The 57671-nt window shown below is 50.5% G+C and carries 52 protein-coding genes (2 of these 52 cut by a window edge); 36 read left to right on the top strand and 16 right to left on the bottom strand.

Annotated elements, in window-relative coordinates; all coding sequences use genetic code 11:
• Positions 1–439, top strand: the 3' end of a protein-coding gene (gene metF / locus BZG74_RS06920; protein ID WP_077771936.1) for a methylenetetrahydrofolate reductase. 461 nt of this gene lie to the left of the window's left edge; 439 of the gene's 900 nt are visible here — the last part of the coding sequence; the start codon falls outside the window, past its left edge; it ends in the stop codon at positions 437–439.
• A 58-nt stretch (positions 440–497) separates the two neighbouring features.
• Here the strand turns inward: metF and BZG74_RS06925 are convergent, their stop codons facing one another.
• From BZG74_RS06925 to ppc, 3 genes are all read right to left on the bottom strand, one after another.
• Positions 498–1046 carry a PadR family transcriptional regulator gene (locus BZG74_RS06925; protein ID WP_077771937.1) on the bottom strand — a complete coding sequence of 183 codons (549 nt, stop codon included), beginning with the start codon at positions 1044–1046 and terminating at the stop codon, positions 498–500.
• 65 nt (positions 1047–1111) lie between these two features.
• Positions 1112–2389 (bottom strand): O-acetylhomoserine aminocarboxypropyltransferase/cysteine synthase family protein, encoded by a 1278-nt coding sequence (locus BZG74_RS06930; RefSeq protein ID WP_077771938.1) that lies wholly within the window; start codon positions 2387–2389, stop codon positions 1112–1114.
• A gap of 183 nt (positions 2390–2572) precedes the next feature.
• Positions 2573–5206 carry a phosphoenolpyruvate carboxylase gene (gene ppc / locus BZG74_RS06935; protein ID WP_077771939.1) on the bottom strand — a complete coding sequence of 878 codons (2634 nt, stop codon included), beginning with the start codon at positions 5204–5206 and terminating at the stop codon, positions 2573–2575.
• Positions 5207–5735: 529 nt separating this feature from the next.
• On the opposite strand from ppc, the gene argC reads away from it, so the two are divergent.
• From argC to BZG74_RS06960, 5 genes are all read left to right on the top strand, one after another.
• Positions 5736–6746, top strand: coding sequence for an N-acetyl-gamma-glutamyl-phosphate reductase (gene argC / locus BZG74_RS06940; protein ID WP_077771940.1), 1011 nt, complete (start codon positions 5736–5738; stop codon positions 6744–6746).
• 9 nt (positions 6747–6755) lie between these two features.
• Positions 6756–7535 carry an acetylglutamate kinase gene (argB, locus tag BZG74_RS06945; protein ID WP_077771941.1) on the top strand — a complete coding sequence of 260 codons (780 nt, stop codon included), beginning with the start codon at positions 6756–6758 and terminating at the stop codon, positions 7533–7535.
• A 54-nt stretch (positions 7536–7589) separates the two neighbouring features.
• Entirely contained in the window at positions 7590–8801 is a 1212-nt protein-coding gene (locus BZG74_RS06950; protein WP_077771942.1) for an argininosuccinate synthase, read from the top strand.
• Between the two features lie 35 nt (positions 8802–8836).
• Positions 8837–10717 carry an argininosuccinate lyase gene (argH, locus tag BZG74_RS06955; protein WP_077771943.1) on the top strand — a complete coding sequence of 627 codons (1881 nt, stop codon included), beginning with the start codon at positions 8837–8839 and terminating at the stop codon, positions 10715–10717.
• A gap of 215 nt (positions 10718–10932) precedes the next feature.
• Complete coding sequence (locus BZG74_RS06960) at positions 10933–12399, top strand: alkaline phosphatase (RefSeq protein WP_101494676.1); 1467 nt, start codon at positions 10933–10935, stop codon at positions 12397–12399.
• Here the strand turns inward: BZG74_RS06960 and BZG74_RS06965 are convergent.
• The 3 genes from BZG74_RS06965 to BZG74_RS06975 form a co-directional block, all read right to left on the bottom strand.
• A complete protein-coding gene (locus tag BZG74_RS06965; protein WP_077771945.1) occupies positions 12396–12668 on the bottom strand; it encodes a DUF3624 domain-containing protein in 273 nt (90 codons plus the stop codon). The genes BZG74_RS06960 and BZG74_RS06965 overlap by 4 nt on opposite strands.
• Before the next feature lie 161 nt (positions 12669–12829).
• Positions 12830–14281, bottom strand: coding sequence for a dihydrolipoyl dehydrogenase (locus BZG74_RS06970; RefSeq protein ID WP_077771946.1), 1452 nt, complete (start codon positions 14279–14281; stop codon positions 12830–12832).
• 52 nt (positions 14282–14333) lie between these two features.
• Positions 14334–15065, bottom strand: a complete 732-nt coding sequence (locus tag BZG74_RS06975) for a glutathione peroxidase (RefSeq protein WP_077771947.1) — start codon at positions 15063–15065, stop codon at positions 14334–14336.
• A gap of 140 nt (positions 15066–15205) precedes the next feature.
• Here BZG74_RS06975 and oxyR point away from each other — a divergent pair, with 140 nt between their 5' ends.
• Positions 15206–16114, top strand: coding sequence for a DNA-binding transcriptional regulator OxyR (gene oxyR / locus BZG74_RS06980; RefSeq protein WP_077771948.1), 909 nt, complete (start codon positions 15206–15208; stop codon positions 16112–16114).
• An 83-nt stretch (positions 16115–16197) separates the two neighbouring features.
• Here oxyR and BZG74_RS06985 read toward each other — a convergent pair whose 3' ends face one another.
• Positions 16198–18690 carry a penicillin-binding protein 1A gene (locus BZG74_RS06985; protein WP_077771949.1) on the bottom strand — a complete coding sequence of 831 codons (2493 nt, stop codon included), beginning with the start codon at positions 18688–18690 and terminating at the stop codon, positions 16198–16200.
• A gap of 144 nt (positions 18691–18834) precedes the next feature.
• On the opposite strand from BZG74_RS06985, the gene BZG74_RS06990 reads away from it, so the two are divergent.
• From BZG74_RS06990 to dam, 9 genes are all read left to right on the top strand, one after another.
• On the top strand, positions 18835–19731 hold the full coding sequence (locus BZG74_RS06990; protein WP_077771950.1) for a type IV pilus biogenesis protein PilM: 897 nt from the start codon (positions 18835–18837) through the stop codon (positions 19729–19731).
• Positions 19728–20309: a PilN domain-containing protein gene (locus tag BZG74_RS15995; protein WP_077771951.1), complete on the top strand. Its 582-nt coding sequence runs from the start codon at positions 19728–19730 to the stop codon at positions 20307–20309. Before BZG74_RS06990 ends, BZG74_RS15995 begins: the two co-directional genes overlap by 4 nt.
• The gene (gene pilO / locus BZG74_RS07000; RefSeq protein ID WP_077771952.1) at positions 20306–20887 is read left to right on the top strand and encodes a type IV pilus inner membrane component PilO; all 582 of its coding nucleotides are present in this window, start codon (positions 20306–20308) and stop codon (positions 20885–20887) included. Before BZG74_RS15995 ends, pilO begins: the two co-directional genes overlap by 4 nt.
• 21 nt (positions 20888–20908) lie before the next feature.
• On the top strand, positions 20909–21418 hold the full coding sequence (locus BZG74_RS07005; protein ID WP_077771953.1) for a pilus assembly protein PilP: 510 nt from the start codon (positions 20909–20911) through the stop codon (positions 21416–21418).
• A gap of 14 nt (positions 21419–21432) precedes the next feature.
• The gene (locus tag BZG74_RS07010; RefSeq protein WP_235605718.1) at positions 21433–23178 is read left to right on the top strand and encodes a type IV pilus secretin PilQ; all 1746 of its coding nucleotides are present in this window, start codon (positions 21433–21435) and stop codon (positions 23176–23178) included.
• Between the two features lie 144 nt (positions 23179–23322).
• Positions 23323–23841 carry a shikimate kinase AroK gene (gene aroK / locus BZG74_RS07015; RefSeq protein ID WP_025739049.1) on the top strand — a complete coding sequence of 173 codons (519 nt, stop codon included), beginning with the start codon at positions 23323–23325 and terminating at the stop codon, positions 23839–23841.
• Positions 23842–23860: 19 nt separating this feature from the next.
• Complete coding sequence (gene aroB, locus BZG74_RS07020) at positions 23861–24940, top strand: 3-dehydroquinate synthase (protein WP_077771955.1); 1080 nt, start codon at positions 23861–23863, stop codon at positions 24938–24940.
• An 11-nt stretch (positions 24941–24951) separates the two neighbouring features.
• Positions 24952–26583, top strand: a complete 1632-nt coding sequence (locus tag BZG74_RS07025) for an AAA family ATPase (RefSeq protein WP_077771956.1) — start codon at positions 24952–24954, stop codon at positions 26581–26583.
• 72 nt (positions 26584–26655) lie between these two features.
• The gene (gene dam, locus BZG74_RS07030) at positions 26656–27486 is read left to right on the top strand and encodes an adenine-specific DNA-methyltransferase (RefSeq protein ID WP_077771957.1); all 831 of its coding nucleotides are present in this window, start codon (positions 26656–26658) and stop codon (positions 27484–27486) included.
• Between the two features lie 31 nt (positions 27487–27517).
• Here dam and BZG74_RS07035 read toward each other — a convergent pair whose 3' ends face one another.
• Positions 27518–27706, bottom strand: a complete 189-nt coding sequence (locus tag BZG74_RS07035) for a DUF2970 domain-containing protein (protein ID WP_077771958.1) — start codon at positions 27704–27706, stop codon at positions 27518–27520.
• Between the two features lie 150 nt (positions 27707–27856).
• On the opposite strand from BZG74_RS07035, the gene rpe reads away from it, so the two are divergent.
• The 4 genes from rpe (at position 27857) to BZG74_RS07055 (ending at position 32843) form a co-directional block, all read left to right on the top strand.
• Positions 27857–28531 (top strand): ribulose-phosphate 3-epimerase, encoded by a 675-nt coding sequence (gene rpe / locus BZG74_RS07040; RefSeq protein ID WP_077771959.1) that lies wholly within the window; start codon positions 27857–27859, stop codon positions 28529–28531.
• 9 nt (positions 28532–28540) lie between these two features.
• Positions 28541–29221 carry a phosphoglycolate phosphatase gene (locus BZG74_RS07045; RefSeq protein ID WP_077771960.1) on the top strand — a complete coding sequence of 227 codons (681 nt, stop codon included), beginning with the start codon at positions 28541–28543 and terminating at the stop codon, positions 29219–29221.
• A 59-nt stretch (positions 29222–29280) separates the two neighbouring features.
• Positions 29281–30294: a tryptophan--tRNA ligase gene (gene trpS, locus BZG74_RS07050; RefSeq protein ID WP_201247361.1), complete on the top strand. Its 1014-nt coding sequence runs from the start codon at positions 29281–29283 to the stop codon at positions 30292–30294.
• Between the two features lie 200 nt (positions 30295–30494).
• On the top strand, positions 30495–32843 hold the full coding sequence (locus BZG74_RS07055; protein ID WP_131825623.1) for an ExeM/NucH family extracellular endonuclease: 2349 nt from the start codon (positions 30495–30497) through the stop codon (positions 32841–32843).
• A gap of 643 nt (positions 32844–33486) precedes the next feature.
• Here BZG74_RS07055 and BZG74_RS07060 read toward each other — a convergent pair.
• Complete coding sequence (locus BZG74_RS07060) at positions 33487–33828, bottom strand: helix-turn-helix domain-containing protein (RefSeq protein ID WP_077771962.1); 342 nt, start codon at positions 33826–33828, stop codon at positions 33487–33489.
• A 139-nt stretch (positions 33829–33967) separates the two neighbouring features.
• Here BZG74_RS07060 and BZG74_RS07065 point away from each other — a divergent pair, with 139 nt between their 5' ends.
• Entirely contained in the window at positions 33968–34669 is a 702-nt protein-coding gene (locus tag BZG74_RS07065) for an EAL domain-containing protein (RefSeq protein WP_108744073.1), read from the top strand.
• A gap of 305 nt (positions 34670–34974) precedes the next feature.
• On the opposite strand, the gene BZG74_RS15570 is transcribed toward BZG74_RS07065, so the two are convergent.
• A complete protein-coding gene (locus BZG74_RS15570; protein WP_131825624.1) occupies positions 34975–35172 on the bottom strand; it encodes a transposase domain-containing protein in 198 nt (65 codons plus the stop codon).
• Positions 35173–35511: 339 nt separating this feature from the next.
• On the opposite strand from BZG74_RS15570, the gene BZG74_RS15935 reads away from it, so the two are divergent.
• From BZG74_RS15935 to BZG74_RS07140, 15 genes are all read left to right on the top strand, one after another.
• A complete protein-coding gene (locus BZG74_RS15935) occupies positions 35512–36732 on the top strand; it encodes a methyl-accepting chemotaxis protein (protein ID WP_077771964.1) in 1221 nt (406 codons plus the stop codon).
• Between the two features lie 10 nt (positions 36733–36742).
• Positions 36743–37105 carry a response regulator gene (locus BZG74_RS07075; RefSeq protein ID WP_077771965.1) on the top strand — a complete coding sequence of 121 codons (363 nt, stop codon included), beginning with the start codon at positions 36743–36745 and terminating at the stop codon, positions 37103–37105.
• Positions 37106–37116: 11 nt separating this feature from the next.
• Positions 37117–37443: an STAS domain-containing protein gene (locus tag BZG74_RS07080; protein ID WP_077771966.1), complete on the top strand. Its 327-nt coding sequence runs from the start codon at positions 37117–37119 to the stop codon at positions 37441–37443.
• On the top strand, positions 37436–39508 hold the full coding sequence (locus BZG74_RS07085; protein WP_077771967.1) for a chemotaxis protein CheA: 2073 nt from the start codon (positions 37436–37438) through the stop codon (positions 39506–39508). Before BZG74_RS07080 ends, BZG74_RS07085 begins: the two co-directional genes overlap by 8 nt.
• An 18-nt stretch (positions 39509–39526) precedes the next feature.
• Positions 39527–41212: a methyl-accepting chemotaxis protein gene (locus tag BZG74_RS07090; RefSeq protein ID WP_108744074.1), complete on the top strand. Its 1686-nt coding sequence runs from the start codon at positions 39527–39529 to the stop codon at positions 41210–41212.
• An 8-nt stretch (positions 41213–41220) separates the two neighbouring features.
• A complete protein-coding gene (locus BZG74_RS07095) occupies positions 41221–41784 on the top strand; it encodes a chemotaxis protein CheW (RefSeq protein WP_077771968.1) in 564 nt (187 codons plus the stop codon).
• Positions 41781–42626 carry a CheR family methyltransferase gene (locus BZG74_RS07100; RefSeq protein WP_077771969.1) on the top strand — a complete coding sequence of 282 codons (846 nt, stop codon included), beginning with the start codon at positions 41781–41783 and terminating at the stop codon, positions 42624–42626. Before BZG74_RS07095 ends, BZG74_RS07100 begins: the two co-directional genes overlap by 4 nt.
• Entirely contained in the window at positions 42626–43699 is a 1074-nt protein-coding gene (locus BZG74_RS07105; RefSeq protein ID WP_077771970.1) for a protein-glutamate methylesterase/protein-glutamine glutaminase, read from the top strand. The genes BZG74_RS07100 and BZG74_RS07105 overlap by 1 nt, the downstream gene beginning before the upstream one ends.
• 5 nt (positions 43700–43704) lie before the next feature.
• Positions 43705–44226, top strand: coding sequence for a chemotaxis protein CheD (locus BZG74_RS07110; protein WP_077771971.1), 522 nt, complete (start codon positions 43705–43707; stop codon positions 44224–44226).
• Between the two features lie 20 nt (positions 44227–44246).
• Positions 44247–47234 (top strand): EAL domain-containing protein, encoded by a 2988-nt coding sequence (locus tag BZG74_RS07115; RefSeq protein WP_077771972.1) that lies wholly within the window; start codon positions 44247–44249, stop codon positions 47232–47234.
• 288 nt (positions 47235–47522) lie between these two features.
• Entirely contained in the window at positions 47523–48098 is a 576-nt protein-coding gene (locus BZG74_RS07120) for an anthranilate synthase component II (protein ID WP_077771973.1), read from the top strand.
• Between the two features lie 367 nt (positions 48099–48465).
• Complete coding sequence (locus tag BZG74_RS07125; protein ID WP_077522045.1) at positions 48466–49683, top strand: aspartate aminotransferase family protein; 1218 nt, start codon at positions 48466–48468, stop codon at positions 49681–49683.
• 29 nt (positions 49684–49712) lie between these two features.
• A complete protein-coding gene (gene astA / locus BZG74_RS07130) occupies positions 49713–50735 on the top strand; it encodes an arginine N-succinyltransferase (RefSeq protein WP_046074770.1) in 1023 nt (340 codons plus the stop codon).
• A gap of 1 nt (position 50736) precedes the next feature.
• Positions 50737–52218: a succinylglutamate-semialdehyde dehydrogenase gene (astD, locus tag BZG74_RS07135; protein WP_046074771.1), complete on the top strand. Its 1482-nt coding sequence runs from the start codon at positions 50737–50739 to the stop codon at positions 52216–52218.
• 10 nt (positions 52219–52228) lie between these two features.
• Positions 52229–53020, top strand: coding sequence for a DUF1338 domain-containing protein (locus tag BZG74_RS07140; protein WP_046074772.1), 792 nt, complete (start codon positions 52229–52231; stop codon positions 53018–53020).
• A 67-nt stretch (positions 53021–53087) separates the two neighbouring features.
• Here BZG74_RS07140 and BZG74_RS07145 read toward each other — a convergent pair whose 3' ends face one another.
• From BZG74_RS07145 to BZG74_RS07170, 6 genes are all read right to left on the bottom strand, one after another.
• The gene (locus tag BZG74_RS07145; protein ID WP_077771974.1) at positions 53088–53954 is read right to left on the bottom strand and encodes a type 2 periplasmic-binding domain-containing protein; all 867 of its coding nucleotides are present in this window, start codon (positions 53952–53954) and stop codon (positions 53088–53090) included.
• A 130-nt stretch (positions 53955–54084) separates the two neighbouring features.
• Positions 54085–54717: a cAMP-activated global transcriptional regulator CRP gene (crp, locus tag BZG74_RS07150; RefSeq protein ID WP_002535199.1), complete on the bottom strand. Its 633-nt coding sequence runs from the start codon at positions 54715–54717 to the stop codon at positions 54085–54087.
• A gap of 249 nt (positions 54718–54966) precedes the next feature.
• Positions 54967–55836: a phosphoribulokinase gene (locus BZG74_RS07155; protein WP_046074773.1), complete on the bottom strand. Its 870-nt coding sequence runs from the start codon at positions 55834–55836 to the stop codon at positions 54967–54969.
• A 56-nt stretch (positions 55837–55892) separates the two neighbouring features.
• A complete protein-coding gene (locus BZG74_RS07160) occupies positions 55893–56111 on the bottom strand; it encodes a YheU family protein (protein ID WP_077578264.1) in 219 nt (72 codons plus the stop codon).
• 108 nt (positions 56112–56219) lie between these two features.
• Complete coding sequence (locus tag BZG74_RS07165; RefSeq protein WP_077771975.1) at positions 56220–57236, bottom strand: hydrolase; 1017 nt, start codon at positions 57234–57236, stop codon at positions 56220–56222.
• Positions 57220–57671, bottom strand: the 3' portion of a protein-coding gene (locus BZG74_RS07170) for a TIGR02444 family protein (protein ID WP_101494672.1). Its footprint extends 25 nt past the window's final position; only the last 452 of its 477 coding nucleotides appear in the window; its start codon lies beyond the right edge, outside the window; it ends in the stop codon at positions 57220–57222. The genes BZG74_RS07165 and BZG74_RS07170 overlap by 17 nt, the downstream gene beginning before the upstream one ends.

The following is a 57671-nucleotide window of genomic DNA, read 5'->3' on the forward strand; positions in this document are numbered from 1 at the left end:
GGTGCATCCAGAAGCGAAAAGCGCACAAGCGGACTTAATTAACCTCAAACGCAAAGTGGATGCGGGGGCCAGCCGGGCGATTACCCAGTTTTTCTTTGATGTCGAAAGCTACCTGCGCTTTCGTGACCGCTGTGTGGCAGCGGGAATTGACGTGGAAATTGTCCCAGGGATTTTGCCAGTGTCTAACTTTAAGCAGGCATCGCGCTTTGCCAAGATGACCAATGTGCGAGTGCCGCAGTGGATGCACAAACAGTATCAAGGCTTGGAAGATGATCCCGTGACGCGCCAGATGGTGGGGGCCTCGATTGCGCTTGATATGGTGCGAGTGTTGAGCCGTGAAGGCGTGAAAGATTTTCACTTTTATACCCTCAACCGTGCGGAATTAACCTATGCCTTGTGTCATACCTTAGGGGTTCGCCCGCTCGCGGTCGCGCCTTAAAAAATACGCCCCGAAGTGGCGGGGCGTATTGGGTTGCGTGTTGTGTTTGTTGTATTGATTAGGCGCTGGCCGCGAGCATGGTGAGCTCGTCACGCACTTCTTGCGCCCAGGCCAACCAGGCGCGGCGTTGATGAATACTGCGTCGCAGCGCAAGGCGCATTAAACGTTGTTGTGAGGTCAGTAAGGCGGCTTGTCCGTACTCACGTTGCTCAAGCTGAGTATAGTGATTAAGGAGCTGCTGAGACTCAATAATCAAATTATTCACATGATCCAGCATGGGAGCTGGGTCAAGCACATCACAACTGAGTAATCTTGCCACGTACTCGTCACGCGGCGGCGCTAACTTAGGCGCTTGAATAAACCAGGCTTCTAGCATGTCGGTGCCAACAGGCGTGATGGCATACACCTTTCTATCCGGTTTACCCACTTGTGGCTCAAGTCGGTAAGTGACAGCTCCTCGGTCTGCGAGCTTATTGAGTTCACGATATACCTGCTGATGGCTGGCTTTCCACACATTACTGATGGTGGTGGAAAAGGCCTTGGTAATATCGTAACCGGTGGCTTCGCAGTTGCTCAGCACTGTCAGTATTACATGGGGGAGTGACATCTCTTATATCCACAGTTTTATTTGTACAACGGTTGTGTAGCGTCGGGCGATTAGCCTTCTTTGGGCTATTTCACCGCCTCCAGCGCTTGTTCTAAATCGGCAATGATGTCATCAATATGCTCAATGCCGACACAAAGACGGATCATCTCTGGGGTCACCCCGGCTTTCGCTTGCTCTTGCTCATTCAATTGGCGGTGCGTGGTCGAGGCGGGATGGCATGCCAGCGATTTCGCGTCACCAATATTTACCAAACGCTTGAAAAGGTTCAGCGCATCATAAAACTTCACCCCTTCGTCAAAGCCGCCTTTTAAGCCAAATGACAGCAATGAGGCCGGCAGTCCTCCGCGGATAAGCGACTTAGCACGTTGGTAATGAGGATGATGGGGTTGACCGGCATAGTTAACCCACGCGACAGCTGGGTGATTGGCAAGGTAATCGGCTACGGCTTTAGCGTTCTCACAATGGCGCTCCATACGCAGGCTCAAGGTCTCTAACCCCTGCATCAACATAAAAGCATTCATCGGCGAGAGTGCCGCGCCACTGTTACGCAACGGCACCGTACGGGCGCGGGCAATAAACGCGGCTGGGCCAAACGTCTCACTATAAACCACGCCGTGATAGGCAGGCTCCGGTTGTGAGAATTGCGGGAAGCGGGCTTGATGTGCCACCCAGTCAAAGGTGCCGCCATCGACAATCATACCGCCAAGGGTGGTGCCATGGCCGCCAATGTACTTGGTCAGTGAGTGCACCACGATATCGGCACCATGCTCAATCGGTTTACACAAAACCGGCGTGGCCACGGTATTGTCGACCACCAACGGGACCCCGTGCGCGTGAGCGACCTTGGCAAAACCGGGTATATCCGCGATATTGCCGGCCGGATTACCAATCGACTCGCAATAGACTGCTTTGGTGTTGTCATCAATCAGCGCCTCAATCGCACTGGCGTCGTCACTCGCGGCAAAACGCACCTCGATGCCTTGCTCGGGGAGCATGTGGGCAAACAAGGTATAGGTGCCCCCATAAAGCTGTGGTGTGGCGACGATGTTATCACCGGCCTTGGCGAGAGTTTGAATGGTATAGGTGATGGCGGCCGCACCAGCACTGACACACAGTCCCGCAATACCGCCTTCGAGTGCCGCCACCCGTTGCTCCAACACGTCGTTAGTCGGATTCATGATCCGTGAGTAGATATTGCCCGGTACATCAAGATTGAACAGGTCAGCACCATGTTGGGCATTATCAAATTCGTAAGCGACGGTTTGATAGATGGGCGTTGCCACCGACTTGGTGGTGGGGTCGGTCTGATAGCCGTGATGAATCGAGAGGGTTTCGTCTTTCATGGCAATTCCTTTGCGTTGTTGGGTCGCGTCAGTGCGACCTTCAATAGTAATAATATTATCAATGCAACAGCAAGCATTCGCTGCGGCTTTGCATAAAAAAGTCTGTGGTCAGGATTTCCTCAGCGTCGTTCATGTGCCAAGACAAAAAAGCCGCACCCAAGGGTACGGCTCTACTATCAAGGATTAACCGGTATTGCGCAGCCCCGCGGCAATCCCCGCGATGGAAATCATCAAGGCATCGTCGAGCGATTGGTCGGGATCCGCTTGTTGACGCGTTCGATACAAGAGCTCGGCTTGCAGCATATTGAGCGGCTCAACATAAATATTACGTAAGCGAATCGCTTCAGCGCCCCATGGGTTTTGCTCCATCAGGTTGTCGCTGTTTTCCACCGCCAGCACTACCTGAATATCTTGGCGCAATTGCTTACGCAAGGATTCACCTAACGGCCAGAGGCTCTCATCGACCAAGCGCTGATCATAGTACTTGGCAATATCTAGGTTAGTTTTGGTAAACACCATTTCTAGCATGCCAAGACGGGTGGAGAAAAACGGCCATTCGCGGCACATTTCTTCCAGCTGAGCTTTGTGGCCCTTTGAAATGGCGTGATCGATAGCCTGTCCCGCCCCCAGCCAAGCTGGCAGCAACAAACGGTTTTGACTCCAGGCGAAAATCCAAGGAATCGCGCGCAAGCTTTCCACACCACCGTTGGGATTGCGCTTAGAGGGGCGCGATCCCAGTGGCAGTTTGCCTAACTCAAGCTCAGGCGTGGTAGAGCGGAAGTAAGGGACAAATTGCTCATGGCCGCGTACCACATCACGGTAGGCTTGGCATGAGATGTCACTTAAGGTGTCCATCAGCTGACGCCACTCTTGCTTAGGCTCTGGTGGTGGCAGCAAGTTCGCTTCCAAAATGGCGCTGGTGTACAGGTTTAAGCTGTTGACGGCGACGTCAGGCAGACCCAATTTAAAGCGGATCATCTCGCCTTGCTCGGTCACCCGCAAACCGCCTTTTAAGCTGCGCGGAGGTTGTGAGAGCAAAGCTGCATGCGCGGGTGCACCACCGCGACCTACGGTGCCGCCACGACCGTGGAAAAGGGTGAGATTAACCCCTTGCTCATCACATAAATTGACCAGTGCTTCCATGGCGCGATATTGCGCCCAACCGGCGGCCATCACCCCAGCGTCTTTCGCTGAATCCGAGTAACCGATCATCACCATTTGGAAGTTCTGGGTAAAGCCTCGGTACCAATCAATGGCCAGTAGCTCACCAATCACTGCCTCGGCATTGTTCAGATCGTCCAAGGTTTCGAATAGCGGACACACGTCCATGCGGAATGGACAACCCGCTTCTTTTAGCAGTAAATGCACGGCCAGCACGTCGGAGGCGGTGCGGGCCATCGAAATCACGTAGGTACCCAAGGCTTCACGCGGCTGTTCGGCAATCACGCGGCAGGTGTCGATCACTTCTTGGACGTCAGGCGACGGTGACCAATCACGTGGCAACAACGGACGTTTAGAGGCCAGCTCACGGGTCAAGAAGGCTTGCTTGTCTTGCTCGCTCCATTGGGCGTAATCGCCCATCCCCAAATAACGGGTCACTTCTGAGAGCACATCGGCATGGCGGGTACTTTCTTGGCGAATATCGAGTTTGATCAGGTGCACGCCAAAGCATTGCACGCAGCGGAGCAAGTCAAGCAATTTGCCGTCGGCAATAATGCCCATGCCACATTGATGGAGCGACTGGTAACAGGCCAGTAAAGGCTGCCACAATTGCTGGGTGTCGGTCAGGATCCCTTGTGAGGAGGCACGTTCGCCTTTCAGTTTGGCGTCCAAATAGCTCAAAGTGTGGGTTAGCTGACTGCGCATGGTTTTGAGGATGGCGCGATACGGTTCGTGCGCCTCGCCGGCCATCTCACGCACGGTGTCATCACACTGTGTCATTGACAGTTCACTGATCAAATCTTGCACATCGCGCAAATACAAATCCGCTGCTTTCCAGCGTGATAACAGCATTACTTCGCGGGTAACCTCACTGGTAACATAGGGGTTACCGTCGCGGTCGCCGCCCATCCACGAGGAAATTTGTACCGGTTTGGCATCAATGGGCAAGTTGATGTCGAGGTGGCTTTCAAGCTGCTGATCAAACTGGCGTAAAAACGCCGGTACTGCTTGCCACAGTGAATTTTCAATCACCGCAAAGCCCCACTTGGCTTCATCAAGTGGGGTAGGTCGCTCTTGGCGAATCACGTCGGTGTGCCATGCTTGTGCAATCAACTGTTCAAGACGTTTCTCCGTTTTGGCACGCTCTGCCGCTCCCAAATGTTCACTGAGCTCTAACTTCGATAAGCACTTATTAATCTGCACCAAGTTGTGGATAGTGGTACGGCGTGCGATTTCGGTTGGGTGAGCGGTCAGGACTAACTCAATTTTTAAATCGGCGATCGCTTGTTGCGCGTCATTGGCATTAATCTCACCTTGGCTGACACGGCGGAGTAAATCGTCGATAGCATCCGGGCTGCACTCCAGCGCGTCGCATTGACGCGAGACGGTGTGATATTGCTCGGCGATATTAGTCAGATTCAAAAATTGGCTAAAGGCGCGGGCGACCGGAAGCAGTTGGTCAGCCGGCAAGTTTTGCAGCACGGTTTTCAGCTTAGCATGATCGTCCTGATTGCCAGCGGCAGCCGATTTTGAGAGCTGACGAATTTCCTCAACTTTTTCTAGGAGTGCTGGACCATGGGCATCTTGGATGGTGTTACCCAGCAGACGGCCAAGCATACTGACATTGCTTTTTAAGGCAGAGTACTTTTCGTTCATAGCGTATCCATTCTGTAACAAAGTTACATCCTACTGTGACTGTAAAGAACCAATCTAGCGAATATTACGCGATCGGGTCAACTTAACCGCAAATTAGCGCGAAAACTGGCCGCCGGATTTGATGCTTATCATAGAGCTACCCCAAAAGCTGAAAAAAAGTTTCAGCTTTCAGGTTTGCCAGCCTTCTGAGGGCGTCTCCGCGCCCGCCATATCGCGACTTTCTCGTGAATGGCAGTAGTGTTATTTGCATGGTTAGATGGAATTATTGCTCTAATATGAATGAATAGACATTAAAAGTGATTTTTTACGCTTTTTGGGGTTGACGGCCAAACGGGAATGCGATAAAAAATAACCATTCACTATTTATGAATAAAAATATTTTTTGAGAGTTGACCATGATGCCACTCGCAGCCAAACACAACGCCCTTTCTGCTCGACGACGCTAGCCTGCTTTGCGTGGCTATCGGCTACGCCCTCGATACTCTGCTGCCCCGCAGCACGCCTTAAACACCTATAAAGAGAGACACCCATGACACTTAACACCATTATTGTCGGTGCCAGTGGCTACACAGGAGCCGAGCTTGTCGCCCTTGTCCATCGCCATCCACAATTGCACTTGGCCGGTTTATATGTCTCGGCAGGCAGTGAAGACGCTAATCGTCCTGTGAGCGCGTTGCACGGTCAACTGCGTGGCGTGGTGGATATGCCACTGATGCCGCTGTCCTCGCCACAGGATGTCGCCAAGCAAGCCGATGTGGTGTTTTTAGCCACCGCGCATGCGGTCAGTCATGAATTGGCGCCGATTTTCCTTGCCCAGGGTTGCGTGGTGTTTGATTTATCGGGGGCGTATCGGGTCAATCAAGCCGATTTTTATCCGGCCAATTACGGCTTTTCGCATCACTCACCGACATGGCTGGCGCAAGCCGTGTATGGCTTGGCGGAGTGGCAACAGGAAGCATTATCGGCAGCGCAGCTGGTCGCCGTGCCGGGATGTTATCCCACCGCCAGCCAGTTAGCGCTCAAACCCGTGCTGGATGCAGGCTTGTTGGATAAACAAATGTGGCCGGTGATCAATGCCACCAGTGGCGTGACGGGCGCAGGGCGCAAAGCGAGTCTGACCAACAGTTTTTGCGAAGTGAGCCTGCATGCCTACGGGGTGTTTTCTCATCGTCATCAGCCAGAGATTGCCTCACACCTTGATACGCCGGTGATTTTCACCCCGCACCTTGGCAGCTACAAACGCGGCATTCTTGCCACCATTACCGCCAAATTAGCGCCAGGTGTTAGTGAAGCGGAGGTGGGGCAGGCACTGACCCAGGCTTACCAAGAGGCGCCGCTGGTACGGGTTCTCCCAGCCGGTGAGGTGGCCAAGCTACAAGCGGTGCAATACACCGGCTTTTGCGACATAGGCTATCAGGCCGCGCATGGGCACCTGATCCTCACCAGTGCGATTGATAACTTACTTAAAGGCGCGGCCAGCCAAGCCGTGCAGTGTTTAAACCTTAAGTTTGGCTTTGCCGAAACCACAGCGATTGTCTAGGAGAAACGGATGAAAACGCCATTAGTGATTAAGTTAGGCGGCGCGGCACTGAGCTGCAGCGAGACCCTCGCCAAGGTTTTCGGCGCGATGAACACCTACCGCAGTGAGGCTGAGCGCCCTTTAGTGCTGGTGCACGGTGGCGGCTACTTAGTTGATGAACTGTTGAAAAAACTCGCCCTCACCAGTGTGAAAAAACAAGGCTTACGGGTCACACCAGTCGACCAGATTGACTATGTCACCGGTGCCTTAGCCGGGACGGCGAATAAGCTGCTACTCGCCGAAGCGCGTAAGGCGAAGATTAAAAGCTGTGGCTTGAGCTTGGCCGATGGCGGCTTGTGTCAGGTCAGCCAGCTGGACCCTGAGCTAGGTGCAGTGGGGGAAGCCAGCGCCGGTGATCCTAGCCTGTTGCAGGCGGTATTGGCCGCGGATTGTGTCCCCATTATTAGCTCGATTGGCATCAGTGACCAAGGTGAGCTGATGAACGTCAATGCCGACCAAGCGGCGGTAGCGGTGGCAACCACGCTAGGTGCTGAGCTGGTGTTGCTATCGGATGTCAGCGGCGTATTAGACGGCAAAGGGCACTTGCTGCCTTGCCTGACCGAGTTAGATGCGCAGCACTTGATGGAAAAAGGCGTGATCACCGATGGCATGGTGGTCAAGGTCAACGCCGCTTTTGCCGCCGCCCGCGAACTGGGTAAACCGGTGGAGATTGCCACCTGGCGTTACCCAGAAAAACTCACGCAACTATTCGATGGCCAGCAAATCGGTACCCGGTTTAGCGCCAGTTAATAAGACGTATAACGACGCGACGAAACCGTCGATTTAGGATTTAAGGAGAGCAAGATGAGCAAGGTAAATAAAGTTGTACTGGCCTATTCGGGTGGATTGGATACCTCGGCCATCATTCCATGGCTAAAAGAAAACTATGACTGTGAGGTGGTGGCCTTTGTTGCCGATGTCGGTCAAGGCGAACAAGAGCTCGAAGGCATTGAGCAAAAAGCGCTTGCCTCCGGGGCATCACAGTGTTTTATCGCCGATCTGAAACACGAAATGGTGGCGGAGTATATTTATCCCAGCCTGAAAACCGGTGCGGTGTATGAGGGTAAATACCTTCTAGGTACCTCGATGGCGCGTCCGATCATTGCCAAAGCACAGGTGGAGTGCGCCCTTGAGGTTGGAGCGGATGCACTTTGCCACGGCTGTACCGGCAAGGGGAACGATCAGGTTCGTTTTGAGAGCACCTTCTCCGCGCTGGCGCCGCAACTGAAAGTGATTGCGCCGTGGCGGGAGTGGGATCTCACCAGTCGTGAAGCCTTGCTCGATTACTTGGCCGCCCGTGATATTCCCTGTACAGCGAGCCTTGAGAAAATTTATTCACGTGATGCCAATGCTTGGCACGTCTCAACCGAAGGCGGTGTACTGGAAGATACGTGGACTGCTGCCAACCAAGATTGCTGGGTATGGACAGTGGCACCGGAAGAGGCGCCCAATACGCCCGAGTTTGTCACCTTGGGAGTACAAAGTGGGGAAGTGGTCTCGGTTGATGGTGAGTCCATGTCACCTTATGACGTGCTGACGCTGCTGAACGACAAAGGCGCAGCCCACGGGGTAGGACGGATTGATATTGTTGAGAACCGTTTGGTGGGGATGAAATCCCGCGGCTGCTATGAAACCCCGGGGGGCACCATCATTATGGAAGCGCTGCGTGGTGTTGAGCAATTGGTGCTGGATAAAGAGAGTTATCAGTTCCGTGAGGAGCTCGGTTTAAAAGCGTCTCACCTGATTTATGATGGGCGTTGGTTTACTCCGCTTTGCCAGTCGATTGTTGCCGCGGCTAATTCCCTCGCCGCGCCGGTAAAGGGCGAGGTGGTGATCAAGCTCTATAAAGGGCAAGCGACTGTGGTACAAAAGCGCTCGACCAATAGCCTGTATTCGGAAGACTTTGCCACCTTTGGTGATGATGATGTCTACGATCACAGCCATGCCGAAGGCTTTATCCGTTTGTATTCGCTGTCGAGCCGGATTCGGACACTGAACAAACAAAAACAATCCTAATTAAAAAAGCATCGTGAGCAGTAAGGAGAGACAGCATGGCATTATGGGGCGGACGCTTTAGTCAAGCAGCAGACAAACGGTTTCAAGCGTTTAATGATTCACTGCGCTTTGACTATCGCCTAGCAGAGCAAGACATTGTGGGCTCCATTGCTTGGTCGAAAGCCTTGCGTTCAGTGGGCGTGCTGAGTGATGACGAGCAACAGCAATTGGAGCTCGCGCTCAATGAGCTCAAGTTGTCGGTGATGGAAAACCCCAAGCAAATCTTAAGCTCAGAGGCCGAAGACATTCACAGCTGGGTTGAGCAGCAACTGATCGACAAAGTCGGGGATTTGGGCAAAAAGCTGCATACTGGGCGTTCGCGCAACGATCAAGTCGCCACGGATCTCAAACTCTGGTGTCGCCAGCAAGGCCAGCAAATCTTGCTGTCTCTCGACAAGCTTCAGCAGCAGCTGGTGGATGTGGCCAGTCAGCACCATGATACCGTGCTGCCCGGCTACACCCACTTGCAGCGTGCTCAGCCAGTGACCTTTGCCCATTGGTGTTTGGCCTATCTGGAGATGTTTGAGCGCGACACCACCCGCTTACAAGATGCGCTTAATCGTCTGGATACCTGCCCGTTAGGATCCGGTGCGCTGGCGGGTACCGCGTACCCGATTGACCGCGATGCCTTGGCACAACAACTGGGCTTCGAGCGGGCCACCCGTAATAGCCTTGACTCAGTCTCGGACCGTGATCATGTGATGGAAATGCTGTCTGCGGCGTCGGTTTCGATGCTGCATTTATCACGGATGGCTGAAGATATGATCTTCTATAACTCGGGCGAGTCTGGGTTTATCGAGCTGGCCGATACGGTGACATCAGGCTCATCGCTGATGCCACAAAAGAAAAACCCCGATGCGTTAGAGCTTATCCGCGGCAAAACCGGCCGCGTGTATGGCACCTTGTCGGCGATGATGATGACAGTCAAAGCCTTGCCACTGGCCTACAACAAGGACATGCAAGAAGACAAGGAAGGGCTCTTCGATGCGATGGACACGTGGCATGACTGCTTGGATATGGCTGCCTTGTGTTTTGAAGGTATCACCATTCACAAAGACAAAACCTTGCAAGCGGCGCAGCAAGGGCATGCCAACGCCACTGAGTTGGCCGATTATTTGGTGAGTAAAGGGATCCCGTTCCGTGAAGCGCACCATATTGTGGGCGTGGCGGTGGTGTCTGCTATTGAGCAAGGCTGTGGACTCGAAGATTTACCGCTCGCCACCTTGCAGCAATTCTCACCGGTGATTGAAGACGATGTGTATGCCATGCTCACGATTGAATCCTGCTTGGCCCAACGTCGGGCACTCGGTGGGGTCGCGCCCGAGCAGGTTAGCTTTGCCATTCAAGAAGCGCAAAAGCGTTTGGATAAGCGCTTTACCCCTAAAGTCACGGTGCGCTCGGCAAGGCTCACCGACCTCGATACCATCGAAGGCATGGTGGTGTACTGGGCGAAGCTGGGGGAGAACTTACCCCGTGATCGCCATGAATTGGTGCGCAATATTGGCCTGTTTGCGGTCTCCGAGCATCAAGGCGATTTGACCGGCTGCGGCTCGCTGTATATTTACGACTCAGGGCTGGCAGAAATTCGCTCTTTGGGGGTTGAAGCAGGTTGGCAACGCCAAGGCCACGGTACCGCGTTGATGATGCACTTGATTAAAAAAGCCAAGCAGATGGCGATCGAGCAAGTCTTTGTTCTTACTCGGGTGCCCGAGTTTTTCACCCAATTAGGCTTTACCCCGGTATCGAAATCGCAGTTGCCTGAGAAAGTGATGAAAGATTGTGAAATCTGTCCGCGCTTTCACGCCTGTGACGAAGTGGCTCTGACCTATAACATTGCTGGGCCGGCGACAATCTCGACCTTCTCTGCATTGGAGTAGGGTGGCACTGTCTATAACCTGACGGTATAAGCGTTGTCGTTATTCCTCCCTTAGGCTGCGAGCTGATTAAGTCGCAGCTTTTTTTGTGTCCTCGTCATAAAAAGTTCATCAAAATTAGCTGCTTACAAATTGTTACATTGTACGGTTTGTCACAGAAGCGTCACGCGCAATGACCATCATGCCCGCGCATTCTCGTTAATAATGGAGACTTTGTGGTGAAGACAATCCTTACGGCCGCAGTGGCCTCAGCCTTAGTAGCGGCAACTGCGCACGCGGCAGTGCCTCAGCAAAACGACGTATGGTACCAAGACGCGCAAGCCGCCTTGGCGGCTGCTAAAGCGAACCCACCTATTACGGGCAAAGCCAAAAACGTGATCCTCTTTGTCGGTGATGGCATGAGTGTGGGGACAATCACCGCGGCGCGGATTTATCAGGGCCAGAAGCAAGGACAAACCGGTGAGGAAAACCGCCTTGGCATGGAAAGCCTGCCGCATGTTGCGCTAGCCAAAACCTATAACACTGACATGCAAACCCCTGACTCGGCTGGGACCGCCACCGCTATGGTCACTGGGGTGAAAACCAAAGCGGGGATCATCAGTGTTGACGATAATGTTCAGCGTGGTTTTTGCAGTACCGCCAAGGGTAACGAAGCAAAAACCTTATTTGAAATGGCGGGCGAGAAGGGCAAAGCATTAGGTTTAATCTCAACCGCCCGTTTAACCCACGCCACCCCAGCCACCACCTACGCGCACAGTGCGGATCGCAACTGGGAGAACGATAGCAAGTTGCCCAACATTGCCAAAAACCAAGGCTGTACCGATATCGCCAGCCAGTTTGTCGACTTTGATGCTGGTGAGGGATTTCAGGTGGCTTTCGGTGGCGGACGGCGTGAATTTATTCCTGCCGATAGCGTCGATCCTGAGGGCAAAAAGGGCAAGCGTAAAGATGGACGCAACCTGATTGAGGCATGGCAAACCCGTCACCCTGATGGTCAATACATTTTCGATAAATCCGGTTTTGATGCCATCGATCCGGCGACCACCTCACGCGTGTTTGGTTTGTTTGAAAGCAGCCACATGAAATACGAAGCGGATCGCCGTGAAAGTCAAGATGAGCCATCATTGGCGGACATGACCAGCAAGGCGATCGATATGCTTAGCCGCAACAAAGACGGCTATGTGATGATGGTGGAAGCCGGACGTATCGACCATGCTCACCATGCGGGCAACGCTGCGCGAGCGTTAGAAGATACGTTGGCTTACGACGATGCCATTAAAGTGGCCTTAGCGAAAACCAACCCAGAAGATACCCTGATCATTGTCACCGCCGACCATGCCCATACCATGGTGATGAACGGTTACGCCGAGAGGGGCAATCCGATCCTGGGTTTATCGCGCCAAAAAGGGCGCTTGAATCAGGATGATTTTGGTAAAACCTATACCACCATCACCTATGGCAACGGCCCGGGTGCGGTCAAAGGTGAGCGTGAAAACTTGCAAGAAGGGCAGGTGCGTGAGCTGGATTACAAACAGCAATCCTTGATTAAGCTCGGTTCGGAAACCCACTCCGGTGAAGATGTGGCCATCATGGCGCGTGGGCCGATGGCGTGGTTATTCCAAGGTGCCGTGGAGCAAAACTACATTTTCCATGTGATTAACGAAGCCACGGATCTGGCCGATTAATCGTCTTGATGGCTGGATGACCCGCGCTCTGGCGCGGGTTTTTTATTGCGCCGAAACGGATAAATCACTACATGCAGGGTGAGTAGTACACTGGCACTACCGGCGGCGAACAACAAGGCAATCGACTCCACCTGCTGTGGCGTGTCGGCATAGCCCCACCACCAAAGTGGCCAAAGTAGCGCGCACATGGCGGCCAGTTGTTTCATACAACGGGTACAGCGTCCTAGTTTTTGTTGCCAAATCGCGGACTGACAGTATTTGCAAGCCATGCGTTTCTCTTGGTCGGTAGTAGCGATAGCTTATTGTGGCGCAGTGGGCCGCCGGATACAAAAAAGCCCTCCAATCAGGAGGGCAAAAAGGTAAGCAAGTGCTTGGGGAAGCAACAGGCAGTGCCTGTAAAGCGCCGAAAATCGGCGAAAAGGGCAGTGGATTAGCAGCCTGGGCCACAGTCCATACAGTGTTTGATCATTTCAGGGCCGAGTTTGAGCTTGGCATTCACATCCCGCAGCGCGGTACGTACCCCTTCTTCAATCACTGGGTGATAGAAGGGCATATCCAACATTTGCGAAATGGTCATTTGATTTTGATGTGCCCATGCCAACAAGTGGGCCAAGTGCTCAGCGTTCGGACCAATTATTTCAGCGCCAAGGAAGCGTCCAGTGCCTTGTTCGGCATACACGTGTAACAAGCCTTTGTTGCGCAGCATCACCCGTGAGCGGCCTTGGTTTTCAAACGACACCACGCCGGTTTCAAAGCAGCCGCAGGGACCGAGACGGTCGGTAATTGCTTTGTAGCTTTCGCCCACCATCGCAATTTGCGGGTCGGAGAAGACCGCAGAGAGTTTGCTGCGGCGCAATCCGGCACGGATATCTTTACCGCGTCCGGCGTTGTCACCGGCAATGCGCGCTTGGTCAGCCGCTTCGTGTAGCAACGGAATTTGGTTACTGGCATCACCGGCAATAAAAATGTGCGGCGCCGTGGTTTGCAGGGTGTAACTATCGGCAACCGGCACCCCGCGGGCATCCACTTTGATGCTGGTCGCGTCAAGGTTTAGCTTGTCGACATTGGGGCGACGACCGGTGGCGGCAACCACATAGTCGACCCAGCGCAGTTGGCTCTCACCCTCTTTATCACGATAACGGATTTGCACCTTATCGCCTTCACGCACCATCTCTTCCACCTTGGCATCGGCGTCGAGATAAAACTCCTCACTGAAGGTGCGATTGGCATACGCCATGATGTCCGGATCGGTCAGCGGGCCCACTTGGCCGCCGACGCCAAACATGGTCATCTCGACCCCGAGGCGGTGCAGCGCTTGTCCTAGCTCTAGGCCAATCACACCCGGGCCAAATACCGCAACCGAGTCAGGCAGATCGTCCCATTCAAAAATATCATCATTGACCACTAAACGATCGCCAAGGTGATCCCAAGCGGACGGCCAGCTTGGACGCGAACCTGTCGCGATCACGATGCGATCAGCATGGATGGTGGTGTGATCGCCAACCATTAAGGTGTGATCATCCACAAAGCGCGCATAGCCGTCGATTTTGTCTTGAGCGGGAATGTCATCGACACTTTCCAGTACAAAGCCGACAAAACGGTCACGCTCGCGTTTCACCCGATCCATCACCTCACGGCCATTAATATCCGTGGTGCCGCCGGGATACACACCGAAGCCGGGTGCTTTGTCGATATGATGTGCCGCTTCAGCCGCCGCAATTAACAGTTTGGAAGGCATGCAGCCAACCCGCGCGCACGTGGTGCCATAGGGGCCGCCTTCAATCATCACCACGTTATCCGTATGCGCTTTGGCTGCGCGATAAGCACCGAGTCCGGCGGTTCCGCCACCAATCACAGCCACATCAACCGTTAATGTTTTCATTGCTTTCTCCTGGGAAAATAACGGGCGGCAAGGAGGCCGCCCAAACAGCGAATTACTGATTCAAATAGGTGTCGAGCTCTTCACTGCCACCGATGTGACGGCCACCGATAAATACTTGTGGCACGGTGGCGCGACCGCTCACTGCACGCAAAGAAACCGTGGTAGCATCTTTGCCAAGAATAATTTCTTCAAACTGAAGACCTTCGTCGATCAGGGCTTGTTTGGCCTTGGCACAGAATGGGCAGCCTGGTTTGCTAAACACGGTGATCGAGTCTTGCAGTTTGTGCTCAGGGGCGATGTAGCCCAGCATGGTGTCGGCATCAGAGACTTTGAACGGGTCGCCCGGCTCGTTGGGTTCGATAAACATTTTCTCGACCACGCCGTTTTTCACTAGCATGCTGTAGCGCCATGAACGTTTGCCAAAGCCAAGATCGTTTTTGTCGACCAGCATGTCCATGCCATCGGTGAACTCGCCGTTACCGTCAGGCAGGACATGAATGTTGTCAGCGTCTTGGTCGGCTTTCCACGCGTTCATCACAAAGGTATCGTTGACCGACACACAGACAATGTCATCAACGCCGTATTGTTGGAACACCGGATATAGCTCGTTATAGCGCGGCAGGTGCGATGACGAACAGGTTGGGGTGAACGCCCCTGGCAGGCTGAATACAATTACAGTTTTATTGGCAAAGATGTCATCGGTGGTAACGTCTTTCCACTGGTCGCCTTCGCGAGTGCGGAATGTTACTTGTGGTACTGGCTGACCTTCTTTTGTTGCTGTCATGGTGATGTCCTTTCTTGATTTAAGTTTGTGGGCGAATGTGTCGCCGCGTTTTGATGGGATCAGTATTACCGATTGCAATTGATAGCTCTAATCGCTTAATGCTATGGTTTTGATAGCTATCCTCTATAGAAGAGACAAAGATGAACATTCGTGACTTAGAGTACTTGGTCGCCTTGGCCGAACATCGACACTTTCGTAAAGCGGCCGAAGCCTGCTTTGTCAGCCAGCCGACCTTAAGCGGGCAAATTCGCAAGCTGGAAGATGAGCTGGGTGTGAGTTTGTTAGAGCGAACCAGCCGTCGTGTGTTATTCACCGATGCCGGTATGAGGTTAGTACAACAGGCACGTAACGTATTGAGGGAGGTCACAATTTTGACCGAATTGGCCAGTGAGCAAGGGGAAAGCATGACCGGCCCTTTGCATATCGGCTTAATCCCTACCGTCGGCCCTTACCTGCTGCCGAAAATTATCCCGCTACTGCGTGATCGTTTCCCTGAGCTGGAGCTGTTTATCCATGAAGGTCAGACCCAGCAGTTAGTGCAGCAATTGGAAGAGGGCAAGCTCGATTGCATCATTTTGGCCTCTGTAGAAGAAACCCAGCATTTAAAAGAACTGCCACTTTATGATGAGCCGATGCTGCTCGCGGTCAATGAAAAACACCGTCTCGCCGATTGTGCGGAAGTGGCTTTGGATGTGTTGCAAGGCGAAACCTTGTTAATGCTCGGCGATGGTCATTGCCTGCGCGATCAGGCGATGGGTTTTTGCTTTAAAGTGGGGGCGCGTGAAGATCAGCGCTTTCGCGCCACCAGTTTAGAAACCTTGCGCAACATGGTTGCGGCAGGGAGTGGGATCACCCTGCTGCCGCAGCTATCAGTGCCTGCCGATAAGCGAGATGGTGTGGTGTATATACCCACCACCTCACCAACCCCATCGCGACAAATCACCCTCGATTATCGTCCTGGCTCACCGCTACGAGGACGTTATGAGCAGTTGGCTGATGCTATCCATGATCAAATGACCGCAGTGATGAGTGAACGTAATCACCACTAGCGGTTGGGCTTTGCGTTGCAATAAAAAGCGCCCGCATGACGCGGGCGCTTTTTTCCGGTATTAAGCATGGCAACGGAGCTGAGTTAGAACAGGGATTCTGTTTCTGACTGATAAATATTGCCATCAGATTGCGATGAGACATATTCAGTCGGCTCGGTCCCTTTTACAAAGTACTCGAACATCGAAGTATGATCGGTTTTTCGAGTCAACAGCCCAGTCTCACGGTCAATCCGCACTTTAACAATGCCAGGTGGCACGGTTTTATCCTGTTCAGGGACGTCCGCGAGTGCATGTTGCATAAAGTCAATCCACGCAGGCTCAGCGGTTTTTGCCCCCGACTCTGCCCCGCGGATAGGTTGACGGTCGTCGCCCAAATTGGCATTGCGAGTGGTGCGGCCAAGCTTGCGCGAATGATCGTCAAAGCCCACCCATACCGTGGTGACAATGCCTGGGCCATAACCTGTGTACCAAGTGTCTTTAGAGTCGTTGGTGGTCCCGGTTTTACCGCCGATATCACGCCGCTTGAGCGCTTGTGCGCGCCAGCCGGTGCCATTCCAACCGGTGCCATAGCGCCAGTCGCCGCCGCCCCAAATATTGCTTTGCATCATTTCACGCACCAAAAACGCGTTCTGCTCATCAATCACTTGCTTGGCATGGCGCTGGGTAGTGGTGTCGTGGTTCTCTAGCAAATTCTGCTCATTAAACGGATCGGCCTGTTCCGTTTGCTGCTCACAATCATCACAAATCACTGGTGGGTTAGCGCGATATATTTCCTCGCCAAAGGGGGTTTCGACCCGCTCAATGATGAAAGGCTCCATAAAGTAGCCACCATTGGCAAACACGCTGAACCCTTGTGCCATCTCAACCGGGGTTAAGCTGCCTGCGCCAAGTGCGATGGCTTCTGCGCGCGGTAAGTCATCACGCTTAAAGCCAAAGCGGGTGAGGTAATCTAGGGTATCATCCAGGCCGACACGGCGTAGCACCCGCACCGCCATCACGTTTTTCGATTGCGCGAGTCCAAGGCGAGCACGCAGTGGCCCTTCATAACGTGGTGGTGAATTTTTCGGCCGCCAGGCCACGCCTTGACTGCGATCCCAGCGATTAATCGGTGCATCATTAATCAAGGTGGCGAGTGTCATGCCCTCGTGCACGGCTGCAGAGTAAATAAACGGCTTGATACTTGAGCCCACTTGGCGAACCGACTGTGTGGCACGGTTAAACTTACTGTGGACAAAGTTAAAGCCGCCCACCAAGGCTTTGATGGCCCCCGTTGAGGGCGACATAGAGACCAGTGCAGTATTGGTGGTAGGGACTTGGGCCAAATGCCAGCTGTCATCGACTTGGCGAATAAACACTTGCTGACCACTGGCAAGGAACTCATCAGCACGCTTGGGCGCTGGGCCTTGGCGGCTATCAGTAATATAAGGCCGCGCCCAGTCTAGCCCTTTCCAGGGCAGTTCGATTTCTCGGCCATTGGGGCCGACAACCTGTGCCGATTTAGCGTGAACCTCGATGACGACGGCGGGCTCTAAGGGGCCGTAGCTGGGTTGCTTGGCAAGGTGGTCAACAATGCGCTGGTGTTGCCAACGCTGGCTGGGCGATTGCCATAGGGTCGCCACTGGACCACGGAACCCATGGCGGCGATCGTAGGCGAGAATGTTTTCCACTGCCGCCTCATTCGCGGCGCGTTGCTTATCGGCATCGACGCTGGTGAAAATACGCACACCGGACGTGTAGGCGTCGTCACCGAACTGCTCAACCGCCCATGCACGTGCCATCTCGGCAACATACGGCGCGGACAGCTCGATTTCAGCACCATGATAGCTCGCCACGATAGGCTCATTTTTGGCTTGCTGATATTCCGCGTTGGAAATGTAATCCTCTTTGAGCATCCGTCCTAGTACGACGTTGCGTCGCTCTGTCGCCCGTGACAGAGAATACAAGGGGTTCATGGTCGAAGGCGCTTTAGGGAGGCCGACAATCACTGCCATTTCGCTCAAGGTCAGTTGATCCAGGGTTTTGCCAAAGTATACCTGGGCGGCGGCTCCCACCCCATATGAGCGGTAGCCCAAAAAGACCTTATTAAAATACAGTTCGAGGATTTCTTCTTTGCTGAGTAACTGCTCAATATGCACCGCGATAAAAATTTCTTTTATCTTACGCATAATGCGCTTTTCGTTAGACAAGAAGAAGTTACGCGCCAGTTGCTGCGTGATGGTACTGGCACCCTGTTTGGCGGTGCCTGACATGGCCACCACCACGGCCGCGCGCACAATACCAATAGGATCGATACCCGGGTGTTGGTAAAAGCGACTGTCTTCCGTGGCAATTAGCGCATCAATCATCGGTTGAGGAATTTCCTCAAGCATGACGGGGATGCGGCGCTTTTCACCGAATTGGGAGATCAACTCTCCATCGGCGCTATAGACTTGCATCGGAGTTTGCAGCTCGACATTTTTCAGTGTCGCTACATCGGGGAGGTCAGGTTTTACATACAGGTAAAACCCAAAGATTGTAGTGACTCCAAGCACTGTGCAAACCAGTGCAAAGATAAGCAAACGCTTTATGAACTTCACCTGAGATTTCCCGTTCTGTTGCCGTTGAGCCGTTCAATAATCATACGTGAGTAGTATAAAGGCACCAGCATTAAAAATAACCCGTGATGCGGTCAGTTTTATAAATACTGACTTCACGCTGACGTTTTGGGAGCCTAACACGAAATGATGCGAAGTTCGGCAGTTTTAGGTCTCGCTTTGGGGCAACAGACCAGTCATGCGGTGGCCATTCAGCCATCATCTACGACTCAGCAGGTATTAAGCTTGCACACACTAGCAGCCTGTCACGATGACAGCTTGGTTGAGTCGATGAAAACATTGAAAGCAACCATGCTCGACCCGCTACCTTGGTACCAGCGCTGGATGGCGACTGTGGTGATTGGTGTCGAAGATGACACTGTGATTAGCAAAACATTGACGGCGGCGGATGTTGATGATCCGTTAGAGCAAGAAACGACGGTCGGGCAGGCACTAAGCCAAGCACTCAATATGGACATCAGTGACCTCCTGTTCGACTTCTCTAAAAAAGACGTCGGGGCGCAGCCTGGAGACGCACATTATCAGGTGATCGCGTGTCGCCAATCCGCGTTAGCGCCCATCCTCGCTGCCTGTCGCCAAGCCAAACTAAACGTGCGTGTGGTGGACCGACAACAGCATGGTCTTCAAGTCTTATATAAGGCGTTAGTGGCCTATCATCAACCCAGTGTTTGGCCACTTTGGTTACATTTATGTGCGGAAGCACTGACGGTAACCGGAAAACGCAGCGATGGGGAGGATTATCAGCAACGTTTATCGCTGACCTCACCGAGACAGACAGACGCCGGTGACCTGTCCCACCAGGTGCTATGCCAACACATTGAACATGCTTATCAGGCCTACCTGACTCAAGCTGGTCGTCACTCAGAGGCCAGCGTTTGGTTAAGTGGTGATTGGCCGGAGAGTATGCGCTCTCCCGCCCAGATAGCGTGCCACTTAATCAACCCCGGCGCGCCGTTTGGTTGTGAAAATTTGAACGCCCCCGCCTGTGTGGCGCTTGGACTGGCTCTGCGAGGTGCGCAATGATGGCCATCAACTTATTACCGTGGCGGGCACAAGCACAGCGTCGCTACCAGCGTGCTTTCGCCATTACCACGCTCATGGTCGTGGTGGTAACACTCCTGCTTGGCTGGACGGTCACAACAGTGCAGCAGCATAGGATAGAGAGCCAGCAAGGACGTAACCAACAGCTTGAACAAGGTATTAAGCAGTTTAAAAAAACCTTGGCTCAGTTTGAGCAACAAGATACGCAGCGTCGTGCGTTGCAGTCACGATTGGGGCTAGTTAACCAATTGCAGCAACAGCGTAATAATGTGACTGCCGTGCTCAATTTTATTCCTCGTGTGATGCCTCCTGGGGCGTACCTTACCCGCATCGCGCAACAAGCGGAGCGTATTAGTCTGGAAGGTTGGGTTCACTCTAACGCGGAGCTTGCGCGTTTACTGGCGTCACTGGAAGCGGACCAAGCCGTAGACGAGCTCGATATAGAGACAGTCGTCACCAATGGCAAGGCGATCGGGCCCAATAAACGTTTCACGCTCAGCTTTTCCTTTACCCAGTATGTGGCCCCCGAACGGCCAAGTGGCGAGGAGGATGCATCGTGATCGAATTAGACTGGCGACACCTCCCTTTTGCACCGCTGTGGATCAAACTGAGTGTATGGACAATATTGGGCGGGATGATCTTAGGCCTCATGTGGGCTGTGGTGATTGAACCTCAGCATGCTCAATGGCAGCGAGTGAGCATGCAAGAGCAGCCATTGAAAGCTCAGTATCGAAAGCTTGCGCATGAAGTGGCTGGGTTACCGGATGTCGAAGCGCAACTCAACGCGTTGAATCAACAGTATAACCAGCTGATCGCGCAGTTACCTGAGGAAGAAGAGCTCGCTGAGTTATTGGCGGGCATTAGCGATGTCGGTGGGCGCCATCAACTCAACTTCGACACCTTAGCGTGGCAGCCTCGTCAGCAGGGGCCATGGTTGGACGCGATTCCCATCGATATTGTCTTACACGGTCAGTATCGAGATATTGGCGCATTCAGCGCTGATATCGCGGCAATGACGCGCTTGGTGTCATTGCAAAACTTTATCTTGACGCGTGATCAAGCGTCGCCAGCCGATGCCTTACGGCTGTCTGTGTCAGCCACCACCTACCGTTACACCGGCCCTGATGGGCGTCGTTGATCATTGTAGTAAGGAAGCAGGATGAGACACTACGTGTATATCTTACTTGCGCTTCTCAGTGGCTGTCATGACGATAATACCGACATTGAACAGTTTATGAGACAGGCAAAATCGCAGGCCGAGGTGAGCGCCACCCAGATCCCTCCCGCGCCGACCTATCAGCCGCTAGCGTTTGCCTCGCGCGGTCGCGACCCCTTTTTTCTTGAGCCTGATAGTCGACCACACCTCACCGCAATGGAGGATTGTTGGCAACCCGCGTCGGGTCGACAGACATCTCCACTGACGGTGGTGCCACTCGATCAGCTTAAGATGACAGGCAGTTTAACCAAGGGTGAGCAGAGGCAAGCGCTTATTACGCTACCCAGCGGGTTGGTGCGCAAAGTGAAGCGGGGTGACCGGCTGGGACCGCATCATGGTCGTGTGATCCAGGTTGCACCTAATCAAGTGAGAATTAAACAGCTGTTGCCAGATGGGTTGGGTTGCTGGCAGCCGCGTTTTATGACTTTGTCAACCCACCCCAGCGTGTCGTAAAAAGGATAGCGTGAATGAAAGCAAGCAGGGTAAGGAGCACATTCGGATCAGGACTGGCGCAAGCCGCAATGATCACTGTTTTCGCTTGTGGGATGTTATGGAGTGCTGTGGTGGGGGCCGCTGAGGCGGTGACCTTAGTACAGGCGCAACTCACGTCTTCTACTCAACAAGAAACGCAGCTCCGCTTGCGTTTTGACAGTGCCGCGGTGATGGCGGATTTTCGCCAGACGAGCCCTCAGCAGCTAATGATTAGGTTACCTCAGGTGGTCGTCACGCCAGATTTGCTCGGGCGGATGAAAGGGCAAGAGACGGGGCTGCCTGTGAACGCCGTTCACATCACTCAGGTGGCGGGCTACACCAAGATAGAGATTCATGCCCAGCAAGCGGTGACGTTTGATTACCAGCAACAGCATCAGCAATTAATTATTACCCTGCGCGATTCTGATCCAGTGACCGCTCAAGTCCCGGCCCCCGAGGCACCGATTTCCATCAATTTCCAAGATATTCCTGTGCGGGCGGTGTTACAACTTATTGCCGAGCAGAATCAATTCAATTTGGTGACCACTGACAGTGTGCAGGGCAATATCACCATGCGTATCGACGGGGTGCCATGGCAAGATGTGTTGGATGTGATCCTCAGGGTCAAAGGGCTAGACAAGCGTCAACGCGGGGATGTGATGTTAGTTGCCCCTCGTAGAGAGCTCATGGCGCAAGAAAAGCAAGACCTTGAAATGGCACAACAAGCGGAAGCGTTATTGCCTTTATCGTCAGCAGTGATCACCGTCAATTATGCCAAGGCAGGTGAGGTCGCGGCGTTAATTCGAGGCCAGGGTCAGGGCGTCAGCTTGCTCTCTCCCCGTGGTGCTGTGTCACTCGATGCGCGCACCAACGCGATCATCATTCGTGATATTGAGAAAAACATCGATCGTATCCGCACCTTGGTGAGTCATTTAGATGTTCCCGTTAAGCAAGTGGAGATTGAGGCACGTATTGTGACGGTCGAGCAAGGCTCAGTGGATGAATTAGGTGTGCGTTGGGGGCTGTTGAATCGAAATGGCTCCACCACGGTTGGCCCGTCTGTCGAAGGTAATTTGATGTGGGATAGCAATGTCACCGGGCAAGGCCCTGAAAGCTTAAACGATGCAGCGACAGACGACGCAAATATTGGCGACTTCCTCAGCGTGAACCTGGCCGCTGCTAACCCCTCCGCCTCGAGCATGGCCTTGCAAGTAGCGAAGCTCGGCAATGATCTTCTGCTCGACTTGGAGCTGTCTGCGCTTGAAAGCGAAAGGAAAGCAGAAGTGGTCTCGAGCCCTCGACTTATCACCACCAATAAAAAAGCGGCCTATATTGAACAAGGGACAGAGCTGCCTTACCTAGAGGCGTCTTCAAGCGGTGCGGTGGCGGTGTCTTTTAAAAAAGCGGTGCTGAGTTTATCGGTAACCCCACAAATTACGCCCAACAATACGCTGGTTTTGGATTTAAAATTAAGCCAAGACATGCCCGAAAAAGCCGTGGTGGCCGGGAAAGGCGAAGCGATGTCGATCAGTACCAAGCGCATTAATACCCAAGTACTGGCGGAAAATGGTGAAACCGTGGTCTTAGGGGGTATTTTTCAGCAAACCATGATCAATAAAGAGACCCAAGTGCCGCTACTGGGGGATATTCCGTTGGTTGGCAACCTGTTCAAGCACCAATTAAAAGACCATGCAAAACGCGAACTTCTGATCTTTGTGACCCCTAAAATCGTCACAGACTAGGTTAGGTGTTGCCAAAGGGGTCACTGTCCTGAGATAATTTTTAATCTGATCACGAAATATCTGTGAGGAATTGGCGCCTCGGGCTTTTTTCATTAAGCCTGCGGGCGGTGTTGTCTTATTTAACCGCGCGTAAAATTGCTTAAAATGGCTGAAAAACGAAACATCTTTTTGGTAGGCCCTATGGGGGCTGGTAAAAGCACAATTGGTCGTCATCTCGCTCAGCAACTTCATATGGAATTCTATGATTCTGATTCAGTGATTGAAGATCGTACTGGAGCAGACATTGCATGGGTATTTGACGTTGAGGGTGAAGAAGGTTTCCGTAAACGCGAAGAAAACGTGATAAACGACCTCACTGAAGAGCAAGGTATCGTTCTCGCGACTGGCGGTGGCTCGATCATGAGCAAAGAAAGCCGCAACCGTCTCTCTGCTCGTGGTGTTGTGGTGTATTTAGAAACCACCATCGAGAAGCAGCTGGCACGCACCCAACGCGATAAGAAACGACCATTATTACAAACTGACCAACCACGTGAAGTGCTTGAGTCGTTAGCGGAAGAGCGTAATCCTCTTTATCAAGAAATTGCTGATTATGTTGTACGTACTGACGATCAAAGTGCCAAAGTGGTGGCCAATCAAATCATGGCTCTGTTAGAGCAGCAATAACCAAACACAGGACCCGACCATGGAACGGATAGACGTTAACCTAGGGGCACGTAGCTACCCTATCTCGATCGGTGAAGGGCTGTTAGCTGATGCTAGCCTATTTGGGAGCGTTCATTCGCGTCGGGTTGCTGTCATCAGCAACGAGACAGTGATGCCGTTATACGGCGACGCACTGGTCTCAACCTTAAAACAGGCAGGCGCAGCGGATGTCGCTCGCTTGAGCCTGCCCGATGGTGAGGCTTACAAGTCTTTAGAGACATTTAACACCATTAACACCTTCCTATTAGAAAACAATTACAACCGTGATGTGGTACTCGTTGCGCTTGGCGGCGGCGTGATTGGTGATATCGTTGGCTTTGCCAGCGCCTGTTATCAGCGCGGGGTGGACTTTATCCAAGTGCCCACCACATTACTGGCGCAGGTGGACTCATCGGTTGGTGGCAAAACAGCTATTAATCATCCACTGGGTAAAAACATGATTGGGGCTTTCTATCAACCCCAAGCGGTGGTGATTGATACGCAAGTGCTTAGCTCTTTACCGCGTCGTGAGTTTGCCGCTGGCATGGCCGAAGTGATCAAATACAGCATTATTGCCGATGCGTCTTTCTTTGATTGGCTAGACAGCGAAATGACGGCACTCACAGCGCTCTCGCCGGATGCGCTAAGTTATGCCATTCGCCGCTGTTGCCAGATAAAAGCTGATGTGGTCGCACAAGATGAAACGGAGACTGGCGTACGCGCGCTCCTTAATCTTGGCCATACCTTTGGTCATGCCATTGAAGCTGAAATGGGGTATGGCAACTGGCTTCATGGTGAAGCCGTCGCCGCAGGCACAGTGTTGGCTGCTAAAACGGCACTGCGACATGGCCTGATTGAACAAAAAAGTGTGTCACGTATCACTGCTTTATTGGAAAGTGCAGAACTTCCCGTACAAGCACCCAGTGAGATGAACTACGATGCTTTTATTAAGCACATGATGCGTGATAAAAAAGTGCTTTCAGGACAGTTGCGTCTGGTTTTACCAACAGCGATAGGCCAGGCTCAAGTGGTTGCAGATGTTCCTCATCAGTGTATTGCTGATGTGATTGATGCCGGTTAACCATTGAATGCATGACAGACACTTTTGATACCTTAGCGCTGGATCTGGAAAGCCAAACCCAGCTTCTTTCTCGACTGCAATTTATCACTCGATTTAGCGCCAATCTGATCCAAGTCACCGGACCTGAAGGGGCTGGAAAAACCTGGCTCAGTGAGCGCTATATGGAGCAGTGGGCGGATGCTCACGTTCACGCCCTATTAGCGTGCCACACGGCACAAAGCGATGCACAACGTCGTGCAATCTTGCTACGACAAATTGTCAAAGATGGTGTCTTTAACGAGGCCGACCCGCTAATCGATAGCCTCACCATGATGCTCGATGGTGAAGGGTGTGACGCCTTATTGGTGATTGATGATGCGCACCGTTTGACCCCAGGTTTGTTGTCTGAATTGTGGGCCTTGGTACAACACGCCCAGCACCAAGCCAATTGGCGTATTAATGTGGTGCTTTTCGCGCTTCCTGGTAAGTTGAACAAGTGGCTTGGTCAGGTGTCTTATGGGCACGAGCAGAAACCGTTGGAATTGGAAATCTCTCCGCTTAATGACGGTGAGGCGGAGATGTTTATTGATGTATTGGCGGTGACCCAGCGTATCGGTGGTGAGAAAAAGAAGCAGTGGTTAGCCAAACTGGCCAACCAAACCGTTTACCCCGGCACCATCATGGGAAAGGATAATCAGGAGACAGGCGCTGTGAGTAAAGATAAGAAAAAGCCCACGAGAAATAACAAACCCTTTTTGATGTTGGTATTGGCGGTGGTGCTGATGATTTTAGGGGCCGGCGTGATTTGGTGGGTGTTCCCCAGCCAACAGGGAGAGTCTGCCTCAGAGATGGTGCTCCCCGAGGGACTAAAAAATTTAGATGACCTGCTCAGTGAGCAGCAAGAACAAGATGTCACCGACCCCCAAACCGCAAGCCAAACGAGCGAACCATCGAGCCCGACTGCCACCGGTGAGAATCAAGATGATGTCACCCGCGCACAGTCACAGGCGGCAAACGGTTCGCGCGTCACAACAGGTTCTAGCGTCAATGAAGATCAAGCTAACTTGCCTGAAGACATTAATGGCGAAGGCCTCACTGTTGGTCGCAGTGATGAAGGGCAGCGAGTCGTGGTACCAGATGATGTGGTCGATGCCATTATTGATGAGCAAGATGCTGGCGGGGACGGCACCGACGCGGTGGATGAGCCATTAGCTAGCGAAATCAGTGAGGCGGTGCCCGCACCAGCCGCTCCGCAAGCCTCAACGAGTGATACTGCTCAAGACGAACAAACAGCGAGTGAGGACCAGGCATCCACATCGGCTAATGGTGAGCAAGACGCCCGTGAGCAAGGAGCACTGCCGCTCGTACCACAAGCGTTGCTCAATGTCTCAGCACAACGCTATGCGCTGCAACTGGCTGCGTTACAGTCACGCGCCGACGCGGTGGCGCTTATTGAAAACTATCAATTGGCTGATCGCGTACAGGTGTATCAAACACAGCGAAACAACGCGACCTGGTACATGGTCTTGCTGGGTGATTATGCCAGTGTGACTGAGGCACGTCGTGCTGAGCTCAACTTGGCGGATAATGTTCGTGCGTTGCAGCCTTTTGTGAAATCATTTAGTCAGATCCACCGCGAAATTAACCGAGCGAATGGCCAGTAAAATCCGCTGATTGATGAAGCAAAATAGGGTACAATCCGCCCCTTTTCAGACCGCAGAGATAGACTAGGGGCAATGAGAAAGCATCGTGCGTTTCTAAAGTGGGCAGGTGGTAAATACTCACTGGTCGATGATATTCGCCGTCATCTTCCCGAGGGGAACACACTGATCGAGCCTTTTGTCGGTGCCGGATCGGTATTTCTCAATACCGATTATGACCACTATATCTTGGCGGATATCAACCCTGATTTGATCAATCTGTACAACATTATCAAACAAACGCCTTCACGGTTTGTGACGGATGCGCGCGCGTTTTTTTGCCAAGAGTACAACCAAAAAGAGCGCTATTTGGATGTGCGCCGTGAGTTTAATCTCACCACGGATCCCTACCTGCGCTCGTTGTTTTTTCTCTACATGAATCGCCACGGTTTCAATGGCTTGTGTCGCTATAACAAAAAAGGCGGCTTTAATGTGCCGTTTGGATCCTATAAAAAACCTTACTTTCCAGAAAAAGAGCTGGCGATTTTTGCTGAGAAAGCCCAGCGAGCGGAATTTGTCTGTGAGGGGTATGCAGAAAGCTTTGCCCGAGCGAGCAAAGGCGATGTGATTTACTGTGATCCTCCCTACGCACCGTTAACCGCGACGGCAAACTTTACCACTTATGCCACCAATGGCTTCACGCTCGATGATCAAGCCTTGTTGGCCGAGCATGCCGAACAAGCTTCCGTCAGTCAGGGGATCCCGGTTCTTATTTCCAATCATGACACACCGTACACCCGCCGCTTATACCGTGGCGCATCATTTAATGTGGTGAAAGTGAAACGTACCATCAGCCGTAATGGCCAAGGTCGCAATAAAGTGGACGAATTACTGGCATTATTCGCACCGCAACCCTCGACCCCATAAGCGCTCTGGCAGGTGTTGTCGCTTGCCGACATTAGGTCACGAGGCTGACTAGTGCTAGCAAGACGGCGATAAATACACCGATCATGACCACGCCAGTGATGATATACGCCGCCGGCGAATCATGGCCAAAATCTCTTTCGCGATTTTGTTGCGATTGGACGCCAAACAATGCTGCGATGACGCTCTTCATTACGTCAGTGAGTCTAGGTTTGTTTCCCATCTTGCCTCCTTTTCTGGCGCCTCTGTTTACTCTAGTTAACCCCGCAAGACTTGTCAGTGTCAGCGATGAGAAAACCGCGAACGGGTAAGACTTCATGGCTAAGATCGGGTAGAATTGCGGCAACTTTTTGGTAATTGAGGCGACCGCACTATGAAGGATTTTTTGATTGCGCCATCGATTTTATCTGCCGATTTTGCGCGACTAGGTGAAGAAGTGGAAAACGTACTCGCCGCGGGTGCGGATGTGGTTCACTTCGATGTGATGGACAATCACTATGTGCCTAACTTAACCTTTGGTGCGCCTGTTTGTCAGGCGTTGCGAGACTATGGCATTACCGCCCCGATAGATGTCCACTTAATGGTTAAGCCGGTTGATCGGATTATTCCTGATTTTGCCAAAGCCGGTGCGAGTATGGTGACGTTTCATGCCGAGGCTAGCGAGCATATCGATCGCACGTTACAACTGATCAAAGAGCATGACATGAAGGCGGGCTTGGTCTTTAACCCTGCCACGCCATTGCACCATCTCGATTACGTGATGGACAAGTTAGATATGATCTTGCTGATGTCGGTCAACCCAGGGTTCGGCGGACAGTCATTTATCCCTACCACGCTTGATAAACTGCGGGCAGTGCGTGAGCGTATTGATGCCAGCGGTCGAGATATTCGCCTTGAAATCGACGGCGGAGTAAAAGCCAACAATATTGCTGACGTGGCGGCGGCCGGCGCGGATATGTTTGTCGCGGGCTCCGCCATTTTTGGTCAGCCTGATTACAAAGTAGCCATTGATGAAATGCGTGCTGAACTCGCAAAAGTAGAAAGGTAATGAAGTAGTATGAGCCTGCGTTATATTGCATTTGATTTAGACGGCACCTTGGTAGATAGCGTGCCAGATTTGACCCAAGCGCTACAGATGATGCTGGCAGACTTGGACAGACCCACGGTGAGCGTGGCCGAGGTGACCGGCTGGATTGGCAACGGTGCCGATATCATGATCCGTCGCGCCTTGTCGCGCGCCCACGCGCATGACCCAGATTTAGACCCTTCGCTGGTGGCACAGGCCCGAGAGCGCTTCAATTTCCATTATGAAAACAATGGGCACGAAAAAACAGTACTGTATGCTGGGGTAAAAGACACCTTGAATCACTTGCACCAGCAGGGGTATCAACTGGGGGTAGTCACCAACAAACCCTATGCGTTTGTGCCAGCGATTTTAGCTGATTTAGGCTTGGCCGAGTTATTTACCGATGTGATTGGCGGTGATACTTTGTCGACCAGCAAGCCCGATCCCGAAGGCCTTCATCTACTGCGCGATAAACATGAGCTCACCAATGCCCAGATGTTGATGGTCGGCGATTCAAAAAATGATATCTTGGCGGCACACAATGCGGCTATCGCTTCTGTGGGGCTGACGTATGGCTACAACTATGGTGAGCCAATCAGTGACAGCCGACCCACGTATGTGCTGGATCATTTCAGTGAGTTAGTGTCAGTGGTTACTAACCACACCGTATAACGCAGTAAACAAGCAATTAGATCGCCCCTAAGGGCAGTATGTAAAGGAATCAAATCATCATGAGTCAATCTTCAAAACCCATTGTATTGAGTGGTGTGCAGCCCTCTGGCGAGTTAAGTATTGGTAACTATCTGGGCGCGCTGCGTCAGTGGGAACAGATGCAAGATGATTATGATTGCCAATATTGCGTGGTGGATTTACATGCGATCACCGTCCACCAGGATGCTGACGCGTTACGCGAAGCCACGCTTGATGCCTTAGCCCTTTGCTTGGCGGTGGGGGTGAGCCCAGAAAAAAGTAACCTGTTTGTGCAGTCACACGTGCCTGAGCACGCGCAACTGAGCTGGGTCCTTAACTGTTACACCCAAATGGGTGAGCTAAACCGGATGACCCAGTTCAAAGATAAGTCGCAGCGCCATGCTGAGAACATTAACGCGGGATTGTTTAGTTATCCGGTATTGATGGCGGCAGACATTCTTTTGTATCAAACCAACCAGGTGCCCGTTGGTCATGACCAAAAGCAACACCTGGAGTTGGCGCGTGATGTGGCGACTCGCTTTAACAATCGTTATGGCGATGTATTTGTGCTCCCAGAGCCTTATACACCCGACGTCAATGCCCGGGTAATGAGCCTGCAAGATCCGACCAAAAAAATGTCTAAATCGGACGATAATCGCAACAATGTGATTGGTTTGCTGGAAGACCCTAAAGTGATCGCGAAAAAAATTAAACGTGCGGTCACTGACTCCGAAGAGCCACCACGGGTGCGTTTCGATATTGCGCAAAAGCCAGGGGTGTCTAATCTGCTTGGATTATTGTCGGGCGCCACGGGTGAGTCGATTGACGCGCTCGAGCAAGCCTACGAGGGCAAGATGTACGGGCATTTGAAAAAGGATACCGCAGACGCGGTGGTCGCTATGCTTGAGCCGTTGCAAGCGCGTTATCACGAGTACCGAGCCGATCGCGCATTGCTTGATAGTGTGATGCAAAAAGGGGCTGCTCATGCCTCGGCGCGCGCGCAAGAGACATTGCGCAAAGTCTATGACGCAGTGGGCTTTGTTCCTCGCGTATAGCACGTCACTAAACGATGGCAAAAGCAGCGGGTGAAAGCTCGCTGCTTTTTTTTTAACATAACTGAACCAGCTTCTCACTTCTAATTACTTCATCAATAATCGCTGATTCCGGTGCGATTCATATCACGTCATATCCTGTACCTATCATGAATAATACACTCGATTTTCGAGTAAACACTCAATTACGTGAAGGAACAGGTATGAAAAAGCCAATGATGTGGTCACCGCTTGCGCTGGTAATGGCGGGGATTGCACTGCCCGCGGCGGCAAAAGCGCCACTTACCGAGAACTACCAATGTGGGGTGACCACTCCGACCCCCATTTATGCCATTCAAGGTGATGGTGCACGGAGCCCGCTCGTCCCAGATGGCCAATATAGCTCAGACAAAACCTATGCCGTACAAGGGGTGGTGACGGCGATCACCCAAGGCCTATACAAAGGGGTCTGGATTCAAGATCCGCAAGGCGATGGTAACCCGGCAACGTCCGACGGATTGTTTGTCTATTTGCGTGACGCGCAAGATTTAGACTTGGTGCCCGGTGATACGCTTTGTGCCAGCGGGAAAATTAAAGAGTACTACGGCCATACCCAGCTAGGTGTCACGGACGGACAGGTAGCAAAGGGGGCTTACCAAGGTGACGTGCTACCCACTGCTATCCGTGTGGGGGCCGAGGAAACCCTCGATCAGGCACTGGAGCGCTATGAAGGCATGAAGGTGACCATGGACGCTGACAGTGAATTAGTGATCACCCGTAATTTCGGTTTTGATTACGATGCGTTCCGTAACAACATGGTGTTATCGCATCAGGCCCCTTTGTATAAACCGACACAATGGCATCCAGCGTTAACACCAGGTGCTGAGGCGCTGGCAGAGAAAAATGCCCAAAACCAGCTTTATATTGAAACCGATAAAAAAGCGAAAGATGGCGAGATCCCGTACTTCCCTGGCCTCGATGCCGAGCAAGGCTATTTGCGGATTGGCGATCGCATCGAACGGTTAAGTGGTGTGCTGGGCTATAGCTACAGCCAGTATCGTCTGGTGGCGACTAACACCATCACCGCTGGGGATATTGTGCATCGCAATGACCGTCAAGCGGCGCCTAAAGCGGTACCAGGCACAGATATTAAGGTCGCGAGCTTTAATGTGCTTAACTACTTTACTAGCGCCAGTGCAGTCGGTGGCCCACTCAATGTCACTTGCGAGGATCAGGCGGATGCCGATGCAAACCGCGGCTGTAATCGCGGGGCAAAAACGGCGGCTGAGTTTGAACTGCAACGCGCGAAAATCGTTAACGCGTTGACGGCAATGGATGCTGATATCGTTGGGCTGATGGAGATTGAAAACAACGGCTTTGCAGCGGGTAGTGCCATCGATGATCTGGTGACTCAACTTAACGCCCAGTTTGCAGATCCCCGTGATCACTACCAATTTGTTGAGCCGAGTGAGGCGGAGAAAACCCAAGGCGCTTACTTTGGCTCTGATGCCATCATGGTCGGCATGATTTATCGTCCGGCGACAGTCGCATTAGCAGGTGATGCTCAGGCTATCCCAATGCCGGAACAGCATATCAGTGGCGAAAGCCCAGACGGAGAAACCAAGACACTCGACAAATACCAGCGTGATAGCTTGATCCAACGCTTTATTATCAATGATCAACCTTTGAATGTGGTGGTGAATCATTTTAAATCAAAGGGCTCGGGCTGTTATGAAGATTGGATTGCCGGCGAGTTTGATAGTGAAACGGCTGATCTGCAGGGGCGTTGCAATGAGTTCCGCGTCTCGGCGGCGGTGGCATTAGGTGAGCGATTAGACACCGTAGATGGCGATGTCCTGATCTTGGGTGACCTAAATGCGTACGCCAAAGAAGATCCTGTTCGTGTGCTGACGGACTATCAGCGTCGCGAGGGGCAGCGCGACATTCTCACCGCTGCGGGCACCGAAATTCGTGGTGTGCCTATGCATGCAACCGGCCAACCCGTGGAAGAGGGATTGGGGTATACCAATCTGGCCACCGACTGGTTAGGGGACAAAGCCTATTCATATTCGTTCTCGGGTGAGCTGGGTGCGTTAGATCATGCTTTGGCCAATGCCAGCTTGGCGAGCAAAGTGGTTGGCGTGGAAGAGTGGCACATTAACTCGGTAGAAAGCACGCTGTTTGAATATAGCCGCAAATATACCGGCGATTTGGTGAAATCGGACAATGCGTTCTCATCCTCCGACCACGACCCTGTCTTGATCTCGCTTGACTACCCAGAGCCTGTGGTGCCTGTTTCTGTGACCGTGAACAATCGCAGCATTTTACCGATTGTGCCGCTGCTTAATGGGCAAAAAAGCCCGGCTCATGCGTGGATGAAATGGCGCGCGACGCGCACGTTCAACCAAGCCAGTCCTTTGGTTCAATCCTTGGAGTTAACCGCAGATGACCGTATCGCGGTGTCGGTAAAAGCCTTGGGGCTGTTCCCTGTTTATTGTGGTCGTGCGCCTGCCGATACGCCGATGACAGTGACATACACTGGCTTTCGCTGTCAGTTAACTATAACGTATTAATACAGTTGGTAATATTTATTAAATGATTTTTCTACTCTGATAATGGGCTATCTCGTATCACTGCCAGGTTGTTGGGTTCTGCGTTAAAGTCTTCAGCAACTTGGTAGTGAAATATGCGTAAGCATGGTGGGAATAACTACGTTTGTGGGTAAATCTTTATCTTGAAATTGAGGGTCTTATGCATGAAATTAATTATATAGTTTACCAAAATATTCACGCCGAAAGATTGATCAATCTAGGTTATACTAAAACTTGCAATTAGGTATTTATGAGTGGGTGTAAAATCGAGTTACCCACTGTGAATTAATGCTACTGACTAACTATCAGGAAGGTGGCCAACCTCGAAATGAAGCCGTAAACACACTGAAATTATGTAGGTTGGTAGCAAGAAAAAGGAACATAGAGAATCACCATCGCTTTACCTAAAAATCAAGCATATAGATGCAGGCAGTCGCTCAAATCACTATTAGCACCGTGCGGATATAACACTCATGTTGACGAGAATTTGGGGAAGATCCTTAACGCTATATACCCAATATCGCAGTAATGAAAGAAGATAAAAATTAGGCATATGGGTGAAGTACTAAGATTAGTGTTTGGCGGTAAAAAACCACTTTTAAAATCCGTATGCTAAATGAAGAACTTATTCACTATCTGCTTTTTGTTGACAATCGTCATTTCTTTTTTTTAATAGCTGGGCGAACTCTAGCAAAAGATCTTGATCCTGCTCTAGTAGAGTAATGAATATCGCGTTTAAGGCAGACTGCTTAACATTTCCCCTACATTCTTCAACATGCTGAAAAACATCTGTGAGCTGATAGTCGAGCGCTTCCGCTATTTTGTAGAGCAAGTCCAGGCTAGGTCTTGCCTTATCCCTCTCTATTCTTGATAGGTTGCCTACGTGTGAATCTACTCGCTCTGCTAGCGCTGCTAATGTTATACCTTTGTTCTCTCTTAATCTGCGTAGTGACTGGCCTAAACTCATAGAACACTCTACTGTTTTACACTCGATTAGAGAGATTTTACACGTAAAAAGGTATTTTTGACATCAAGTACTTGCAAACAGGCTTAATAGTGCCTATAAAGCATAATATGTTTTATTGTGTGCTTTTTATGCACATTAAATGAAAAAAGAGAGTCGAAGTGAAATGAGTAAGCTAAGAACAATGCCATTCTATTTTAATCCAATCTTGAGCTTGGCAAGTATGAAAGCGAGTTGGCATAAAGCTGAAAAAGAATATCACAATGAAAAGCCATCACTTTTCGTATCAGATTTTGAGTATGTTTTGAGTGAAATAAAAAATAATCATACCAGGCCCGACACAACAAGGTTAGCCTTTAGTCTTCCTTTTTCTTTTCTTGAAAATATTCATCTAATAGAAAAAATGGAAATGTGTTTAGCGTATTATGGTTATAAGAAAAATCAATTTCTATTGACAATTGATGAATGTTGCGTTTTGGCTAGCGAGATAATTAAGGAGAGAGTCAAGTCTTTATCTTTTAGAGGGTTTATTGTTGGTATAGATAATTTCTTTTTTCGTCAAGGGCAAGCGTATAATATTTTTGATCTTCCTTTTGTAAGTCATCTTCATATTCCTAAAGATGTAACAAAAGATCTTTTGTGTTGTGACGTTTCATCTAACTATGTCAAAGGTTTGTTAAGGTTGTCTGAGATGACTTCAACAAATATTATTTTGGATGGCGTCGGTCCGTTTGAAGCCGCTAAGATAATTAATGGAAGGAGTAATGTTTATTGTCAAGAGAGAAATCTGCGTTCTAAAGTAACACTTTCTGAATTGATTTATAAAGAAAATAAGCAGGTATAAGAACGACCTATTCTTAGGTCACCCTGAATTCAGATAATACGTGCAAAGCTCGTGGTTAAACTGGCGAGAGGAAGTCAATTGACGAGAGTGGTACGTTTCCCATACGGGTGTCCATAGCTTGTCACCGACTTATCACAGATCTACTTAACCGTCGATCCGTCCTACGAAGTGGATGCTAAGTTGCGGTAGTACCAATTTCTAGTTTTGTACTGGATGCACCCATTTTTCTGATGCCTCCAACATACCTGTAGAGCCGCTCGAGCAACGGGTTCTCATGAGTGAAGCTACCTTTGGTCTCGGGTAATTTACGTAATGGAGGATGCTGGGAGCTGTAAGCGGGTATTTCTACTCCCCGAGTTATTGAATATGGTCTTTTTACCATGAGTCAACAGATCTGTGATATCACAGTCATCTTGTAGCTGGGGAAGCTCTGTCAGTGCATGACACAGGTAGACATAGTGCTCTACACCATTGGCAAACAAGTCAGCATGAGACTTAGCCACCTTGAAATCTACCGCGAGTTTACAGGCTTTCGCAAAGGCCTGAATATCAATTTAGCATGTGTTCGGGCTCTGTATACCACTCTCTGGAGAGGATTGACGAGAGAAGTGGTACTTCCTTTTGAACACTATCCTTAACGCTTCACCTCAATTGGTTTCTGACCCTCCTGCTATTTCTTTTACGGTAAAGATGCAAAATAAGCATTATTTTTTTCATTAAATGCTTTACAAGCATAATTGACGGGTCTACGTTTTATTTAGCGGCTCTCGTATGGAACCCGCTAGCTCTAAATCTGGCTAGGGAAAAAAGGTGATGATGTTCACAAAAAAGGAGTTTAATGGATGAAAGACATACCGCACACAAGTGCACCTGTCATTAATTTGTCAAAAAAGATGGCAATCACATTTTTCTCTGCTGGAGCTTTTACGGTTGTTTGGTTTTTAGCCCTGATTTTTTTACCGAATCAGTGGCATCTAATTGTGATTCCTTTTGCGGTTATGGCTTTTTGGATCGGAACAAAAAAGACGAACCAGCTTAAAGCGATGATCGAGAGGCGCGATTCTGAGTTACGGCAAGTTTCAGCGTCTCAAGGTTCTGAAGCTTATCAGGCGGCTTATGAGCGCCTAATTGAATCGCTAAAGGAGGTACTCCCATTGTGGCAGACAACTATCTCAGGTGGTCGGGAAGACATGGAGAGTTCAGTTTCCGAGCTATCCGGTTGCTTTGAATCTATTGCGGGGCAGCTCCAAATCACTCTGAATTCTAATGATGAGTCGGTGATGTTCAAGCGTGAACAAGCGCTCAGAGAAATTACCCAGACCGCAGTTGAAACCTTCAATGAACTTTGGCTCTCACTTGATGAATCAGCACACCGAGATGCAGAAACACTCACAATAATTAAAGATCTTTCGCATCAAAACACTCAATTAGTTCAATTTTCAGATGATGTGCAGCAGATTGCCGACCAGATTAACTTGCTAGCTTTAAATGCCACAATCGAGGCGGCTCGGGCTGGAGAGGCCGGCAGGGGGTTTGCAGTAGTCGCCGATGAAGTGCGTAAGTTGGCTATTCGCTCCTCCACTATTGGAGAAGAAATCAGAAAGCTCGTTACCAGGGTAAATGGAACAGTCGATGAAGTTGTCAGCCAAACAGAGGATAACTTTCAGGCTTCTAAAGAGGCAAGAGAGAGCAATAAAAATAGTATTGGTAAAACCCTTGGCAGTATCGAACAGCGGGTATCCGTTATAGCTGAAGATGCTCAAACTTTGTTACATCTTAAGAATGAGGTTGAGCAACAGGTAAGCGACGTCATTATCAAGCTCCAGTTTCAGGATCACCTCAGCCAAATCTTGACGCACATTACAGACGCATTGCGAGATCTGGAAGAGGTGGTCGGTTATAGCTCTTTTGACCAGAGGGATCAACTGGTTAGTGCTGCCGGGCAGCTGCTGCAGCGAATGCACGAGCGTGCCAGCACAGATTTTGAGCGTACTGTCTTATCTGGGGGGAACTACCCTCCCTCGCAATCGAAAGCAAACTCTAGTGAATTAACCTTTTTTTGAGGAAGCAAGTATGAGCAAAACGCTTTTAGTGGTCGATGACTCATCCTCTGTACGTCAGGTGGTGGGAATGGCGCTTCGTGGCGCGGGTCATAAAGTGATAGAAGCGGTTGATGGTCGCGATGCGCTGATGAAGCTGGATGGCCGAAAAATTCATCTGGTGGTCAGCGATGTCAACATGCCTAATATGGATGGCATAAGCTTTGTTAAAGAGATGAAAACCAAACCGGCATATAAATTCACGCCAGTATTGATGCTCACCACAGAGTCGCAGGATGCAAAAAAAGTAGAAGGTAAAGCTGCTGGTGCAAAAGCTTGGTTGGTGAAACCCTTTAAGCCTGATGTGCTATTAGCTGCTGTTGCCAAGCTTGCTTGAGGTGACATGCTATGAACTCTCAGACAGATATTCCGGCAAACATTCAGGCATCAAAGAGGCAAATTACAGGTTCGATTACGATTTATGAGGTAAAGGAGCTGGAGATTGCTTTCACTTTATCGGACGGTGTAAACGTTGAGGAAACCTGGGATCTAAAGGGGGTTGAGGAAGTGGATACCTGCGGTATTCAGTGGCTCGCTTCGGTTCGCGCCCGCCTGCGTGACAAGGGCGGCTCCCTTAGGCTGATCAATGTCAGTGAGGAGCTATCGGAAAAAATCAGGCTGCTGGGGTTATCTTACCTGCTAATCCCAAACGGAGAAGCGAATAACCATGTCTGATCCTGTATTGATTTTTCAGGAAGAAGCAGCGGAGCACCTTGAAAACTTGGAGTCTGCACTTCTGGAGCTGGAGCAGCATCCCCAGGATGAGCGTCAGATTAATGTGGCTTTCCGGGCGATGCATACGATTAAAGGTGCTGCCGGAATGGTGGGGTATGACCATCTTTCATACTTTACCCACCATCTAGAGACGCTTTTCGAAAATGTGCGAAATGGCTCTCTGGCGCTAGATCAGGAGCTTATTAATCTGGTGCTGGAGTGCCGGGATCAGATTGAGGGGCTGTTAACACGGGATAACCCTAGTGTTGAGTCTATGACTATCAGCGAAACTCTGATAGTAAGACTGACGGCAGCCATGCCCGATAATGTTTCATCTCAATGGGACAGTGGGTGTGCTACGGCTACGGCAGACTCTGAAACAGTTATGGAACGGATATACCGTATCGACTTGTCTCCTAATCTGACGAGCTTTCAGGATGGTTTTGATCTTTTACCGGTGGTTCGGGAGTTGCAATCCCTGGGTCCATGTTTTGTTTCTGGTTATTTGGACAAAGATTTTGCCACTGACACCTTTGATCCTGAAAATTGCTACCTGTCGCTGACCGTGCTACTTACGACCTCCCAGGGTGGGGAAGCTTTGGATGATGTCTTTATTTTCGTTCAGGATGACTGGCGTATAGAGATCACGGATATCAATTATGACGAGGCCTACCGGCTTGGGCAACTGTTTGTGCAGCAAGGAGTAACAAGTGCTGAAGAACTGGAAAATTCTTTGAGTGCAAAGTGCTTGGCCGAGAAGGATTTGACAAGACCCGGGGCAGCAGAACCGGAGGTAGTTGAACGGACTCTGGCAACTCAGAATCATATCCTTGAGCAGCAACGTCAGGTGCAGTCTGAACCAGAGAAAAGCATCAAGGTATCCCAGCGCAAACTTGACCAGCTGATGGATCAAGTAGGTGAACTCGTGATTTTACAGGCTCGTCTGGATCGGTTTGCGACGGAGCTTGCCGATGAGCAGATCGAATCTTTAGCAGAAGAGTTAACGCGTTTATCAAGCAACCTAAGAGAAACCACGTTTGACATCCGAATGTTGCCTATTGGCTCGACTTTTGGCCGCTTCCGCCGTTTGGTCAGGGACCTTGCTAAAGACTTGAATAAGGAGGTGGTGCTAGAGACCAGTGGCGCAGAAACAGAACTTGATAAGGTGGTTATTGACAAACTAGCGGACCCTTTAGTGCACTTGCTACGAAATAGTCTGGATCATGGAATTGAGTCCCCCGAGTCTCGGCAAGCAGCGGGCAAACCCCGAAAAGGAACAATCCGTTTGGATGCCTCACACCAGCAGGGACAAATTGTGGTAACGATTAGTGATGACGGCGCTGGGATCAACTCTGAACGAGTGTTCTCCCGTGCAGTTGAGCGGGGACTTATATCGGCATCACAAAACTTATCTCATGCCGAAATCTACCAACTCATTTTGGAGCCCGGATTTTCAACCGCAGAAACAATTTCTGATGTTTCTGGTCGTGGCGTTGGCATGGATGTGGTGAAAAACTCCATAGAAAGCCTGCAGGGCCGGATATACATTGATAGCTCTCAGGGGCGTGGAACAGTGGTGAGAATAATGTTGCCGATGACCTTAGCCATTATTGATGGGCTGATGGTTCAGGTATCGGACGATTATTATGTATTACCACTTAGCACGGTTGAAGAGTGTATTGAAACCCTCTCCAGTCAGGTAAGCCTACGTGATGGTGGGCGACTGGTTCAGCATAGAGATCAGCTAGTCTCCTGTGTACGGCTTCGTGAATGGTTTGATATTCCTGGTAAGCAACCAGCAATAGAGCAGACGGTAGTTGTTCGTATTGGTGATGATATTTTGGGAATTACTGTGGATGATGTTGTTGGCCATTTTCAGACCGTCATCAAGAACCTCGGCAAACTTTATGAGGATGTAGAGGGTGTTATGGGTGCAACAATTATGGGAAGTGGCGGGATTGCCATGATTATAGATGTGGCGGCACTGGTTGGGAACACCAGCGGCTCCAGCGCAGATATAGCCTAATTGGCTAAGGATGAAACGATGTTCAAACGAATTACCATGAAAGCTCTTTTGTATACAGGTTTGGGGTTGTTGATTGCTCTGATAGGCCTTAATAGTTATCTGAGCATAGATGCCTTGAATCGTTCGAAGGAACGACTTGATGAAGTGGTTAATGAAGGAGCACAGAAAGTACTCGTTGCCGGTCAGATCCGTGCAAACTTTCTGGAGACAGACCGTCTCGGTAAATCGGTACTGTTAAGCCAGACTACTCAGTCCAAGAAGGAGCTGACAGCAGAGATATTATCTGCCCGAGAGTCGTTAATCGAGCAGTTAGAAGAGCTGAACCACCTGATCACTAGCCCGAGAGGAGAGCAGGCGATCAAGCGGTTCGAAGCTCGAATGCGGGCTACGTTCGATATCGGGAATCGTATCAGAGAAATATCTGCATTGACTTTAGATTCTGGAGCAACAGAGTTACAGGTTGCAGAGGCAAACCGGTCAGGCTATCTATTGTTACGCGATCAGTCCGAGCCGTTGGTGAATGAAGCGCTCGCTGCACTGAGAGCGATACTGGAGATTGCTGATACGGAAATGGCGGACTCGGTGGTTCGAGCTGAAGCACGCTTTCAGGAAGCAAGTACGCAGTTGTTGGCGATGCTAGGAGTATCGATCTTGATCGGTATTTTGGTGGCTGTGATGATTATTCGCCGGATTAACGAAGTGGGGCGAATTGCGATTTGCATTGGCGAGGGTGGTCTGAACCAGCAGTTTAATCAGCAAGCCAGTGATACGGATCTTTACGGCGTGCTGCGCAATATGAGCCAAAGGCTTCGTGATATTGTTGGTGATATAAAGGAAGCATCCGACAATGTTTCCTCCGGCAGTATTGAGCTGAGCAGTACAGGTCAACAGATTGCCCAGGGGGCTACCGAGCAGGCGGCTTCTCTTGAGGAAGTATCGTCATCGATGGAGCAGATGACCGCTAACATTGCCCAGACTGCGGATAATGCCCGCCAGACAGAGCAAATAGCCCGCCAGTCAGCGACCGATGCTAAAAGTACCGGAGAGGCGGTTCATGAGACAGTTGAAGCGATGAAAGATATCGCAGAAAAAATCGGTATTATCGAGGAGATCGCTCGCCAGACAAACTTGCTGGCATTGAATGCCGCTATCGAAGCGGCCCGTGCGGGAGAGCATGGTAAGGGCTTCACTGTAGTAGCCGCAGAGGTTCGCAAGTTGGCGGAACGCAGCCAGCGGGCGGCGGGTGAAATTGTTGATCGGTCCCGCAGCAGTCTGGAGATTAGTGAGCGTGCGGGTGAGATGCTGACAGGTCTGGTGCCCAGCATTCAGAAAACCTCTGATCTGGTTCAGGAGATAAGTGCAGCGGCGGTTGAGCAGGATAAGGGGGCCTCGGAAATTAATAAAGCTCTTCAACAGCTAGATCAGGTGGTTCAGCAATCTGCCGCATCCGCAGAGGAGATGGCAGCAACCTCTGAAGAATTATCGACACAGGCTGAGCAGATGAACAGCACAGTCAGTTTTTTCTCCGTTGACGACAGTACTCAGGACTATAAAGAGCTAGAACTTAAAGAGACTAAGTTTAAGCAGACCCGTAAAACAGATCCAATATTAACCCAGCCAAAAAAATCGGATAAGTCTAAGCTAGGGGCTGATGGCATTGATATTGAACTGAATGATGACGAAGACGAGTTTGTTCGTTACTGAGGTGCATGATGGAAAAGCGTTCAGAAACTTCTATTGATCATGTGATATCTAGCGCCGAGGTGGTCCAAATTCTGTCTTTTATTCTGGATCATGAGTGGTTCGGGGTAGAGATAAGCGGTATCCAGGAAGTATTGGAATATCGCAAGGTGACACCTGTGCCTCGCACTCCTACGTTTATGCTGGGGGTAATCAATCTTCGTGGCAAAGTAATTCCTGTGGTGGACTTGCGGGTTCATTTTGATATAGCTGTCACTCAGCCGACGGTGGAAACCTGTATTGTGATCATTCATGTCGATATTGATGGTGAAGATACGGTTCTAGGTATTCTGGCGGATCGTGTGCAGGAGGTGGTCGAAGTTAATCCCGCTGATATTAGCCCGGCTCCAAAAATAGGTAACCGGGTGGATAGTCGGTATATCTATGGTATGGCCCGTTGCGAGGAACATTTTATTATACTGCTGCGTTTATCGCGTATTTTCTCATCAGATGAGCTGCAACAGGTATTGGATCGCACGCCAGAGTCTGATCCAAAACATAATGACAAAAAATGCCCCGCCGGTGGCAATGAATGAGACAAGAGGAACATTTGCAGCCTGCAGAGCATAAGCGAATTGCAGATTTTATTGCTTTAAAATCGGGTATTCAGCTACCTGAACATAAACGCAGTTTGATCGAAACTCGCCTGCGACGACGGGTGAAAGCCACAGGATACAAAAGTTTTATAGATTACCTTAATTTTACCTTATCATCTGATGGGGCTCGGGAAGAACAGATACTCCTGATTGATGCATTAACCACTAATACAACTGACTTTTTTCGTGAGCCTGGGCATTTCGATTTTCTTTGCCATTACCTGAGCAATCACTGGGTTGATCAGAGCGGCTCGGGCTTCACATCTCCGCTAAAAGTATGGAGTGCAGCCTGCTCTACCGGGGAAGAGCCTTACACGCTGGCTATGGTATTAAGTGAGTTGCGGGGTGAGCTGGTGGGGTTTGAGTTTACGATTGATGCGACAGATATAGCGCCTTCGGTACTTGAAACCGCTAAAAAAGGGATCTATGCCCAGTCTCGCATCGCTCCAGTAGCAGAGTATCTCAGAAAAAAATATCTGTTGAAAAGCCGTGATCCTGCAAAAGCGCTGATTCGGATGGACACCTCTCTTCGTGCTTGCGTTCATTTTTATCCGTTTAATTTGATTACGGGTCATTATCCGACAAAACCAACTTATGACGTCATTTTCTGCCGTAACGTACTTATTTATTTCAATGGGGAGGACCGAGAAAAAATCTTGCGTAGGTTGCGTATGGCTCTGCGCCCTGGAGGGCTTCTCTTTATTGGTCATTCAGAGAACATCGGGACTCTCAGGGATGAGTTTGAAACACTGATACCTACTGTTTTCCGGAGGATTGGCTGATGGCTGAAAAAGTTCGTGTGTTGGTGGTCGACGACTCAGCGGTGGTGCGGCAATCTTTAATTGAAATACTGAATGCCGACCCGGCCATCGAGGTGATCGCCACAGCCTCTGATCCTTATATGGCCGTGGAAAAGCTCCGGAAAATTCGTCCCGATGTGATAACCCTTGATGTCGAGATGCCACGAATGGATGGTATCACTTTTTTGCGAAAATTGATGATTCAGTCGCCAGTGCCTGTGGTGATCTGTTCCTCATTGGTCGGTGAGGGGACGCAAACCCAGATTAAGGCATTGGAATATGGTGCGGTCGATATTATTGCTAAACCCGCTTCGGGGACGCGACAGTTTTTAGCAGAATCCCGCACCCGTATTACTGACACTATTAAAGCAGCGGCCCTGGCGAGAGTTTCCAAGCTTCCCGCTAATCGTATTAAGCCGAAACCCGGACTGTCAGCGGATGCAATTATCCCTGCCGGAGTCCACAAGGCTATGGCGGAAACTACGGATAAAATTATTGCACTGGGGGCATCAACCGGTGGTACCGAGGCGATCCGTGAGGTACTGGAAGCGATGCCTGCAGACTGCCCTGGTATTGCCATTGTGCAGCATATGCCAGAAGGCTTTACCCGCTCTTTCGCAGAGCGACTGCATAAGTTGTGCCGTATTGTGGTGAAAGAGGCTGAAAATGGCGACACCTTATTAAGGGGACATGCGCTTATTGCCCCGGGTAACCGTCATATGCTTATTAAGCGCAGTGGTGCCAGATACTACGTTGAGTTAAAAGATGGCCCAATGGTGAGTCGTCATCGGCCCTCGGTAAATGTCTTATTTCGTTCAGCCGCCCGCTACGCGGGTCAAAATGCTATGGGCGTTATTCTGACCGGTATGGGGGATGATGGCGCGGAGGGTTTGGTTGAAATGCGCGAGGCAGGAGCCAAAACCTTTGGACAGGATGAAGCTACAAGTGTGGTGTACGGAATGCCGAAGGAGGCCTGGATGCGAGGTGGTGTTATCTATCAGCTGCCCTTACTGGATATTCCTGCGGCAGTCCTCGGTTATAAACGGGGCAGGTAATTACTATGGGTGTCGAACAGAAACCTTTTATTATTCATGTCGGAGAGCTGGTGTTTGGTAAGGGGCGCAGGCGTATCAAAACCCTATTGGGCTCCTGTGTGGCGATCACTCTGTGGCACCCACTACACAGGTATGGTGGTATGTGCCATTTTGCTCTTGCTAAAAAGCCTGCCACAGCAACGGTAGCGCAGACTCTGGATGCCCGTTATGCCGACGATTGCATAAAGCTGTTCCGTAAGCTTGCTGAAGAGCGTGGCACAGAGCTTTCTGAATATCAGGCGTGCATCTACGGCGGAGGGAACATGCTTTCATCTTCCAGGCTGAGAACAGACTCAGCGTTTTCTGAAGTTGATTCCAGCCCTATCGGAGATGCGAATGCGGCCCAGGCTTTTGCACTATTGGTTGCTGAAGGCGTTGCCATTAAAGAAGCCGATGTTGGAGAGCAAGGTTACCGTAAAGTCTGCTTTGACCCTAGATCCGGTCAAGCGGAAGTCGAGTTTTCTCTTGTTAGTAGCGTTAAACTCTGACTAAGGACATACCTATAATAATGAACAACATAACTTTCAGTATCAGAAAACAAGCCTTGTTGATACTGCTCGTTTTTAGTCCGCTGGGAGTTGGATTAAAAACTCTGATGATCATTTTACTTCAACCCTGGTCAACTGCACCACAAAGTCTTGATGTGTCCTTTTCTTATGGGCTTGCTTTTACACTGGTTGGAGCGGCTGTTGCTGCCCACGTGTTAAAACTGAACGCTAAGCTCAGATTAATCTATGTGCTAGCTCTACTTGCATTTGGGGGATGCAGTCTGGTCTATCATAGCTGGCGCTATATGAATAATCAGGCCGATAGTATGGCTTATGGGTTTTGTCTACCGCTGATCCCCGCCATGCTGATCACCCTAATGGGAGTATGTTTTAGTCTGGGGGCAAATGAGGGAACCCGCTTATTATGGCGGATATGTAGCGCTATTAGTATCGTCATAGGGGGGCTGTCTCTGTCCTATGATCTTGCTCCGCTAAGCATTGGCAGTGACTTAGCTGTACCAGCGGCTCAGGCTTCTATCACCGGTGGTTTGTTTGCTCTGCTGCTGGGGGTTATCTTTTGGCGGGTCGATATTCAGCCGGAAAATGCACGTTTCCCTATGCCAGCAAAAGCGATGAAGGTCGGCGCCTATGGCTTTCTATCAACTCTGGTACTTATGTATATTGCCACTGTGATTCGGCAACAGGACCGAGACCAGTCTTTCCAATATCTATTAGACAACTATGTACTTATCTCTCAACAGGTAACCGGTGATTACGGACCAATACTGCAGAGCATGATGGGGCGCTGGGCGACTAGCCCCATTGTGTCAGAAGGAGCACTCTATGCTTACCTGCCCACTGTTATCCTTTTGCTCGGTCTGCTAATAACTTATAAGCTAATGGTCGAACGCTCTTTGAGCGAGATCAGCCTTCAGCAGGCCTGCAAATCGAGAGTGAGCGAACAGTATTTCCGCTCGCTTTATAGCCATAATCCAGATGCGATTTTATCCTTTGATCGTGATGGGTTTTATCAGGCTATGAATCCTGCAATGGAGCAGACTCTTGGTATAAACGAGAGTGATTTCCTGGGTAAGCATTTCTATGATTTGCTGCATAAAGAGATTGTGCCGGAAGAGGACTTAAAGAGAGTCTATATCGCCTTTGGTAAAGCGAGTCAGGGTTATCCCCAGCCAGCCGTCACGTTTAGATTACAGGCCTCAGATAACACCGAAAGAGTTTTCAAAATCACTTTTTTACCCATCATCATTGACGGGAATACTGAAGGGACTTTTGGGTTGGCAAAAGAGATCACCAGCCGTTTGTTTAGTGAAGAAAATCAGCGACTGATGGAAAGGTGCCTGGAAGCAAGCAGCAATGCTATCGTGGTAACGGATGCACGTCTTCCCCATTATCCGGTGGTGTACACTAATCCCGCGTTTTTTAATATGACAGGATTCGCCCTTGATGATATTCGTGTGAGAGCCCTTGACCTTCTAACTGGTGAGCGAACGGACACTGCAGATATTGACCGAATCCTGAACGCTGTTTTAGAGCGAAGGACAGAATCCCTAAACGTTATCAGCTACCGAAAAAATGGCTCGTCTTTCTGGAATAAGCTTTTTATATCCCCGGTCAGAAATGAAAACAATGAAGTCACACATTTTATTGCTGTCATGAATGATATTTCATCAGAGGTGCGGCAGAAACAGGAGCTTAAATATCAGGCCACTCATGATAGTTTAACCGGGCTTGCTAACCGAGTGCTTTTTGATGAGCATCTTGCTTTCTATATTAAAGAATCAAAAGCTAATAATGGCTCATTGGCTTTACTATTTATTGATCTTGATGATTTCAAATCAGTAAATGATACTATGGGGCATAAAGTAGGCGATCAATTATTAATAAGTGTCACTGAAAGGTTGAATGCCTGTTTGCAGAAAAATGATATTCTGGCTCGTTTTGGCGGAGATGAGTTTGTTCTTATTACTACCCACTATAGCTCCTTGGAAGATATTATTTTTATCTCTGATAAAATTCTCGACCAAATCAGGCAGCCATACTCCGTAGAGGGCAACAAACTGCACATATCAGCCAGTATCGGTATTGCAACATTGGCAGAATATTTGACCAGCCCTGAAAAGCTGCTTCAACAGGCAGATATGGCAATGTTTAAAGCCAAGCAGCAGGGGTGTAACACCTATGAGATTTTTTCCGATGATTTGAGTATAAAACTTTCCCGTCGAGTAGAGCTACGTAATGACTTGGATGAGGCCATCAAAAAAGAGCAGCTTTATCTGCAATACCAACCTTTAGTTGATGTAACAGGTGACCTTATTGGTTTGGAGGCTCTTGTACGCTGGCAGCACCCCATAAAGGGACCGATTTCTCCGGTTGATTTTATCCCGATTGCAGAAGAAACAGGGCAGGTGACAGAGCTTGGAACCTGGGTACTACGACGGGCTTGCCTGGATGCCTTATCTTTGGTCAACAAAGGGCTGTTATCCGGTCGTGTCGCAGTGAATTTATCTCCGATGCAGTTCCATCGCCCTGATTTTCTAAAGATACTTCGGCAGGTTCTTGACGAAACAGGGTTACCACCGGAATATCTTGAGCTTGAGTTAACAGAAGGGATTCTGATGTGGGATACCGAAGGTGCAATTGATCTTCTTAATATGTTGACTAATATGAGTATCACGATAGCAATTGATGATTTTGGCACTGGTTTTTCCAGTTTAAGTTATCTTAAAGAACTCCCTATTGGAAAAATAAAAATTGATAAAAGCTTTGTTGATGGTGTGACTATCAATGAAAGAGATGCTGTCCTTTGTAAAGGTATCATTACTCTGGCTCATTCACTTAATCTTAAAATAATCGCAGAAGGTATTGAAGCCAAAGAGCAATATGCTTTTCTACGTGACTGTGGCTGTACCGGCTTTCAGGGATATTATTTTGCTAAACCGATGAGCTATACAATGCTACAATCCTGGATTAATATTATCGATACTTAAAAATGATTAGCTTCTGGTCTTGTGTGTCTGGAAGAATTAAGAGCTTTGGGCCGATCCAAGGCAGTGCTTTATTGCAATCTCTGTTAGGTTTTACCTTTGTTATCTGTGGTGGAAAGTGAACTGGGAGGGGTACAATAGTACTCATCGATTAGCTCATCACTGCGATATTTGAAATCATCTGATGAAAATGAATGATTTTTTGTTTAAAATGTTATTTTCAAATAAAACTTTATGTGTTCGCTGGTGGATTTTAAGTAACACTACGGCTGATACTAGGTTGACAAAATAATGCTTCTTATCATCGATAACTACGATTCTTTCACCTATAACTTGTATCAATACTTTTGTGAATTGGGCGCGTCTGTTTGCGTCAAACGCAATGATGCGATTAGCTTGGCGGAGATAGAGGCGATGGCACCCACGCATATCGTGGTTTCGCCAGGCCCGTGTACCCCAGATGAGGCTGGGATCTCGCTGGCGGTGATTGAGCACTTTGCGGGAAAGCTCCCCTTGTTAGGTGTCTGTCTGGGCTACCAAGCCCTAGCGCAAGTATTTGGTGCTAAGGTGATACGCGCGAAGGCAGTGATGCATGGTAAAACCTCGCCCGTTGATCACGAAGGACAAGGTGTCTTTGCGCATTTGCCAAGCCCGCTTACCGTCACGCGATATCACTCCTTAGTGGTGGATCCACACAGCTTACCTGCTTGTTTGATGGTAACAGCGACCACCACAGAGGCGGATGGGCGAGAAATCATCATGGGGTTAAAACACCGAGAGCTGGCGGTGGAAGGGGTACAATTTCATCCAGAAAGCATTCTCACCCAAGAGGGGCATACGTTACTGGCCAACTTTCTCCAACAATAACCCCGTCAACTAAAGGTCACGACCGTTTTAAGCGCCATGACTTGGGGCCATCTCAGTCGTGCGCTATTACACAGTATTGCACTAAATCGCGATCTTTATCACTAATTTTACATTTCGCGATTTTTGACTGCCTTATCAATGGCTGCAACCTTATGCAGCGTGGGTATTCTCTCCCTTCAGTCTTGCCTATTTGGCATCATAGCCTTGCTTGCTCTGCGCTTCTCCCTGCTCACAGTTTATGCATAACTATCTCTGTAAACTGCATGATTTCGGTTACCCTGCTGAAAACAAAACATAATCTGCTATTGCTGCAGTTAAAATAATGTAAATACTATGCGTCATAGATAAAACACAGAAGGATTGAGTGATGACAATGGAGCACAAAGTAGAACGTAAACTCTTCGACGAAGTCATGGTGCCATGTTACAACCCAATGCCGATGATCCCGGATCATGGTAAAGGATCGCGTATCTGGGATCAGGAAGGTCGAGAGTATATCGATTTTGCCGGTGGTATTGCGGTGAGCTGTTTAGGTCATTGTCATCCGGTCATGGTGGATGCACTGACTGAGCAAGCGCAGAAGCTGTGGCACTTGAGCAATGTGATGACCAATGCGCCCGCGTTGCGCCTCGCCAAACGCCTCACCGAGCTTTCCTTTGCCGACCGCGTGTTTTACGCGAACTCAGGCGCCGAAGCCAACGAAGCAGCGCTTAAACTGGCGCGCCGCTGGGCAAAAGAGGAGCACGGCGAGCACAAAAGTGAAATTATCGCGTTCACCAAAGGTTTCCACGGTCGCACCTTCTTTACCGTAACAGTGGGCGGTCAGCCTGCCTACTCTGACGGTTTTGGTCCAAAGCCTGGCGATGTTACCCACCTTCCTTACAACGATATCGCCGCATTGGCTGACCATATTTCCGAGCGCACCTGTGCGGTGATGATGGAGCCATTGCAAGGTGAGGGCGGCATTGTGCCGCCAGAGCCAGGCTTTTTGCAGGCCGTGCGCGAGCTGTGTGATAAGCACAATGCATTGCTGATATTTGACGAAGTGCAAACTGGCAATGGCCGTACTGGGACCTTCTATGCCTATCAAGAATCAGGGGTCGAGCCAGACATTCTGGCGACGGCTAAATCATTGGGTGGCGGTATCCCCATTGGTGCCATGCTTACCACCGAACGTCTCGCGGCACATATGAAGCCGGGTGTTCATGGCTCCACCTATGGCGGTAATCCATTGGCGTGTGCGGTGGCAGAAGCGGTGGTCAATGAAGTGACCAAGCCTGACGTCTTAGACGGTGTGATGGAGCGCGAGCAATGGTTCCGTGATGGTTTAGAAGCGATTAACGATAAGTACGGCATTTTCAGTGAAGTCCGTGGCAAAGGCTTGCTACTCGGTGCGGCACTGAACCAAGACTGGGAAGGCCGTGCACGTGATATTCTGGTTGCTGCGGGTGAAGAAGGCCTGTTGGTATTAGTCGCCGGCCCAAATGTGGTGCGGTTTACTCCCTCATTGGTGATTACCAAAGCCGATATTGAAGAAGGGATGGCACGCCTGGAGCGCGCGATTGCGAAGGTTGTTGCAGGATAAGCGACCTCATACACTCGGAGGGATTTGAGATGTTAGTTATTCGGCCTATCCGTGCATCAGATTTTGATGCACTGATGTTGTGTGCGGAAGCGTCCGGCCACGGGTTTACCTCGTTGCCGGTAGATGCCGATTTGCTCCAAGGGCGAATTGATAATTCGCTAGAAAGTTTTGCCAAAAAGGTGACAGAGCCTGGCCCGGAAGGCTACTTGATGGTCGCTGAAGATGTAGAAACGGGTGAAATTGCTGGGACAACAGGCATCGAGGCCGCGATTGGCCTCGACAACCCATTTTACAGTTACCACCTGACGAAGGTGGTGCACTCGTCGCGCAAACTGAATGTGCATAACATCGTGGAAGTGCTGACGTTTGGCAACAACTACACCGGCACGACAGAGATCTGCACCTTGTTTATGCGCCCTGAGTTTCGTGGCGGCCTAAACGGCAAGCTTTTATCTAAGTGTCGGTTTTTGATGTTGGCACAATTTCCAGAGCGTTTCGCAGACGTGGTCTTTGCTGAAATGCGTGGTGTGTCTGACGACGAGGGGAACTCGCCGTTTTGGCAATGGTTGAAGGATAACTTCTTTAACATTGACTTCACGTTGGCTGACTACCTCACCGGGATTGGGGCGAAAGGCTTCATTGCTGACCTGATGCCAAAATTGCCGATTTACGTGAGCCTGCTTAGTGAGGAGGCGCGAGCGGTGATCGGGCAAGTGCACCCAAATACCCGCCCAGCGTTGCGCTTGTTGGAAAAAGAAGGCTTTTCGTGCCGTGGTTATGTCGACATCTTTGATGCCGGCCCCACGGTGGAATGCTTACGTCACAATATCGAATCCGTGCGTCATTCTTTTAACGCCTCGGCAAGCGTAAGAGAGCACAGCAGCGCGCAGGACTATTTGATATCGAACACGGACTTTGCCGGTTTCCGCGCCACGGCGGCGAAAGCGGCGGTGGATCATGAAACCAATCAGGTGGTGATCAGCCCCGCGGTAGCAGACGCATTGAATGTAAAAGAAGGCGATCAGCTGCGTTTGATTGCCATGGAGGGATAAGATGACAAAGCAATCAGCAGGCCATCTGATTAACGGTGAATGGGTGAAAGGCGAGGGCGAGGTGATGACCTCGCAAAATCCCTTTGATAGTCAGTGTATTTGGCAAGGTGAAGAAGCGACGCGTCCCCAGGTTGAACAAGCGGTTAGCGCCGCACGTGAAGCCTTTCTTCGTTGGCGTAATACTGAATTTGCCGAGCGCCAAGCGCTGGTTGAGCGCTTTGCCGAGATAGTGAAAGCGAATACGGATGATTTAGCGCGCACCATTGCGGAAGAGACGGGCAAACCATTCTGGGAAACCAAAACCGAAGTCGGTGCCATGGTGGGAAAAGTGGCGATCTCATTACGCGCTTACCACGAGAGAACGGGCTCACGCGAGAAGGACGTCAATGGCACGCAAGCGGTGTTGCGCCACCGCCCGTTAGGTGTGATGGCGGTCTTTGGTCCCTACAACTTCCCGGGTCATCTGCCCAATGGTCACATTGTGCCTGCGCTTTTAGCCGGTAACAGTGTGGTATTCAAGCCGTCAGAGTTGACGCCGAAAGTGGCGGAGAAAACACTGGCGTATTGGCTAGAGGCGGGGCTGCCACATGGCCTTATCAATTTGGTGCAAGGTGGCCGTAATACCGGTGAGGCTCTAGCGCAAGCGCGCGGCATCGACGGACTGCTATTTACCGGTAGCGCCAATACTGGCCATATTCTCCACCGCCAGTTTGCCGGTCAGCCTGATAAGATGCTCGCACTTGAAATGGGGGGAAATAATCCCTTGGTGGTCAGTGATCAGTTTGGTGATTTAGAGGCCACCGTGTATACCATCATTCAGTCAGCGTATCTTAGCGCCGGTCAACGCTGTACCTGTGCGCGCCGCTTGCTGTTGCCTGAGGGGGAAGTGGGTGACAAGATCTTGACGCGCCTAGCTCAATGGACAAAAACCGTGCGTGTAGGCGGTCAGTTTGATGATCCGGCTCCGTTTATGGGCGCACAGATCTCAGTGGCGGCAGCGGAAGGCATCCTGGCGACACAACAAAAGCTTGTTGATCTGGGCGCGAAGCCAGTGATTGAGTGTGAACATCAGCATGATGCGGTGATCTCGCCAGGGATCTTGGATGTCAGTGGTATCCAAGACTTACCGGATGAAGAGTATTTTGGCCCGTTGTTGCAAGTGCAGCGTTACCAGGATATGGCCGATGCGGTCACCAAAGCCAATGACACCCGTTATGGATTGTCTGCCGGGCTTATCAGTGAAGACGATGGTGAATGGCAGTATTTCCTTGACCATATTCGTGCAGGGATTGTTAACCGCAACCGTCAATTGACCGGAGCCAGTGGCGATGCGCCATTTGGTGGGCCAGGTGCTTCGGGGAACTTACGCCCTAGCGCGTATTACGCGGCAGATTATTGTGCTTATCCCATGGCATCCATGGAGGGCGAGCAGGTGATGCTTCCCGAGACGTTCGCCCCCGGTATACCGACTCAACAGGACTAAGGAGAGCAACATGGACAGTGGCCAAGCGTTATTCGACAAACTGTGGCAGGACTACATCAACCGCCTATGCCCTTCGGCACATAAGGTGCATGCCTTATTAGAGGAAGGGCAACCTTTGATCAATGATCATATTGCCTTACGGACATTTGGTTTGCCTAAGGTTGGGCTAAAGGTACTCGCGCGTCCATTTCTCGCCTTGGGGTATCAGCAAAAAGGTGACTATACCTTTGAAGCGAAAAAGCTCAATGCCTGCCATTTTGAGCACCCCGATCCCTTGATGCCGAAAGTCTTTATCAGTGAATTGATGGTCGAGCAATGCTCGCCCGCGCTTCAGGCGATTGTTGAGAAGCTGGTGGCACAAGTTGATGCGTCGTCACTTACAGGCAGCGATTTTCTCCATCAGGGCCGCCTATGGGATATTGATTGGGCAACCTATCAAACGCTTGCCGAAGAGAGTGAATATGCGTCTTGGGTGGCGGCACACGGTTATGGTGCGAACCATTTTACCGTGAGTGTGAATCAGCTGAATGCGCATGATGATTGCCTCTCGGTGAACAACCGATTGCGCGATAATGGCTTTGCGATTAACGAGTCAGGCGGGGAAGTCAAAGGGGATGCATCTGTGTATCTGGAGCAATCCTCCACCATGGCTGACCGCGTGCCCGTTACTTTCTCCGATTGCACGCAAACCATCCCGGGTGGCTTTTACGAGTTTGCTAAGCGTTATGTCCTGCCCAATGGTGAGCTTTACCAAGGTTTTGTGGCTGCTTCGGCAGACAAAATCTTTGAAAGCACCCATTAGTGCGTCACGCATTGCTTATCGACATCATGGGAAAAGGGAGCGTGTGATACGCTCCCTTTTTTATCGTCTATTGAGCCTCGATGTCGAGCCAAAACGTGTCTGGAATCGCTTGTGTTTCGTTGCTTAAATGCGGGTTGTCGACTCGGATGACAGTACGCTCACCAATGTTCGCCTTTTCAAAGGTTTCCTCAACTAAAGGCGCATTATTGAAAAACTCGATAAATGATCCGTCTTGATACGCCGCTTCAAAAGCGCCATTTAACATCTCGGCGACGTCAGCATGTTGCGGAGACACAAACAGGAACATTGGGAAGCGATAGATCAGCATCAGGTGTGGGTCAACTAACAGGTTACCGTATTGCGGCCGCTCGGCTAATTCACTAAAAGGCTCAATCAAGGCACGAGGGAAGAGATCGGCCCGGCCCGTATCAACCACTTTGAAAATGTTTTCAAAGCTCGATATTTCACGTACGCGAAATCCCGCTGAGTTAAGCACCTTGACGTCGGCCCAACCTTGTCCCTGAATCATAGTCAGAGACTGCAAGTCACTCGCGCTACTTATCTGAGCAAGTTGGGGCTCGGTGGCTTGGTTGGTAATAAACAGGCGGTGGCCGAGTAAGCCACGAAACACGGGATAGCGAACGGGGATCAATTCAGCTTCCAGTGTACGGTCGGCACCAAGCCAGTCGACGGTGAGCTTGCCTTGCTTGAGCATTTCCACCTTACGAGATTGAGAGCCAATTTGGCCGTCAAAGGCTTGTAAGGTAACAGATTCTCCCGACTTTTCGGCAAGAAACTCGATGAGCTCAATGGCATAGAGATCAAGCGCCGAGCCGGCGCGTGGCTCGGGGTGGACAATCGTCGTATTGGACGCAGCATGGACTGAAAACACAGAGAGCGCGAAGGCGGTGAGGGTAATCATGAGTTTTTTCATAAACGACACCTTGTTAATTTTATGTTAACCATGTCGTTTTGAGTGTAGAAGCAATCCGCGTGCTTGCCAGATAATGGAGATAAAAAAACCGACGCCAGGGCGTCGGTTGGTGATACAGAGAGTGGCGCGATTAGCGTGTGCCGTATACCACGATGGTTTTACCGTGTGCGGAAATGAGGTTTTGCTCTTCCAGCATTTTAAGGATACGTCCCACTGTTTCGCGTGAGCAGCCAACGATTTGGCCAATTTCCTGACGGGTGATCTTAATCTGCATACCATCAGGATGCGTCATGGCATCAGGCTGCTTCGCCAAGTTCAATAGGGTTTGCGCAATGCGCCCTGTGACGTCCAGGAAGGCAAGATCCCCCACCTTTTGGCTCGTTACCTGCAAGCGGCGCGCCATTTGTGAGGACAAGCGCATCAAGATATCAGGATTCACTTGGATAAGCTGGCGGAACTTTTTGAATGATATTTCTGCCACTTCACACGGTGATTTGGCGCGTACCCAAGCAGTGCGCTCTTGGTCTTCTTCGAAAAGCCCGAGCTCACCGATGAAGTCACCTTGGTTAAGGTAAGACAGGATCATTTCCTTGCCTTCTTCATCTTTGATCAGTACGGCCACAGACCCTTTCACGATGTAATACAAGGTCTCCGCCTTTTCACCAGCATGGATAAGCGTGCTTTTCGACGGATACTTATGAATATGACAATGTGAAAGGAACCACTCGAGTGTAGGGTCTGTTTGAGGTTTTCCTGGAACCATATAACTTATTTCCTCTGCATGTGTTGCCCGGCAACAACGTCCTATCTTTGTCTGAGGGGTAACCCATCAGATCATTGCACAGAATACGAAGTCTGAACGCGGGCTACAAGCTCACTGTATGTTAACAAGAGTGTATCTTTTTTTGTTGGTGATTTCTTGATTTTGATCTAGGCCAACCGCCTAAAAAACTGGCAAAAACGTGGCTAAGATCACGGCTTGAGAAGTAATACATCATGAATGCGCTACGCCTCAGCCAATCTTGCCTTTTTCTATCAATTGCTGGATCAATGGACGTATGATCAATTCCATTGCAAAGCCCATTTTTCCTCCCGGCACCACTAAGGTGTTATGGCGCGACATAAACGACCCGGTGATCATTTGCAACAGATAAGGGAAGTCGACGTTTTTCATGCCACGAAAGCGGATCACCACAAAGCTTTCATCCAAAGACGGAATCCCTTTGGCATTTAATGGGTTTGAGGTATCTACCGTGGGAACGCGCTGAAAGTTGATATGGGTGCGAGAAAACTGCGGGGTGATATAGTGCAGATAATCATCCATTGAGCGCACAATCGAGTCGGTCACCGCTTCACGAGAATGGCCTCTATCGCGCGTATCACGGACAAATTTTTGAATCCACTCTAAGTTGACGATGGGGACCATACCAATCAAGAGATCGACGTGCTGCGCAACGTTGACGTCACCGTCGACCACGCCGCCGTGCAACCCTTCGTAAAACAATACATTGGTATTGTCGGCCAAGTCTTGCCATGGCGTGAAGGTACCAGGCATTTGGTTATAGGGCACCGCTTCATCAAAGGTATGTAAGTAGCGGCGGTACTTCCCGGTGCCTTGGTCACCATACTCACGAAAAAACTGTTCCAGCCGAGGGAAGTCGTTGGCGGTGGGGCCAAAATAGCTGATATGTTTACCTTGCTCACGCGCTTTACGGATCTCGACGTCCATTTCGGGACGGGTAAAGCGATGAAAGCTGTCCCCTTCTAGCCAGGCCGCTTTGATGTTCATCATTTGGAACATCTTTCGGAAGGCTTCCGAGGTGGTGGTGGTGCCGGCCCCTGACGAGCCGGTGACCGCAATAATTGGATGTTTAGCCGACATGACGCGCCCTGTCATTCAGTCTGAATTTGTATCGCGATACGGCGAGTACTGCGATGCTAGGATCTGAGTGCTGCTTTACGACGAATATCCACTGTCTCGTGCAACTCAGAATACACAATCACGGCTTCTCCGGATTGCAGTTGTTGGCGAACGTCCTCCACTTTTTGTGCAAAGCTGACTTCTTGCTCACCATAATCGGTTCCTTCCCGTAACACAAAATGCTCAATTAAACCTGTGAGTGTCTCGTCGGGAATCGATTGCCATGGAACCATCATACTACATCACCTTTTATCGATCTCAGGATGGCATGCTAGGGTGCCTGATGTGAATGTTGTGAATTGGCTCGCATTTTACCCGATCATTCCGCGTAATGCAGTGGTTCTCTACGCTTTCTTGATCGTGCGCGTGTCACTCACACGATCCGAATGAGGTGATGGTACGGGTAGATAAGTGGCAAGCCAGTGGGGGACGGCGTGCTCAAGCCAAAACTGTGGCTGTCGCCAACTACCGGCGACAAAGCCAACATGGCCGCCATGTTCAGTGAGTTGGTAATCAATGTTTGCGGGTAACGGGGACGTAGGGATCACCGCGTCGGTCATAAAAGGATCGTCTTTGGCATGAATAATCGCCAGTGGGGCCTTGATGGTGTCGAGCACCGATAAACCACTGCAGGCGCGATAATAGTGGAGGGCATCGTCAAAGCCATGAAGCGGAGCGGTGACGGTTTGGTCGAACTCGAACAGAGTGTTTATCGCCGGGCGCTCCCCCGCGTGCCATCGGCCTACTTGCTGATGCCGTGTGAGCTTTTCCGCTAGGGTTTGTCGCATCGAGCGCAATAAATAGGCTTGATAAATACGGGAAAAGCCTTGCTGGATACGCATCGAGCAGGCGGCAAGGTCAAGTGGCGGCGACACGGCGCAGCCACAGGCCACGATGGGATCATCGTGATAGTCCGCCAGGTAACGCACCAGCATATTTCCCCCCAAAGAGACCCCTACCGCGCCAATTTGACTCTCTGGATAGGTTTGACGCAAATGGGTTAAGAAGGCGCGTGCGTCCTGGGTTTCTCCCGAGTGGTAGGTTCGCGCGGCACGATTGAGGCGGCCACTGCAGCTGCGAAAGTGCATCACCACGCCGCACCAACCTTGGCGTTGGAAGGCCGCGAGCAAGCCGTTGGCATACGGGCTGTCAAAACTGCCTGCTAAGCCATGGAATAAAACAACAATCGGTTGTCCAGGTTGCGGCTGATGCGTCCACGCCAGATCAACAAAATCGCCATCGGGCAGATCAAATTGCTGCCAGCGAGGGGTGAAAAGCGGGGCACGACGCAGAAAGCGAGGCAACAAGGTTTGCAGGTGCGCATTCCGCGCGCTGGGAATGGGTTTAAACGGTGTCATCATGGTTGCTTCCCTGTTCCTCGGCGGGTGTCACCTTCAGTGATGTGTATAGGTTGCGTGCTGATGGTGACAACTGACGGCAATAGTAGGCGAGAGGAGAGGCGCTGTCCGTGAGCCAGGTTTGACGATTCAGGGCATCGACTAAATCTTGCTGTTGGAATTTTTCTAAGCTGAGCTCGAAGTTAAGCATTTTTTTATATTGCCCACTCCCGACACGCGGCTTGATGTCACGCCGTAAATGACGGTAAGCAATCAGTAAGTGCTCAGAGCGGCTCAATGCGTGCTTCAGTTGTGTGAGGCTCTCGGGCGCAAGACCATAGCCGTGCTGTTCAATCCAGGCGAGTAATAAGGCAAGGTTGACATTGCCTTGATGCTCGTCTTGGAGCCTGAGGCAAGCTTGCTTCACCTCTGGCTTGCCATAATGATGTAAACAAAACT

This window comes from Salinivibrio sharmensis, from assembly GCF_001995985.1.
Classification (GTDB): Bacteria; Pseudomonadota; Gammaproteobacteria; order Enterobacterales; family Vibrionaceae; genus Salinivibrio; species Salinivibrio sharmensis.

Coding starts and splice junctions, on each gene's coding strand:
- BZG74_RS06925 (WP_077771937.1), bottom strand. CDS start 1,046: ATGTCACTCCCCCATGTAATACTGACAGTGCTGAGCAACTGCGAAGCC.
- BZG74_RS06930 (WP_077771938.1), bottom strand. CDS start 2,389: ATGAAAGACGAAACCCTCTCGATTCATCACGGCTATCAGACCGACCCC.
- ppc (WP_077771939.1), bottom strand. CDS start 5,206: ATGAACGAAAAGTACTCTGCCTTAAAAAGCAATGTCAGTATGCTTGGC.
- argC (WP_077771940.1), top strand. CDS start 5,736: ATGACACTTAACACCATTATTGTCGGTGCCAGTGGCTACACAGGAGCC.
- argB (WP_077771941.1), top strand. CDS start 6,756: ATGAAAACGCCATTAGTGATTAAGTTAGGCGGCGCGGCACTGAGCTGC.
- BZG74_RS06950 (WP_077771942.1), top strand. CDS start 7,590: ATGAGCAAGGTAAATAAAGTTGTACTGGCCTATTCGGGTGGATTGGAT.
- argH (WP_077771943.1), top strand. CDS start 8,837: ATGGCATTATGGGGCGGACGCTTTAGTCAAGCAGCAGACAAACGGTTT.
- BZG74_RS06965 (WP_077771945.1), bottom strand. CDS start 12,668: ATGGCTTGCAAATACTGTCAGTCCGCGATTTGGCAACAAAAACTAGGA.
- BZG74_RS06970 (WP_077771946.1), bottom strand. CDS start 14,281: ATGAAAACATTAACGGTTGATGTGGCTGTGATTGGTGGCGGAACCGCC.
- BZG74_RS06975 (WP_077771947.1), bottom strand. CDS start 15,065: ATGACAGCAACAAAAGAAGGTCAGCCAGTACCACAAGTAACATTCCGC.
- oxyR (WP_077771948.1), top strand. CDS start 15,206: ATGAACATTCGTGACTTAGAGTACTTGGTCGCCTTGGCCGAACATCGA.
- BZG74_RS06990 (WP_077771950.1), top strand. CDS start 18,835: ATGATGCGAAGTTCGGCAGTTTTAGGTCTCGCTTTGGGGCAACAGACC.
- BZG74_RS15995 (WP_077771951.1), top strand. CDS start 19,728: ATGATGGCCATCAACTTATTACCGTGGCGGGCACAAGCACAGCGTCGC.
- BZG74_RS07005 (WP_077771953.1), top strand. CDS start 20,909: ATGAGACACTACGTGTATATCTTACTTGCGCTTCTCAGTGGCTGTCAT.
- BZG74_RS07010 (WP_235605718.1), top strand. CDS start 21,433: ATGAAAGCAAGCAGGGTAAGGAGCACATTCGGATCAGGACTGGCGCAA.
- aroK (WP_025739049.1), top strand. CDS start 23,323: ATGGCTGAAAAACGAAACATCTTTTTGGTAGGCCCTATGGGGGCTGGT.
- aroB (WP_077771955.1), top strand. CDS start 23,861: ATGGAACGGATAGACGTTAACCTAGGGGCACGTAGCTACCCTATCTCG.
- BZG74_RS07025 (WP_077771956.1), top strand. CDS start 24,952: ATGACAGACACTTTTGATACCTTAGCGCTGGATCTGGAAAGCCAAACC.
- dam (WP_077771957.1), top strand. CDS start 26,656: ATGAGAAAGCATCGTGCGTTTCTAAAGTGGGCAGGTGGTAAATACTCA.
- BZG74_RS07035 (WP_077771958.1), bottom strand. CDS start 27,706: ATGGGAAACAAACCTAGACTCACTGACGTAATGAAGAGCGTCATCGCA.
- rpe (WP_077771959.1), top strand. CDS start 27,857: ATGAAGGATTTTTTGATTGCGCCATCGATTTTATCTGCCGATTTTGCG.
- BZG74_RS07045 (WP_077771960.1), top strand. CDS start 28,541: ATGAGCCTGCGTTATATTGCATTTGATTTAGACGGCACCTTGGTAGAT.
- trpS (WP_201247361.1), top strand. CDS start 29,281: ATGAGTCAATCTTCAAAACCCATTGTATTGAGTGGTGTGCAGCCCTCT.
- BZG74_RS07055 (WP_131825623.1), top strand. CDS start 30,495: ATGAAAAAGCCAATGATGTGGTCACCGCTTGCGCTGGTAATGGCGGGG.
- BZG74_RS07060 (WP_077771962.1), bottom strand. CDS start 33,828: ATGAGTTTAGGCCAGTCACTACGCAGATTAAGAGAGAACAAAGGTATA.
- BZG74_RS07065 (WP_108744073.1), top strand. CDS start 33,968: ATGAAAAAAGAGAGTCGAAGTGAAATGAGTAAGCTAAGAACAATGCCA.
- BZG74_RS15935 (WP_077771964.1), top strand. CDS start 35,512: ATGAAAGACATACCGCACACAAGTGCACCTGTCATTAATTTGTCAAAA.
- BZG74_RS07075 (WP_077771965.1), top strand. CDS start 36,743: ATGAGCAAAACGCTTTTAGTGGTCGATGACTCATCCTCTGTACGTCAG.
- BZG74_RS07080 (WP_077771966.1), top strand. CDS start 37,117: ATGAACTCTCAGACAGATATTCCGGCAAACATTCAGGCATCAAAGAGG.
- BZG74_RS07085 (WP_077771967.1), top strand. CDS start 37,436: ATGTCTGATCCTGTATTGATTTTTCAGGAAGAAGCAGCGGAGCACCTT.
- BZG74_RS07090 (WP_108744074.1), top strand. CDS start 39,527: ATGTTCAAACGAATTACCATGAAAGCTCTTTTGTATACAGGTTTGGGG.
- BZG74_RS07095 (WP_077771968.1), top strand. CDS start 41,221: ATGGAAAAGCGTTCAGAAACTTCTATTGATCATGTGATATCTAGCGCC.
- BZG74_RS07100 (WP_077771969.1), top strand. CDS start 41,781: ATGAGACAAGAGGAACATTTGCAGCCTGCAGAGCATAAGCGAATTGCA.
- BZG74_RS07105 (WP_077771970.1), top strand. CDS start 42,626: ATGGCTGAAAAAGTTCGTGTGTTGGTGGTCGACGACTCAGCGGTGGTG.
- BZG74_RS07110 (WP_077771971.1), top strand. CDS start 43,705: ATGGGTGTCGAACAGAAACCTTTTATTATTCATGTCGGAGAGCTGGTG.
- BZG74_RS07115 (WP_077771972.1), top strand. CDS start 44,247: ATGAACAACATAACTTTCAGTATCAGAAAACAAGCCTTGTTGATACTG.
- BZG74_RS07120 (WP_077771973.1), top strand. CDS start 47,523: ATGCTTCTTATCATCGATAACTACGATTCTTTCACCTATAACTTGTAT.
- BZG74_RS07125 (WP_077522045.1), top strand. CDS start 48,466: ATGACAATGGAGCACAAAGTAGAACGTAAACTCTTCGACGAAGTCATG.
- astA (WP_046074770.1), top strand. CDS start 49,713: ATGTTAGTTATTCGGCCTATCCGTGCATCAGATTTTGATGCACTGATG.
- astD (WP_046074771.1), top strand. CDS start 50,737: ATGACAAAGCAATCAGCAGGCCATCTGATTAACGGTGAATGGGTGAAA.
- BZG74_RS07140 (WP_046074772.1), top strand. CDS start 52,229: ATGGACAGTGGCCAAGCGTTATTCGACAAACTGTGGCAGGACTACATC.
- BZG74_RS07145 (WP_077771974.1), bottom strand. CDS start 53,954: ATGAAAAAACTCATGATTACCCTCACCGCCTTCGCGCTCTCTGTGTTT.
- crp (WP_002535199.1), bottom strand. CDS start 54,717: ATGGTTCCAGGAAAACCTCAAACAGACCCTACACTCGAGTGGTTCCTT.
- BZG74_RS07155 (WP_046074773.1), bottom strand. CDS start 55,836: ATGTCGGCTAAACATCCAATTATTGCGGTCACCGGCTCGTCAGGGGCC.
- BZG74_RS07160 (WP_077578264.1), bottom strand. CDS start 56,111: ATGATGGTTCCATGGCAATCGATTCCCGACGAGACACTCACAGGTTTA.
- BZG74_RS07165 (WP_077771975.1), bottom strand. CDS start 57,236: ATGATGACACCGTTTAAACCCATTCCCAGCGCGCGGAATGCGCACCTG.